Below are 57,671 nucleotides of genomic sequence, written 5' to 3'. Positions count from 1 at the left end.
GCCGAGCATCGAGTCGGCACGGAACGTCAGCGGATCGAGGAACTCGTCGTCGACGCGGCGGTAGATGACATCGACGCGCTGCGGTCCGGCGGTCGTGCGCATGAAGACGCGCCCGCCCGAGCAGTAGAGGTCGCGGCCCTCGACGAGCTCGACGCCCATGAGCCGCGCGAGCAGGGTGTGCTCGAAGTAGGCCGAGTTGTAGACGCCGGGTGTGAGCACGACGACGGTCGGGTCGTCGACGCCCGAGGGGGCGGATGCGCGCAGCGCGTCGAGCAGCCGCGTCGGGTAGTCGCCCACGGGGCGCACGCGCATCGACACGAAGAGCTCGGGCAGCGTCTGCGCCATGACCCGACGGTTCGAGATGACGTAGCTCACGCCGCTCGGCACCCGCACGTTGTCCTCGAGCACGCGCCAGGTGCCGTGCTCGTCGCGGATGAGGTCGATGCCCGACACCTGGATGCGCACGCCGTTGGCGCTCTCGATGCCCGCCGCCGAGCGGTGGTAGTGGCTCGAGCTCGACACGAGCCGCGCGGGGATCACGCCGTCGGCGATGCAGCGCTGCGGTCCGTAGATGTCGGTGAGGAAGGCCTCGAGCACGCGCACGCGCTGAGCGACTCCGGCCTCGAGGTGGCTCCACTCGACGCGTTCGATGACGCGCGGCACCGCATCCAGCGGAAACGGCCGTTCTTCGCCGGCGAAGTCGAAGGTGACGCCTTGCGCGAGGTAGCTCGAGGCGAGCGCTTCGGTGCGGCCGCGCAGCTCGTCTTGCGACATCTGCGCGAGGGCCGCGTGGATCTGCCGGTAGGGCAGGCGCACCTGGCTGTCGGGCGTGAACATCTCGTCGAAGGCGACGGCCGAGCCCGACCGGGCGGCTGTCGCCGTGTACCCGTCGAAGAGGTCGGCCATGACGCGAGCCTAGTCGCGGCGTGTTGCGGCGATGTTTCGGTGGATGCGCGCCGCACCCGAGCCGCCGGCGGGCGCCTACCCTGCCATCGCGTCGAGGCCTGCCCCCGAGAGCGCGATCGCGCTCCACGACACCGGTGGCAGGTCGATCAGCAGGCGTCCGGCATCGAGCCGCGCCGAGGCGTTCGGAGCGAGAGAGACCCGGTCGGGATTCTCGAGGGTGTTCGCCGCGGTGGGGTCGGGGTCGCTCAGCGTCAGCGCTTCCACGATCCGCATCGCGGGCACGCGTTCGAGATCGATCGAGACTGTCCGCGACTCGGTGAGGTGCCGGTTGACGAGGAACACCGCCGCCTCGAGCGCCGGTGCGTCGTAGGTGACCACGGCGTCGACGTACGGAACCTCGTTCCACTCGGCCGTGGCGTAGCTGTCGGTGGTGATCGAGGCGCGCAGCACCTCCCCGCTCGCCAGTCTGCTCGTCGTCGCGAAGGGGAAGAAGATGGTCTGCCGCCACGCTGCGCCACCCGGTTGCGTCATGATCGGCGCGATGACGTTGACCAGTTGCGCCATGCTCGCGGATCGGACTCGGTCGCTGTGGCGCAGCAGGGTGATGAGCAGGCTGCCGACGACGACGGCGTCGGCCACCGAGTAGACGTCTTCGAGCAGTCGCGGTGCGATCGTCCAGGGCTCGCGATCGCGTTCGCGCTCGACATGCTGGTCGTAGTACCAGACGTTCCACTCGTCGAACGAGATCATGATCGTCTTGGTCTGACGGAGCGTGTGCTTGACGTGGTCGGCCGTGGCCACGACCGTCTCGATGACGTGCTCCATGTCGAGCGACGACGCGAGAAAGGCGGCGAGGTCGCCATCGCGCTCCTGATAGTAGGCATGGCACGAGATGGCGTCGACGTGCTCGTAGGTGCGCTCGAGCACGGTGCGCTCCCACGCGCCGAAGGTGCTCATAGCAGAGCCCGAACTGCCGCATGCGACCAGTTCGATCGAGGGGTCGGCCATCTTCATCGCGGCGGCCGTGCGTGCCGCGAGGGTGCCGTAGTCGTCCGCCGACATGGCACCGAGCTGCCAGGACCCATCCATCTCGTTGCCGAGGCACCACATCCGCACGTCGTGCGGTTCGGGGGCACCGTTGCTGACCCGCCAGTCAGACAGCCGCGTGCCGGCCGGGTGGTTCACGTACTCGAGCAGCTCCACTGCCTCGAGCACCCCCCGCGTTCCGAGGTTCACGGCGAGCATGAGCTCGGCGTCGACGAGCCGGCACCAGCCCGCGAACTCGTCGACACCGATCTGGTTCGTCTCGACGCTGCGCCACGCGAGGTCGCGGCGAGCAGGCCGCTCATCACGCGGCCCCACACCGTCCTCCCAGCGGTAGCCCGAGACGAAGTTGCCCCCCGGGTAGCGGATCGTCGAAACCCCGAGCTCGCGCACGAGCTCGATGACGTCGCGACGGAAGCCGTGGTCGTCGGCCGACGGGTGCCCGGGTTCGTACAGGCCGTCGTAGACGCAGCGCCCCATGTGCTCGACGAACGATCCGAACGTGCGCCGACTCACCGGCGCGACGACGTCGCGAGGGTCGATGGAGATGTTCGTGATGGTCAGGGCCCTACTCCCCTCAGTCGCCGTGCAGCACGGCACGGTGGTTCGCGCAGCGGTCAGTGAGCCGTCGCCGCGTCGCGGGCCAGGTCGGCCTCGAAGCGTTCGACGTCGTCACGGTGGCACAGCTCTGTCGCCTCGGTCGTGGCCGTCGCGGCACCGGCCGCGACACCAGCGCGGAACGCGGTGGCGAGATCGCGCCCCTGGGCCAACCGCAGCACCATCGCCCCCACGAAGCTGTCTCCGGCGCCGACCGTCGATCGCACGGTGATGGGCGGCGAGGCCAGGCGGGTCGCACCCTCCGCCGTCACCAGCACAGCACCGTCACCCCCGAGGGTGAGCGCGACGATCTCGACCGTGCCGCGGCCGACGAGCTCACGGGCCGCGTCGATCTTCTCGTCGATCGAGAGCACCGTCGCGCCGACCAGCTCACCGAGCTCGCGGCCCGATGGCTTCACGAGGTAGACGCCCTCCTCGACAGCGAGGGCGAGCGCCGCGCCCGAGGCGTCGAGCACGCACCGCACCCCGAGCTCGCGGGCGCGACGCGCGACGCGCGCGTAGAAGTCATCGGGCATCTCTGGGGCGAGCGAACCGCTGGGCACGACGTAGCCGCCGAGGTGCATCGCCGCCTCGGTGGCGCGCAGGCACTGCTTCCACTCGGTGTCGGCGAGGCTCGGACCCTGCAGCACGAAGCGGTACTGCTTGCCGGTCGAGGTCTCGTCGATCGTGATGTTCTCGCGCGTCGCGCCGGCGATCGCGATCGCCCGCCCGATGAGCCCTTCCGCCTCGAGCAGCTGACGATAGGCCTGGCCCGTGGCCCCGCCGACCGCGTAGATGGCGGTGGAGTGCCCGCCGAGCCGCTCGATCACGCGGCTGACGTTCACGCCCCCGCCGCCCGCATTCACCCGACTCGGGCCGCAGCGCATCTTGTGCTCGGCGACGAGGGTCTCGGTGGACGTGCTGACGTCGAGCGCCGGGTTGACGGTGAGCGTGACGATCGAGGCCGGTCGAGCCGCCGAACCCGCGGCCGGTTCTGCACTGAGGTGAGCCATGCGCTCAGGCTAGTGACGAGCGCCAGCGAACGCGGCGGCGTAGGCGGCGCGCACCTGAGGCTGAACGGGATGCTCGACCGCCGCATGCAGCTCGAGCGGCCATTCCGTGCTGTGGCCGAGCAGCTCGGCCGCCTGGCGTGCGGCGCCGCGCGCGACGTACTCCCCCGGCTCGGGCACGACGACCGGCAGGCCGAGCACGGCCGCGGCGATCGCGGGCACCGCCCGCGACCGCGCCGCGCCGCCGACGAGCAGCAGGCGCCGGGGCTGCAGGCCGTGGCGCGCGATGGCGTCGAGTCCGTCGGCGAGGCCGCACAGCATCCCCTCGATCGCAGCGCGGGCCAGGTTCTCGCGCGTGGTGGAAGCGAGAGTCAGGCCGCTCAGCGTCGCGGTCGCGTCGGGAAGGTTGGGCGTTCGCTCGCCCTCGAAGTAGGGCAGCAGCACGACGCCGCCCGCACCGGGCTCGGCCGCGAGGGCGAGGTCGGCGAGGCCGTCGTGGTCGACGCCGAGCAGCGCGGCCACGGCGTCGAGCACGCGCGCGGCGTTGAGCGTGGCGACGAGCGGCAGGAAGGCGCCCGCGGCGTCGGCGAAGCCGGCGACGGCGCCCGAGTCGTCGACGACGGGTTCGGGGCTCACGGCGAACACGGTTCCGCTCGTGCCGATCGAGATGACGACGTCGCCCGCGCCAGCACCGAGGCCGAGCGCCGCGGCGGCGTTGTCGCCCGCGCCCGGGCCGACGAGCACGCCCGCGCGCGATCCCCGCAATTCAGGAGTCTCGGCGTCGACCGTCGTCGACACGCCGGGCTCGAGCACGCGCGGCAGCACGACCGGGGCCGGGTCTCCTGAATTGTGGAGACCGGTCGATGCGGGCGTGGATGCTCGGCTCGGGTCGGCTTCGCGCGCCGGGCGCCCGAGCGCGAGGGCGAACAGGTCGAGGTCGTAGGCGTTCGTCGCGGGCGACCAGTAGCCCGTGCCGCTCGCGTCGGAGCGGTCGGTGACGAGCTCCTCCAGCCGCGGACCGAGCGCGCTCTCGCCGACGGGACCGTAGCCGCGCAGTCGCCACGTGAGCCAGTCGTGCGGCAGGGCGACGGCCGCGATGCTCGGCACGAGCTCGGGCTCGTGGTCGCGCATCCACCGCAGTTTCGTCACCGTGAACGAGGCGACGGGCACCGACCCGGTGCGGCGCGCGTAGTCGGCCGCCCCCACCTCAGCGATGAGGTCGGCGGCAGCGGCGGCTGAGCGGGTGTCGTTCCAGAGCAGGGCGTCGCGCACGACGCGGCCCTCGGCGTCGAGCGCGACGAGCCCGTGCTGCTGGCCGCCGACCGCGATCGCGGCGACGTCGGCGAGCCCGCCGGCCTGCTCGACCGCGGCGACGAACGCGGCCCACCACGCCGCGGGGTCGACCGCCGTGCCCTCGGGATGCGGCGCGCGCCCTTCGCGCACGGTCGCCCCCGTCGCGGCATCGACGATCACGACCTTGCAGCTCTGCGTCGAGGTGTCGACGCCGGCGACGAGGGTCATCGCGAGCGTCACGGCTAGCGGGCGCCCATCAGGTGCTCGGTGGCGAGCTGCTGCAGGTGCACGAAGCCGAAGCCCTTGCCGTTGAAGTAGGCGCTCGAATCGAAGGTCTCGTACGCGGTGGGGTCGGCGAGCAGGTCGTCGACCGTCTCGCCCGCGCCGAGCGTGGGCTGCGCGAGCTCGTCGACGCGGGCCGCGGCGAGCGCCGCCTGCACCTCGGGGTCGGCGCGGAACGCCGCGGCGCGCTCCTTGAGCAGCAGGTAGGTGCGCATGTTGGCGGCGGCCGAGGCCCACACGCCGTTCTCGTCTTCGGTGCGCGAGGGCTTGTAGTCGAAGTGGCGCGGGCCGTCGTACGCACGACCGCCGCCGGGGGCGCCGTTCTCGAGCAGGTCGACGAGCGAGAAGGCGTTGTGCAGGTCGCCGTGGCCGAAGACGAGGTCTTGGTCGTACTTGATGCCGCGCTGGCCGTTGAGGTCGATGTGGAAGAGCTTGCCGGCCTCGAGCGCCTGCGCGATGCCGGCCGTGAAGTTGAGGCCCGCCATCTGCTCGTGCCCGACCTCGGGGTTGAGGCCGACGAGCTCGGGGTGCTCGAGCGTCTCGATGAAGGCCATGGCGTGGCCGAGGGTCGGCAGCAGGATGTCGCCGCGCGGCTCGTTGGGCTTGGGCTCGATCGCGAAGCGGATTCCGTAGCCCTTGTCGGTGACGTACTGCGTCAAGATGTTGACGGCTTCGCGGTAGCGCGCGATCGCCGAGCGCACGTCTTTCGCGGCGTCGTACTCAGCGCCCTCGCGGCCGCCCCACATGACGAAGGTGTGTGCACCGAGCTCAGCGGCGAGGTCGAGGTTGCGCAGCACCTTGCGCAGCGCGAAGCGGCGCACGGCGCGGTCGTTCGAGGTGAAGCCGCCGTCTTTGAAGACGGGTGCGCTGAACAGGTTGGTCGTGATCATGGGCACCTTGAGGCCCGTGGATGCTGACGCAGCGATGAGCCGATCGATCTGGGTGCGCCGCTCGGCGTCGGTGGAGCCGAACGCGAACAGGTCGTCGTCGTGCAGCGTGAGGCCGTAGGCGCCGAGCTCGGTGAGCTTCTCGACGACGTGCACGACGTCGAGGGGCGCGCGGGTCGGCCCGCCGAAGGGGTCGGCACCGTTGTAGCCGACGGTCCAGAGCCCGAAGGTGAAGTGGTCGGCGGGGGTCGGCGTCGTTGCCATGGTGTCTCCTCGGTGCGGGGGTCATCCCAATTTGTTGGTTTGCACAACCTATCACGATGGCGCGCGGGGGGCCAGACTGGAGACATGCCGAACGCGAGAACCACGCCTCTCGACGCCAACGCCGTGCGCCGCCGCAACCTCTCGTCAGTGCTCGACCTCGTGCACCGCCGCCGGGGTGTCACCCGCGCCGATCTGACGCGCGCCCTGGGCCTCAACCGCTCGACCATCGGCGATCTCGTGGGCGTGCTCGTCGCCCACGGCTGGGTCGACGAGCGTGACGACGCCCGCCGATCGGGCGTCGGCCGCCCGAGCCCCCTCGTGGTCACCCGGTCGCGGTGGCTCGTGGCCGCCATCAATCCCGAGCTCGACGTCATCGACATCGCCCTCGTCTCGCTCGGCGGCGAGATCGTCGAGCGTCGGCGCACGCCCGCCGATCGTCCGAGCGCCGACGAGGTCGTGGCCGTCGCGGCGCGCGTCGTCGCCGAGCTCGCGGCCGCGCATCCTGACGCCCGGGTCCTCGCCGTCGGCGTCGCCGTTCCCGGCCTCGTTCGACGCGGCGACGGCTGCGTGCGCCTCGCCCCGCGCCTCGGCTGGCGCGACGAGCCGCTCGCGAGCGCCCTCAGTTCTGCGCTCGGCATGCCCGTCGCCGTCGCCAACGATGCGCACCTCGGCAGCCGTGCCGAGCTGACCTTCGGGGCCGGCCAGGGCGCCGCCTCGGTGCTCTACCTCAACGGCGGCGCGAGCGGCATCGGTGGCGGTCTCGTCATCGGCGGACGGCCCGTCGAAGGCGCTGCGGGCTACGCGGGCGAGATCGGGCACGTCTCGGTCGACCCGCACGGCATCGCGTGCGCGTGCGGTGCCCACGGCTGCCTCGAAGCGCTCGTGCGGCGCGGCACGCTCACGGCCGCCGTCGGGCTGACGCAGGCCGACGACGACGAGCTGGATGCCGCGCTGCAGCGGGCGGTCGCCGCCGAAGCGGCCGACGGTCCCGTGCGCACGGTCGTGCGCGAGCAGCTCGGCTGGCTCGCGATCGCCCTGCGCAGCGCCGTGAACCTGCTCAACCCCGAGCGCATCGTGCTCGGCGGGTACCTCGCGGCCCTGTGGGCGGCGGCGGGAGACGACCTGCGGCAGTCGGTGCTCGCTGACGCGCTCTCGGTGACCGCGACCGACGTGCGCATCGAGGTCGCCGCACTCGGGGCTCAGCGCCTGCTCATGGGAGCGGCCGAGCTGGCGTGGGACGGCATCATCGCCGATCCGACCGACGTTCCGCTCGATTCGACAGTCTCGACCACGGCGTCGTAAGTTTCGGCGCTAGATTCGCTTCATGATCATGACTGGAGCCGCCGAGCAGGGCGAGCGCGTGCGGCTCGCCGACGTCGCCCATGAGGCGGGCGTCTCGCTCGCCACGATCTCGAAGGTGCTCAACGGCAAGCCCGACGTCGCCCCCGACACGCGCCAGCGCGTCGAGGCGCTGCTCGCCGAGCGCGGGTACCGCCGGCGCTCGGCCTCCTCGTCAGCGCAGCCCGAGCTCATCGAGCTCGTCTTCCACGAACTCGACCGAATCTGGTCGATGGAGCTCATCGACGGCGTCGAGAGCATCGCGAAAGAACACGGGCTGAGTGTCGTGCTGACGGTGACGGGCGACCGGCACTCCCCCGGCATCGAGTGGCTCGACGGGGTGCTCCGGCGCCGACCGGCGGGCGTGATCCTCGTCTTCTCCGAGCTCGCGCCGGCGCTGCGCGAGCGCCTGCGGTCGCGCGCCATCCCCTTCGTCATCGTCGACCCGGCTGGCGACCCCTCGCCCGACGTTCCCTCGGTGGGCTCGGCGAACTGGTCGGGCGGGCTCGCCGCGACCCGGCACCTCATCGAGCTCGGCCACCGGCGCATCGCCGCCATCACGGGCCCGGACGACATGATGTGCTCGCTCGCCCGGCTCGACGGCTTCCGCTCGGCGATGAACTCGGTCGGCCTGCCGATCGACCCGAGCTTCGAGCGCTTCGGCGACTTCCACGTCGAGGGCGGGCGGCGCATCGCGCACGAGCTGCTCTCGCGCCCCGACCGGCCGACGGCGATCTTCGCGGGCAGCGACCTGCAGGCCCTCGGCACACTCGAAGCGGCCCGCGCACTCGGCCTGCGGGTTCCCGACGACCTGTCGATCGTCGGCTACGACGACATCCCCCTGTGCCGCTGGGTCAGCCCGCGGCTCACCACGGTTCACCAGCCGCTGCGGCAGATGGGCGTCGAAGCGGCGCGCCTCGTGCTCGCGATGGGCGCTGGCGACGCCGACGGATCCGGTCCCGCCGCGCGCATGGATCTCGCGACGAGCCTCGTCGTGCGCGACAGCTCGGGACCGCCGCCGGCCGCCTAGCGCGCCGGGCCGAGCACGAGCTGCGACCGACCCGTCGCGAGCGCGAGCCCCCGCGTCTCGCCGTCGACGTGCAGCGCGTAGTCGCCCGCGAAGCCCTCGATGACGACCGCCCCGTCGGCGTCGGTCACGAGCGCAGTCTCGGGCATCCACCACTCGTCTCTCAGGAGGGAGTGCAGCGCGTCGTAGGAGGGCTTGCGCGTGCCATCGGCGCGCAGCAGCCCCACGGGCGCACCGAGCCAGGCGCCTCGATCGGTGAGGCCCCAGTAGGTGATCGACGCGACGGCGGGATGCCCGACGAGCAGGCGGTAGTGCTCGACGATCTCGCGCGCCTGACGCTCCTCCCCCTCGGGCGTGGAGGGCCACGACGCCGGCCGGTAGTCGTTGAGGTCGACGATGTCGCGCGGCATGAGGTCGCCCGACACGATCGTCGTCTCGGTGAAGTGCAGCGGCAGCCCGAACTGCGCGAACCGGTCGGCGATGTCGACGAGCTCCTCGCCGCGGAAGCCCTGGTGCATGTGGGTCTGCACGCCGATGGCGTCGAGCGTCACGCCGGCGCTCAGCACCTCGTCGATCAGCCGGACGTAGTCGGCCGAGAGGTCGAAGTCGTTGATGAGCAGTCGCGCTGCGGGGTCGCACGCGCGGGCCTCGTCCATGACGCTGCGCACGAGCTGCACCCGCCCGCGCTCGCGGCAGAGTCGGCTCACGGCGTTCGGCACCCCGTCGGGCTCGTTCGTGAAGTCGGGCATGATGACGACCTCGTTGATGACGTCCCACTCGTCGACGAGGCCTGCGAAGTCGGTGGTCTCGCGGCGCACGCGCGCGAGCACGCGGCGCTCGACCTCCTCGGTCGGCAGGGCATCGAGCCACGCGGCCTTCACGGTGTGCCACACGAGCGGGTGGCCCTTGACGCGCACGCCTCGCTCGCGCAGCCAACGCGCGGTCTGCCGCATCGCCTCGGTGCGCGGATGCCCGGGCTGCGGCTCGAAGTCGCCCCAGTAGAACGGCAGCACCCCGAGGCCGAACAGTGCGAGCCAGTCGTCGGCGAGCGCGGCATCCTGCGGCGCACGACCGTTGGCGTGCTCGACGAGATCGAAGGCGATGCACCCGAATTCGAAACGGTGGCGCTGCTGCTCGACCTGCACCGCGCGCCCGGCGAGGGGTGCGCCGTCGTCACCGACCACCGTGACCCGGGCGCGTCCCCGACGGTGCGCGAGCGGATCGGTGGTCACGGGCCGAGCACGACCTGGAACCGCGGGTGCAGTGCCCGGTCGGCCCCGACGGCGCGCGCCTCACCCGTCACCACGACGGTCGTCGTGAGCGGGATATCGGCGCTCGAGCGGCCGAATCCGAGCACGATGTCACCCGGCTCGACGATGCGCTGGCCGTCGCGCCCGGTGAAGCTCGTGAGGGCGATCGGCACCGCCACCGCCACGCGTGCGCTCGAGCCCGCGGGCACAGTCACCCGCTGGAAGCCGATGAGCCGCTGCACGGGGCGCACGATCGACGCGGTGGGGTCGTGCAGGTAGAGCTGCACGACGTCGGTGAGCTCGCGGTCGCTCGGGTTGACGAGCCGCATCGAGAGCATGACCTCGCCGTCGACCGCTGTCTCGCGGTCGGGGCTCTCGAGATCGGTCCAGACGAGCTCGCCGTAGCCGAGACCGTGCCCGAAGGGGTAGGCCGCCGTCGGGTCGATGTTCGACACGTCGGTCGCGCGGGCGAGCGGCGCGGCGAGGTACGTCGACGGCTGCACGCCGGGGTGGGCCGGGATGCTCACGGGCAGTCGCCCCGTCGGCGCGACCCGCCCGCTCAGCACGCCGGCGATCGCCGCCGCACCCTCCTCACCGGGGAAGAAGGCCTGCACGATCGCCGCGGCCCGCTGCGGAGCCGAGCCGAGCGCGTACGGCCGCCCGGTGAGCAGGACGACGACGACGGGCGTGCCCGTGTCGAGCAGCGCGTCAAGCAGCTGCTGCTGGGCGCCGGGCAGCGAGAGGTCGGGAGCGTCGCAGCCCTCACCGCTCGTGCCGCGGCCGAAGAGCCCCGCGCGGTCGCCGAGCACGACGATGGCGACGTCGGCCGTGCGCGCGGCATCCACCGCGGCGGCGATGCCGTCGAGCTCACCGTCGTCGACGCCCGTGCCGCGCTCGCGCACGATGTCGGCTCGGGGGAATTCGGCCCGCAGGGCCTCGCTCACGGTGGCGATCTCGATTCCCATCGCGACGCCCTCGTGCTGCGAGACGACGTGGGTGGGGAACGAGTAGCAGCCGAGCATCGCGTAGGGGTCGTCGGCGTTGGGGCCGATGATCGCGATGCGCGGGGGCGCGGCGAGCGGCAGCACGCCCGTGTTGCGCACGAGCACCACCGAGCGCTCGGCGAGCTCGCGCGCGAGCGCACGGTTGGCCGGCGAATCGAGGTCGACCGCGCCGCGCACCGCCTCGAGGTGATCGGCGTCGCGCCCGACGAGGGCCGCGGGCACGGGGCTGTAGTCGGCATCGAGCAAGCCGAGTTCGAGCTTCTGCAGCAGCACACGGCGCAGCGCCTGGTCGATGAGGGCCTCGGCGACGACGCCCTGCTCGACGGCGGCCCGCAGCGGCTCGCCGAAGGTCTTGACGGTCGGCAGTTCGACATCGATACCGGCCTCGATCGCGGCACCCGCCGCCTCGGCCCAGGTGTCGGCCGTGCCGTGCAGCAGCCGCAGGAAGGCGATGGCGAAGTAGTCGGCGACGACGGTGCCCGAGAAGCCCCACTGCTCGCGCAGCAGCTCGGTCAGCAGCCAGCGGTCGGCCGCGCTCGGCACGCCGTCGAGGTCGCTGTACGAGTTCATGACGCTGCGCGCCCCGCCCTCGCGCACGGCCATCTCGAAGGGCGGCAGCAGCACGTCGGCGAGCTCGCGCGGCCCGACGGAGACGGGCGCGAGATTGCGACCGGCGCGCGACGCGGAGTAGCCGACGAAGTGCTTGAGCGTTGCGACGATGCCGGCCGACTCGAGGCCGCGCACGTACGCGGTGCCGACCGTGCCGACGAGGTACGGATCCTCGCCGATGGTCTCTTCCACGCGCCCCCAGCGGGCGTCGCGCACGACGTCAAGCACGGGGGCGAGGCCCTGATGGATGCCGACCGAACGCATGTCATCGCCGATCCGGCGGGCCATGCGCTCGACGAGCTCGGGGTCGAAGCTCGCGCCCCAGCTCAGCGGCACCGGGTAGGCCGTCGCTCCCCAGGCCGCGAAACCCGCGAGGCACTCCTCGTGGGCCATGGCAGGGATGCCGAAGCGGCTGCGGTCGACGATCCGGCGCTGGGTGCTCGCGAGGGAGAGCGCCGCGACACCCGCGTCGACGGGGGCCGTGCCGAAGGGCCGGGTCAGCTGGCCGAGGCCGTGCTCGAGCAGGGCATCCAGATCGACGGCGTCGTCCATCTCGTGCTGGTGCGGCGCGACGTCGCCGCCGCCCGTGTCGGCGCCGACCCACACGCCGTAGAGCTGGGCGATCTTCTCGGGCACGGTCATGGCGACCACGAGGGAGTCGACGCGCTGCTCGGGAGACAGCGAGCGATCGTGCCAGGGCGCGGCGGCACCGACGGCGGTGTGCGAGGTGTGCACGGTCATCCCTTCACGGCTCCCGTCAGTCCGCCGACGATGCGCTTCTCGGCCGCGAGGAAGAACGCGAGCGCGGGCAGCATCGAGAGCGAGGTGTAGGCGAGCACGGCGCCGGTGTCGGCCGAGTACTGGGTCGAGAACTGCTGCACGCCGAGCGGCAGCGTCCAGAGGTCTTGCGGCATGCCGCCCGCGGCGAGCACGAGCAGCGGCAGCAGGTAGGCGTTCCAGCTGCCGATGAAGGCGAGCACGCCGACGGTGACGAGCCCGGGAGTCGACAGCGGCAGCAGGATGCGCCAGAAGAAGCCGACGCGCGTCGCGCCGTCGATCACCGCGGCCTCTTCGAGCTCGGCCGGGATCGCGCGCAGGAACGGGACGAGGATGATGATCGTCGTCGGCAGCGCGAACGCGACCTGCGGGATGATCAGGCCGAGGAACGAGCCCTGCAGCCCGATGTCGCGCAGCAGCACCGTGAGCGGGAGGGCCGCCACCGTGAGCGGGAACATGAGGCCCGCGGCGAAGAGCGCGTACAGGGCGGCCCGCCCGCGGAAGGTGTAGCGCGCGATCACGAACGCGGCCATGACGCCGAGCACGACGACGCCGAGGGTCGTGCCGAGGCCCACGAGCGACGACGAGAACACCGAGCCCCAGAAGCGGCTCGAGGTGAGCACGCCGATGTAGCTCTCGAGCGACCAGGGGTTCGGCCATCCCGCCGGATCGGCGTTGATGTCGGGTGTCGTGCGGAAGCCGCCGATCCAGACATAGGCGACCGGCGCCACCGAGATCACGACGACGAAGAGCGCGACGAGGTAGACGCCCGGCTGGCTCCAGTCGAAGGCCTTCCGGCGCTTCAGGGGGCGCGCAGCGGTGGCGTGGGCGGGGCGGGTCATTGCAGTCGTCATGTCAGCGAACTCCGCTCGTCACAGCACCGGCCAGGTCGCGTCGCATCGCGAACCGCTGGTACAGCAGCGCGACGGCGAGCGAGATGGCGAAGAGGATCACGGCGATCGCGCTGCCGTAGCCGTACTGGCCCTGCCCGTACTGGATCAGGTAGACGGCCATCGTGTTGGTCGCGCCGACCGGCCCGCCCTTCGTGGTGACCCAGACCATGTCGAACAGCTGCAGCGAGCCGATCATCGACAGGAAGATCCAGATGCGAATGGTCGGCGCGAGCAAGGGCAGCGTGATGCGGGTTTGGATCTGCCACCAGTTGGCGCCGTCGATCGCGGCGGCCTCGTGCAGTTCTTCGGGCACCCCCTGCAGTCCGGCGAGCATGAGCAGGATCGCGAAGCCCAGATACTTCCAGGTCAGGATGCTGAACATCACCCACAGCGCGATGTCGGGGTTGGCGAGCCACGGCTGTGTGAACGCGCCGAGGCCCATCGCTTCGAGCAGGGCGTTGACGCCGCCGCGCGGCGAGAGCAGCAGCTTCCACGAGAGGCCCGCGATGACTTCGGCGAGCACGTAGGGAACGAAGATGAGGGCGCGGATGAGGGCGCGGCCGGGCAGTTTGCGGTTGAGCAGCAGCGCGATGCTGATGGCGAGAGGGCCCTGGATGAGCACGGAGGCGACGAGGATCGTGCCGTTGTTGCCGATCGCGCTGAGGAACTGCGGGTCGCTGAACGCGCGGATGTAGTTGTCGAATCCGACGAAGCGCTCGAGCGGACCGAGGCCGTTCCAGTTGTAGAGGCTGTACACCCCTGCGAGCACGACGGGCGCGATCACGAAGGTGACGAAGACGATGAGGGCCGGGCCGGCGAAGAGCGCGATCTCGAGCCACTTGCGGCCGGTTCCCGCGCGGCGGCGCGGCACGGCGGGGCGGACGGTGGGCGGCGTGGGGGCAGGGCCCGCGGAGACCGCGGGCCCTGCCGTCAGGTGATCAGTCATCAGTGGTTACAGCGCGGCGGCCGTGTCCTTCAGCGCCGTCACGACGTCTTCGGGAGTACCCACGCCACCGAAGATGTTCACGATGGCCTGGTTCAGCGGGTTGCCGAACTCCGGGCCGAGGGCGCTGTCGAGCCACAGCTGCACGAACGACGATCCGGCGAGACCGCTCGCGATCTGCTGGAGGTTCGGGTCGCTCAGGCTGTCGGCCGCGGCCGGGTGCGCGGCAATGCCGGCTCCGGTCTCGGCGAAGCGCTGCTGCACCTCGGCGCTGTGGATGTACTTCAGCAGCTCGACCGCGATGTCGGGCGCGTCAGCGCTGACACCGAAGCCGTCGCCGCCGCCCATCGTGACGGTCGGGTCGCCCTCGCCGCCGGGGACGGTCGGGAAGGGGAACCATCCGAGGAACTCGGGAACCGTGGTGTCGGCCGTGAGCGAGCCGATGACGCCCGAGTTCCACGGACCCATGAACTCCATGGCGACGTTGCCGTTCGCGACGAGACCGGCCGAGCTGTCGGCACCCGTCTGCGCCGGCGTCGCGAGGAAGCCGTCGTTGAAGGGCTCGGTGGCGAGGAACTCTTCGAGGTTCTCGCCCGCCTCGATCCAGCACGGGTCGTCGAACTCGCGCGCCGGGATCGCGGTCTGCAGGGTCTCGACCGAGCAGGCGTTGAGCGCGAACTGGTACCACCAGTGACCGGCCGGCCACAGGTCGCCCGCGCCGACTGCGATGGGGGTGATGCCCTCGGCCTTGAGCGCCTCGTTGGCCTCGACGAGCTCGTCGAGGGTCTCCGGCGGCGCGTCGATGCCGGCCTGGGCGAAGAGGTCCTTGTTGTACCAGATGCCCGTGACGCCGAACGAGAACGGCAGCGCGTACTGGGCGCCGTCGACCTCCCACGGCTTGACCGCTCCGCCGATCTCGGCGATCAGGTCGGCGGCGTCCTCGGTGAGGTCGCGCAGGTAGCCCGCCTCGGCCTGGGCGCGCACCTCGCCACCGGGCCACACCTGGAACACGTCCGGTGCATCCCCCGACTGCAGCGCGTTCGGAATCAGGGTGCGCTGCAGGTCTTCGTTCTGGTAGCCGGTGACCTCGACGGTGACGCCGGGGTTGGCCGCCTCGAACTCGGCGGCCACATCGGCCCAGAGACCCTGCAGCGGGTCAGACGTGGCGTTGTGCCACCACCGGATGGTGACGCCGTCACCCTTTCCGGCGTTGTCATCGGCGGGGGTGCAGGCTGCGAGGGCCCCGACGGTCACGCTGACCGCGGCGATCGCAGCCCAGCGAGTTGCTGCTCTCTTGTTCATCATTGAACCTCTCGAAAGTTTCGACATCTTTGCCGAAAGTGATCCGGACATCCCGAATATACGTCGGGGTCTAATTGCTGTCAACAACAACATATTTCGATCGGGTCACGGCACGCGGCCGCAGCGGCGCCGGGCGGAGCACGGTCGATCGCGGGTCAGCCGACCGGGTCGACGTCGAGCGCGAAGCGCAGCAGCGCGGCCCGCCAGATGCTCGCGCCCACCCCCGTCGAGGGCACGAGCACGCCGTGGTCGGCGAAGGGCACCTCAACGCGCTCCACCGGCACGCCGAGCGCCAGCGCAGCGGCCGCGAGCTCGCGCGCGCCGTCGGCGGGCACGAGGTGATCGTGCTCGACGGTCAGCAGCAGCGTCGGCGGCGCATCCGCGGCCAGGTGCGTCAGGGTGGTCGTCGCGGCGATGCGATCCGGATGCTCCCCCGGTGCGCCCCCGAGATACCGCTCGGTCATCGTGCGCGAGTAGCGGCTCATGAACGGGTCGGGGTTCGCGTGGAACCCCGCGGGGTCGACGACGGGAACCGCGCCCGCGACCCCCGCCGGCACGGGCACGGCGCCGCCGCACGCCGAGGTCGCGGTGCCTGCCGCCGCCCGGTATCCCGTGGTGAGGGCGAGGCCGCCGCCGGCCGAGGATCCGGCGAGCACGATGCGCCGCGCATCCACCCCGTACCGGTCAGCGTGCTCGGCCGTCCAGACGAGCGCGCACGCCACCTGGTCGCCGGCGATGTTCCAGGTGGGGCGGTTGCGCGTGGCGAGCGTGTAGTCGATCGCGAGCACGACGAGCCCGGAGTCGGCCAGCCGACGCAGCGAGTCGGACTGCCGTGTGCGGTCGTGCAGCATCCAGCCCCCGCCGTGCACGACGACGACCGCGGGCAACGGCTCGCGCGGCGCCGCCGAGCCGGGCAGGTAGACGTCGACGCGCAACTCTCGACCGTCGTCGTCGACGAGGTAGACCTGGCTCGCGTCGGGGGCGGCCGAGAGCGAGGGGCCGCCCGACGCGAACCCGAACGCCGACACGGTCGCCCCCTGAGCCGCCGCGAAGGACGCGGTCGTGGCGAGCGCCGAGGCGAGCACGCTCGAGGCGATGAGCGCGAGCGCCGCGAGCCCGGCGGTGACGCGGCGGCCCGCGCGACCGGCGAGGCGGGCGCTCGAGCGGCGGCCGCCACGGGCGAGGCCCGCGAGCCCGGCGGCGAGGGCGAGGCCGGCGGCGGCACCCCACCCACCGAGGGTCAGCACGTGCCAGCGCCCCGCGAGACCGAGCAGCGGAAGAGCGGGAGCGAGCGCTCCGAGCGCGACGAGCGCGAGCCCGAGGGCCGCGAGACCGCCGACGACGACGAGCGCGGGCCGCGCGAGGGCGGCGGTGCGCTCGCGCAGGGTCATGCGCTGATTATGTGCGATCGACGCCGCGGGAATATACATAGCCGGCTAACGTTATTCCTGACGACCCTGTCCCCCTCCGGAATGAGGAACCCCATGCGACCACTGCTGCGCCCCGCCCTGCTCGCCCTCTGGACCACCGCCCTCGTCGCGATCGCCGCCAACCTCGTCGTCGTGCTGAGCGGCACGGCTGCCAACGGCGAGCTCATCGTCGTCGACCAGCAGGGCATGACCCTCGTGGTCGACGCCCTGCCCACGATCGCCGCGAGCATCGTCGGCGCTCTGCTCGCCGCCGTCGGAACGCTCATCATCGTCCGCGTCCTCCCCCGGCGCGGCATCCTCGTGTTCGTCATCGCCGGCGCGATCGTGACGCTGCTCTCGCTCTTCGGCACGACCGCGGCCGTCACCGCCACGGGCGTCGCGACGCTCATCGTCATGCACCTCGTCACCGGTACAGTCGTGGTCGTCGGCAACGCCGTCATCCACTCGAGAGCGAAGGGCAATGCAGCCGTCTCGACTCGATAAGGCGCTCATGGCCGCCGCGCGGGCCCACCGCCGCCGCGCGGCCCTCGCCCTTGCGCCGCTCGGACTGCACCCCGGTCAAGAGTTGCTACTCAGCATCCTGGCGAAGCGGGGGTCGGCCACGCAGGTGCAGCTCGCCCGCATTCTCGGCGTCGAGCCGCCCACCATCGCCAAGATGGTCGGGCGGCTCGAGGCCGCCGGGTTCGCCGAACGCATGGCCGACCCGCGTGACGCGCGCGCCAAGCTCGTGAGCCTCACCGATCAGGGCAGGGATGCGGCCGCGCACGTCGGCGCCGTGTGGGCCGAGTTGAGCGCGCTCACGGCCGCCGGCCTCACGCCCGACGAGGCCGCCGAGCTGACCCGGCTGCTGACCGTGGTGGCGGATCGCCTCGGGCGCGACGACCTCGCGACGACAAACCCCTCGACGCCCGACGCGCGCTAGACGGCGACGCCGCGCGACGCGAGGTCGCCGAGCAGCGCCTGCCGCAGCTCATCGTCGACCGGCTCGGCCATGGCGCCGATCGCATCGCGCACCGACTCGACCCGGGTCGAGCCGATGACCGGCCAGTAGCCGGGCAGCACGTCGAGCACGGCGGCGAGCGTCAGGCGGTGCACCGAGGCCGCGCGCTGCGTCGCGAGCGCGGCGACGTGCGGAACGCGTGTGGCGAGGGGCGCGGCGCGGGGGCCGCCGAACGGCGCGTAGCCGAAGAAGTCGATGCCGGCATCGCGGCAGTGCCGATACTCGGCGAAGCTGTCGACGCCCAGGCCGAGGCGGTTCTGCACCGCGTCGATCGGCGCGACCGCGAGCGCGCGGTCGATGAGCTCGGTCGACGCGTTCGACAGCCCGACGGCGCGCGCGAGCCCCTCCTCCCGCAGCGCGGCGAGCGTCGCCACCGACTCCTCGAGGTCGTCGACACGGTCGGCACGGTGCAGCAGCAGGAGGTCGAGGGGGCCGCCGAGCAGCTCGACGCTGCGCGCGGCGTCGGCGCGCATCCGGTCGACGCCGCCGTCGGAGTGCCAGGCCGAGGCTCCCGCCCGGTAGTGTCCGGCCTTCGTGATGATCGGAAGCCCCGGGCGCCGTTCGCGGCCCTCGGCCGCGAGCCGCTCGCCCACGCCGTCGTCGTCGACGCGCGCGTAGGCTCGCGCCGTGTCGAGCGCGAGCACGCCGTCGTCGACGGCCGCCGCGATCACGGTGCGCGCGTTCTCGTCGGTCGCGCCCTCGTTGAGCACGAGGGCGGCGATGCCGAGCACGACGCCGGGTCGATCGAGCACGGGGGTCACGGTCTCGAGCGTAGAGGTCAGCGACGGTGCACTGCCATCAGAGGGCGGGAGCGACTGCCGCGGTCGCGATGTCGGTGGCGCCCAAGGGCGGTACGGCAGCAGATTCGTGCACGGTCACGACGATCTCGACCGGCAGTCCGTCTGCATCGGAAGCTCGATCCGGCGCTGCCGCCACCAGCATCAAGTGCACGCCCGTGAACCACTCGGTGGCTTCTGCCGAGAACAGCCGCGCGCGACAGCGGACCGTGGCGAGTTCGCGCCCTGCAGAGTCGTGTAGGGCAACGCGATAGCGCTCGGGCCGAGCATCGAGTTCCAGCAGAACCTTCGCGCTCACGGACGTGAGCGGCATCTTTCGGGTCTCCCGGGAGCGCACGTCATCGATGCAGAGCTCAGCGACCACCTCGACATCACCACCCATCACGCGAACGGTGATCGCACACCAGTGCTCCGCATCGGACCAGAAGCCCCCACCGACGGCCGCATCGGATTCCCCGATCGTCGGCAGACCGAGCTCGACAACCTGACGGTGCTCGTCTTCGAGCTGAGCCGACAGCCGGGCCCCGATCGGAGCGGCACGGGAGAGTGCGTCGGAGATCGACGCGTCCCAGCGTAGACCGACCGGGACGGCGACAGTCATCGCATCGGCAGCGAGCCATCGACCGGGGTCACCGAGCGTGCGCCACTCGGCGGCGTGGTCACGCACCGACGGGGTGCTGCGCGATGCGGGGAGAGGCTCACGATCGACAGCCATGTCGAGGTCGACCCGACCCTCCGCCCCGAGCACCGGCCATCCGTCACGCCACTCAACCGGCAGGAGGAACGTCTCTCGACCGAGGTTGTGGTGCACGGTGAGGGGCCCGGAACCCTGGTGTCGAGTGCCGAGGCACAGCGCCCACCACTCACCGGCAGGAGTATCGATCAGTTCGGCGTGTCCGACCGACTGCACCGGATGCCCGACCCGATGACGGTGAGTAAGGACGGGGTTGTCGGGACACGGCTCGAAGGGGCCGAAGGGGGTTCGGCTCCGAGCGACCGTCTGCATGTGACCCTTCCACGTGCCGCCCTCGGCGGCGAACAGGTAGTACCAGTCACCGATGCGGTAGAGGTGCGGACCCTCGATGTCGTTCGAGCACCATCCTTGATGATCGGGGGTAACCGCGACGAGTGGGCCGAGCACGCCAGAATCGATATCGATCTCCGCCTGCACGACGGGGCCGAGCCGACCGTCGGGAAGAGGGTCGAGGCTGCGGCGCGTGTAGATCCATCGCCCGTCATCGTGGAGAAGAGACGGGTCGAATCCGGCCTCGTCCTCCCAGATCGCGTCGGACCACGGGCCCGCTGGATCGTCAGCGGTCACAAGGAAGTTGCCCTGCCCGGGGGCGACGTTCGTGCACGCGATCACGAATCGTCCGTCGCCATAGCGAATGGTGGGCGCGAACAGACTCACAGCCCCCGGTTGCCCGTCACGTCGCACCTGCGAGGACCGCTGGACGGCTGCACCGATCACGGTCCACGTGATGAGGTCGGTGGAGTGCCGGATGACGAGGCCCGGGAAGAGCTCGAATGAACTCGTGACGAGGTAAAAGTCGGCTCCGACCCGGACGACGGACGGGTCAGGTGCTGTCCCCCGAACGACAGGGTTCCTATAGCGGATCACCTCAACGCGGGGAGGCGAGGCGCGAACTGAACCGGAGTGTGCGACGCGGCGACGATTTCTCGCAGTCGCTCGACCGTCGCATGAGCACCCAGAACACCGCGCGTGTCTGCCGCCCTCGCCTGGACGAGCACGTTGCCGATCGCGGTCGCCTCCACCGGCCCAGCCTTTACGGGCAGCCCGGAGCGGTCAGCCACCAATTGGCAGAGGAGAGCATTGAGGGCCCCACCGCCGACCAGGTGGATCACCCCGACCTCTCGCTTCGCAAGACCACGCGCCGTCCGAACCGTATCGGCGAACGCGACCGCAAGGCTCTCGATGATGCAGCGCGTGAACTCGGCACGACTCCGCGGGACCGGGAAGCTCTGCTCGCGCAGCTGCTCAGCGATCCGGGCCGGCATGTCGCCCGGGGGCATGAGCCGGGGGTCGTTGGCGTCGAAGGTCGGCATCGGCGCGGTCACGGCAGCGGCCTCGGCGAGCAGGGCGCTGAGGTCGATCGACCCTGACTCCGCCTCCCAGGCGCGCACCGACTCGCTCAGCAACCACAGCCCCATGACGTTGTGCAAGAACCGCACGCGGCCGTCGACGCCACCCTCGTTCGTGAAGTTCGCCGCGCGGCTGTCGTCGGTGATCACCGGATGCTCGAGCTCAAGCCCCACGAGCCCCCAAGTGCCGCAGCTGATGTAGACGGCCTCGGGCCGCACCATGGGCACGCCGACGACGGCCGACGCCGTGTCGTGGGATCCGACGGCCGTGACCCGCACTCCGGCAGGCGCACCGAGCTCGGCGGCGAGGTCAGCTCGCAGCGGCCCGAGATCGTCACCCGGCTGCACGAGCTCGGGAAAGAGCCCGCGCGGCAGCCCGAGGCGCGCGATGAGCGCCTCGTTCCACTGCCGGGTGCGGGGGTCGAGCAGCCCGGTGGTGGAGGCGTTGGTGACCTCGGCGACTACGCGACCGGTCAGCCAGAAGGCGACCAGGTCGGGGATGAGCAGCATGTGGTCGGCGGCGGCGAGCCGCTCGGGCGGCTCCGCGGCGAGCTGGAAGACCGTGTTGAACGGCAGGTGCTGCAGGCCCGAGAGGGCATAGAGCTCGTCGGGCGGCACGACGGCGTGCACCGCGGCGACCCCGCGCGCGGTGCGGTCGTCGCGGTAGTGGAAGGGCTCGGCGAGCATCCGTTCGCCCGCCATCAGCGCGTAGTCGACCGCCCACGAGTCGATGCCGATCGAGGTGATCTGCGGGTCGTCGAGGAAGGCCTGCCGCAACCCGGCGAGGATGTGTCCGCGCAGCGCCTTGATGTCCCAGTGCAGGCCGTCGTCGCGCTGCACTGGTCCGTTCGGAAAGCGCGCGACCTCGACCAGGTCGAGCGCGTCCGTGTCGACGATGGCGCGCATGACCCGGCCGCTCGTGGCGCCCAGATCGATGGCGGCGACGTGGATGCTCACCGCCAGCTACCGCAGGAATGCCGCGGCGACACCCGCGTCAACGGGAATGTGCAGGCCGGTGGTGTGCGAGAGCTCGGGCCCGGTGAGCACCGCGACTGCGTTGGCCACATGGTCGGGCAGCACCTCGCGCTTGAGGATCGTGCGCTGCGCGTAGAACTCGCCCAGCTTCTCCTCCTCGATGCCATACGTCTTCGCCCGATTGGCACCCCACCCGGCGGCGAAGATGCCCGAGCCGCGCACGACCCCGTCGGGGTTGATGCCGTTGACCTTGATGCCGTGCTCGCCGAGCTCGACGGCCAGCAGCCGCACCTGGTGCGCCTGATCAGCCTTCGCCGCCGAGTAGGCGATGTTGTTGGGGCCGGCGAACACCGAGTTCTTGCTCGAGATGTAGATGACGTCGCCGCCAAGCCCCTGGTCGATGAGCACCCGCGCGGCGGCCTTCGACACGAGGAACGAGCCTTTCGCCATGACGTCGTGCTGAAGATCCCAGTCGGCTTCGGTCGTCTCGAGCAGCGGCTTGCTGAGCGACAGCCCGGCGTTGTTCACGACGATGTCGATGCCGCCGAACGCGAGCACAGCATCCTGGATGCCCTTGGCGATCTGGGCCTCGTCGGTGACGTTGACCTGAACGCCGATCGCGACGTCGGTCGACCCGAGCTCGGCCGCGGCGGCCTGCGCCTTCGCGAGGTCGAGGTCGGCGATGACGACGCACGCGCCCTCGGCCGCGAGGCGCGTGGCGATGGCCTTGCCGATGCCGCTCGCGGCTCCCGTCACGAAGGCGACACGCGTGGCGTGGCTCTTCGGTTGCGGCATCCGGGCGAGCTTGGCCTCTTCGAGTGCCCAGTACTCGATACGGAACTTCTCGGCGTCGCTGATGGGCGTGTAGGTGCTCACCGATTCGGCGCCGCGCATGACGTTGATGGCGTTGAGATAGAACTCTCCGGCGACACGCGCAGTCTGTTTGTTCGCACCAAAGCTGAACATGCCGACACCCGGTATGAGCACGATGAGCGGGTCGGCGCCCCTGATCGCTGGAGAGTCGGCGTCGGCGTGCTTCTCGTAGTAGGCCGTGTAGTCGGCGCGGTACCGCTCGTGCAGTTCTGTCAGACGCTGGATGCTCGCCTCGACGCTCGCCCCGGCCGGCAGGTCGAGCAGCAGGGGTTTGACCTTCGTGCGCAAGAAGTGGTCGGGGCAGCTCGTGCCCAGCTCGGCCAGGGCCGGAGCCTTCGCCGAGGCGAGGAAGTCGAGCACCCGCGGGTCGTCGCTGAAGTGCCCGACCATGGGGCGGTCGTGGCTGGCAAGACCTCGGATCGTGGGCGCGAGCGCGGCGGCCTTCGCGCGACGCTCCTCGGCCGGAAGCGCCCCGAAACCCTTGCGCTCCCGACCGAAGGGAGCCTTCTTGCCCTTCGCGTCGAGATAGGCCTGCGCGGTGTCGATGATCCAGCGGCTGTTTTTCTCGCACTGCGCGCTCGTGTCGGCCCACGCCGTGATGCCGTGGCCGCCGAGGATGCAGCCGATCGCCTGCGGGTTCGCGGCCTTGATGGCGGCGATGTCGAGTCCGAGCTGAAAGCCGGGGCGGCGCCACGGTACCCACACGACCTTCTCGCCGAAGATCTTCTTCGTCAGCTTGTCGCCGTCTTTCGCCGTGGCGATCGCGATGCCGGCATCAGGGTGCAGGTGGTCGACGTGGGCCGCATCCACCAGCCCATGCATCGCGGTGTCAATGCTGGGGGCCGCGCCGCCCGTGCCGTGCAGGCAGTAGTCGAACGCCGCGACCATCTCGTCCTCGCGGTCGAGGCCCGGGTAGACGTTGACGAGCGCGCGCATGCGGTCGAGCCGCAGCACGGCAAGACCCTTCTCGGCCAGCGTGCCGAGGTCACCGCCCGAGCCCTTGACCCAGAGCAACTCGACCTGCTCACCCGTGACCGGGTCGATCTCAGTGCCCTTGGCCGAAGTGTTGCCCCCGGCATAGTTGGTGATGTGCGGCTCGGCGCCGAGGCGATTGCTGCGGGCGATGAGGTCGTTCGTGACCGTCATGAGTCAGGAGCCTTCCAGTTGTTCGGTCAAGTTGAAGACCTCGGGCAGTCGACGCGCGGCTTGGTCTGCGCGGCCGCCCAAGCTGATGAAGAAGCGCGACATCTCGGTCTCCCACTGCGAGGCAACCTTGCTCGCCGCGAGCGAGGCCTGTGCGGCGTCGTCGTCATCAACCTCGTAGTAGCCGAATAGCGTGCCATCGGACTCATCGATGAAGAGGGAATAGTTGCGCCGGCCACTCGCCGCAATCGCCTCGAGCATCTCGCGACGCACGGGCGAGTGCACCGCGCGGTAGTCGTCGAGCAACTCGGGCCTCACCTGCAGGCGGAAGGCGACTCTCACGCGTTCCATCCGGCCTGTTGGCCCCCCACGCGCTCAGCCACGATGCGCTCGCGGTAGCCGCTCGCGGCGTAGGTGGCGAGCGGGTCGGCGGGCAGGCCGCGCGACTCGCGCCACTCGGCGAGCGGAGTGCGGACATCCGTGTAGAAGGCGTCCATCATGATCGCGTTCGCGGCGAGCACGTCATTTTCGCGCTGAGCGGCATCGAGCGCCTCCCGGTCGATCAGCAGGGCGCGAGCGGTCATCTCTTGCACGTTGAGCACGCTGCGCATCTGGCCGGGAATCTTCTCTTCAATGTTGTGACATTGATCGAGCATGAAGGCGACCTCGCTGCCCTCGTCGTACGCTCCGCCGCGCACGACTTCTACCATGATGCGGAACAGTTGGAAGGGGTCGGCGGCCCCGACGATCAAGTCGTCGTCGGCGTAGAAGCGCGAGTTGAAGTCGAACGAGCCGAGCTTGCCCAGGCGCAACAACTGCATGACGATGAACTCGATGTTGGTGCCGGGGGCATGGTGGCCAGTGTCGAGGCAGACCATCGCCTTGTCACCGAGCGCGGTGACCTGCGCATAAGCGGTCCCCCAATCGGGAACGTCGGTGTGGTAGAACGCCGGCTCGAAGAACTTGTACTCGAGCACGAGGCGATGCTCATCGCCCAGACGCGCGTAGATGGTCGCCAAGCTCTCGGCCAGGTGATCTTGCCGGCGACGCATGTCGTCTTGGCCTGGGTAGTTGGTGCCGTCAGCTAGCCAGATCTTCAGATCGCGCGAGCCCGTGGCATGCATGATGTCGATGCAGTCGAAGTGGTGGTCGATCGCCCGTTGGCGGACCTTCGCGTCGGTCGCGGCGAGCGAGCCGAACTTGTACTCCTCGTCTTGGAAGGTGTTCGAGTTGATGGTCCCGAGTGTGACGCCGTGGTCTTCAGCGTGCGCGCACAGGGCCGCATAGTCATCCACCTTGTCCCACGGAATGTGCAGAGCGACCGAGGGGGCGAGGCCCGTGTGCCGGTGCACCTGTGCCGCGTCTGCGATCTTCTCGAAGGGGTCGCGGGGCGTTCCCGGCGTCGTGAAGACGCGGAACCGGGTGCCGGAGTTACCGAATGCCCAGGAGGGGAGTTCGATCGACTGCCGGTCAAGGTTGGGCGCGATGGTATCGAAGGTCGTCATTGACGGATGCTGCTCTTTCCGTGGTCGTTTTGAATCGTTTCATGACTCTATGGGCAGCGATGCTCGCCCGTCAAGTGAAACGATTCGACTACCCTCGATTCATGGCACCGATCGGCATCAAGGATGTTGCCCGGCACGCGAGCGTCTCAGTGGGGACGGTCTCCAACGTGCTCAACCGGCCTTCGCGGGTGAGCGAGGAGACCGTGGCGCGCGTGCGACAGGCGATCGACACGCTGGGCTTCGTGCGCAACGATGCGGCCCGTCAACTGCGCATCGGCCACAGCTCGACCATCGGACTCGTCGTGCTCGATATTGGAAACCCGTTCTTCGCCGACATCGCACGGGGCGCGGAGGACGCTGCCGACTCAGCCGGGCTCTCGGTGATTCTGGGCAACAGCGACGAGAACACGGTTCGAGAGGGGGCGTACCTCGATCTCTTCGAGGAGCAGCGTGTTCGCGGCGTCCTCATCTCTCCGATCGGAGATGTGACCGAACGGCTCAACCGCTTGCGGAGCAACGGAACCCGCACCGTGCTGGTCGACCGCAGCGGCGCAGGCACCGGGGTGTCGTCTGTTTCGGTCGACAACGTCGCCGGCGGGTACCTTGCCGTTCGGCACCTCCTCGACCTCGGCCGGCGCCGGATCGCATACCTGGGCGCCCAGTTCGAGATTCGACAGGTCGTCGATCGACTCGAGGGAGCTCGACGCGCGATCGCCGAAGTGCCGGGAGCCCAGCTCGAAGTGGTCCGCGCGGACGGGTTGACCGTGGTCGATGGTCGGAAGGCCGGTCAAGCGATCGCTCGTCGCGCCACTGCGGATCGGCCCGATGCCGTGTTCACCGTCAACGATCTGCTCGCCGTCGGCGTGCTCCAGGCCTTCGTCATGACGAGCGACGTGCGAGTACCGGACGAGGTAGCTCTGGTGGGGTACGACGATATCGACTTCGCCGCGGCCACGGTGGTGCCGCTGACCTCAGTTCGGCAGCCGAGCCGGATGCTCGGAGAGACCGCGGTGAGCATCCTGCTCGAAGAACTCGACGACCCCGAACTGACGCCACAGAATGTGGTCTTCTCCCCAGAGTTGGTCGTCAGGGCCAGCTCTGTGTACCCGCCCCCGGCGTGACGGCACGATCCAAACCGCCGCTTCTAGGATCGCGCTTTGTTGTCGTTAATTTCTGCTCGCGGGACACTTGGAGATCGGCGCTGCTGCACCAGCAGGCTCAGCTCCCAATCACCTCGCCTTGAGGCGCCGAAGAGCCGACCGGGTCTCCGTGCACCGAGTAAGGCCCCTGACCACAGTAATCATCAGGACTGAACTATCCGCTAGGGAAGCCGTGGCCGTGAACCGTCAGGACCGTGACAAGCGGCACCGGTGGCCCCACGATCAAATACGACCATCGCAGTGTCTGGCCCAGTTGCCACGAATAGAGTTGTAGCGGCAGAAGGAGATCCCCAATCTCTTCCAGTCGACGAGCGAACGTCTCCAGCTTTCGAGCGCCGAAGGCACCGATCGAGAGATTGGGCGCGATCACTGCCCTGTTCGGAAAAATGATGTCAGCCGGAACACTCAGTTGTTTCGCCACCTGAACGAAACGAGCAGCCGCGGCTGATGCTTCATTGACGTCGACTGTCAGAAGGCCATAGACCGAGAGTGAAGTTGTGGTGAGGACTGGCGCAATTGCATTTGCGGGCTGCGACTCAAAGACGACGTCGGGAACCAAGGCTGATGAGTGCGCCATGATCTCGGCGAACAGCCCGACCCGCGTTCAATCGCCCCATAGTCGTTGTTCAAGGCAAGTCCTGCCGCGCAGTCGGTGGGCCGAGAAAAGTTACCTGCCGCGATCGAGCCGGCATCATATGAAAACACCAACTTCAGGATCGCCAGCTATGAGAGCGTGGTTCCAACCCGACTCCTTCTTCCACGTCCACCATGACCACACCATCCTTAGACAAGACGACATGGAGCTGGATCCCGTGGCCAAGAAGTAGCGATACGCAACGGTCGAGCGCGAGGCAAACACCGCCGCGTCCGGAGCATCACGTCCGGGCAACAGACCAACATTCCCAGGTTCGGTCGACGCCCCCTCCACTATTCGCTCAAAATATTCAAGATATCGTCGTGCGCCAGCGGACTAACGGCTTCCATATCTCATTGCTTCTCGTGGCCTCACGAACCGAGCTACGCGCGGGGATTTCCATTTCATGGACGCTTGACCTACCGCGACCACAGCCTCCACACCGCACCTCGCGATCACGTTAAGATCAGCGGCGGCCGCCTCACGCAAGACTCGACGATACGTTCAACGCGTGCTCGGTTTGACCAGTTCGACAGGTTGTTCGCGGGAACGCCAAAACAAGCGGGTATCTGCTTTAACGGGACACTGCTCTAGCGGCGGCGGGCGACACACACGTCCTCAATCCTCTTCCTTCGTCACCGACCCAAGAAGTGCCTGTCGGTCACGTAATCTCGAGGCGAACTAGGTAGCAAGATCACGCACGTCGCGGACGGAATCGCGGAGAACAAGCTGGGGCTGTCGCTCGACGAGCATTTCCTTCTTGATACCCAGCAACAAGTCAACCGCCGCCCGGCCCAGCTCGGTAAAGTCCTGTCTGACCGTCGTGAGGGGCGGGGCGAAGTGGCTCGCGTCAGGCAAGTCATCGAATCCCACAATAGAGACATCGTCAGGCACTCGGAGCCCCGCCTCGTTGAAGGCATGAATCGCTCCGAGCGCCATTTGGTCGTTTGCTGCGAAGACGCCCGTAGGCCGGAAGTCTAAGAGTCGACGAGCGGCACGATAGCCGGATGCTGAGGTCCAATCGCCGAGGACCGTGGGCCCCGGGGCGATCCCCGACGCCAGGAGTTCCTCGTTGAAGGCAGCAGCGCGAACCGCTGCCTCCTCCCAGTCGGCCGGTCCACCGATATGGGCAATGCGAGTGTGCCCATTCTCAAGAAGGTGCCGGGTGGCAGCCCGGGCTCCGCCGGTCTGATCGACCGTAAGGCTCATTGCGCCGAGCGTAGTCGTTGAACCCAACGTAACCACAGGACCTCGTAGGGGATGACGATTGAGTACGTCGAGCACTGGTCGTTGTGGAGCGATCACAACGAGACCATCAATGCCCAGGTGATACAGGTGGTCGAGACCATCTACGATCGACTTGCGGTCGTGCGGATCGACATCTACCGTGCACACCCAATAGCCGGCAGAACGGGCCGCCTGCTCGATGCCAGCGATACCAGATATAGGTCCGTACTGAGTCGTTGAGGCCGTCAGGATCCCAAGCATTCTCGATTGATTCGTCGCCAGCGAAACTGCAGCTCGACTTGGCTGATACCCGAGCTTCGCGATCGCCGTTGACACACGCTCCCGCGTGGCCCGACTCACGTTCGGATGCTCGTTGAGGACCCGTGACACAGTCTGGTGCGAGACCCCGGCTGCGCGCGCGACATCACGAATGGTAGGCGTGTGAATGGGTGCGGCGTCCATTGTGGTCATAGCGCTCCGCTGATGTAGTGAAGGAATGTCCCTCTCCCTCTCACATACTAGGACTTGACACGTGCACAACCTTCGGGTGGCTGAGGACAATGTCGTGCCTGCCCACGAGCAATAGATTCGCCCCTTCGACCGGTCGGGGGCGGTTGTTCACGCGCAGAAGGGACTCTTTGGATTGCGGCAGTTCCAGGCCTAGCTCCAGGCCCTCGGGCACGATCACGCGTGCCCTCAGCTCACCCGACGACGTGATACGCCAGGCGGCACTGAGCTTGCCGTACACGGTGATCTGACTCACGCGTCCAGATGTTGTCTCAGTGCTCACCAGTGGCCGGAACCGCGCGACAGCCCTACCGGTCAGATCAGTCTCGATCCCTCCGACGCGCGTGTGAAGCCAATCCGCAACGGCGGCACCCGCTAGGTGGTTGAAAGAAATCATGCCCGCCGCGGTTCCGTCGAGCGCGTTGTCTCCCACTTCACCCTCTGGCGACAGTGCATCCCAGCGTTCCCACCAGGTGGTGGCGCCTCGATTGACCTGAGCTTGCCATGAGGGCGACTGGGTTCCCAGCGCGAGACGCACAGCGTCGGCCGGGTAGCCCCCCTCAGTGAGCGCCTCAAGTATGAGGGGCGTCGTGAGGAAGCCGGTCTGAGCACGCCAACCAGCCGCCCTCACGTGGTCTGCGAGTCGGCGTGCGACCGATGGGCGTTCCTCGGCGGGGCACAATCCGAATGCCAGAGTCATCGCGCAACCCCCTTGTGAATCGAGTGCCGCGGGTAGAAGGGGGTATAGGGCTTTCACCGTCGTCGCCGCAGCGTTGGCGAGTTCGCGCGATTCTTCCTCATGGCCGAGAGCGTCCTCGATCGACGCCGTTCGGCTCAATGAACGCGCCAGATATGCGTTGGCGACGAAGACCGCTGATACCGCGGCCATCCAGGGCTTGCCAGTTGGCGCGGTCGGGTCGAGCCAGTCGCCGAATTCGAAGTCGCGTCGGATGAGGCCGTCTGGGCCGCGTGAGGCAAGGCAACGCGCAAGCCAAGCGCGAATGGCGAAGAGGCTCTCGGTGATCATGCTGCGATCGCCGGTCGCCTTCCATAACTGGAAAGGCACCTCTACAAGTGCGTCCGCCCAACCGGCGCGGTCGTATATCTCCACCTCGAGACCGGAGCCAAGTGGGAGTCCACGCCCGCGTACAACGTCGGGAATTAGTGGAGGAACCGAGGTTGTCGAAGAGTCGATGAGATCCCTTAGCCAAGATTCCCAGAAGTGACGCATGGGGAACATACGTAGGGCTGTGGCGGCGACTAGTTGCGCGTCACCAGTCCAGCCGAGGCGTTCGTCCCGCTGCGGGCAGTCAGTAGGGATCGACACTAGGTTGCTGCGTACGGTATTCAGCGAGACGTCATGGAGGGCCTCCAAAGCCGGGTTTGAACTTGCAAATGCGAGCCCGGGTCTGGTGGCGGAGCTATACTCGACCCACGAAACGGAGTCAATGGTCGCGCTGCTCTCGACGTGTACGAATCGGAAACCGCGGTAGGTGAAGTCGGGCTGGAACTCAAAGTAACCGTCCGCGGCGAGTACATATTCGTCGCGACATTGTGCCCCGCGGTTGGAGGACATCTCGAGGTCACCGTCGGGTTTGAGGATCTCCGAGTGCATTACGACCAAGCGGTCGCCTCGCTGTCCCCGACCTTTTACGCGTGCGACTCCTGAGCGGTTGACGCCGCAGTCGTAAACGCCGGCGCCGCGGTCCACGGCTTCTCCGCTGTCGACCACCCGTACCCCCAATTCCCTGCGAGGAACGAGGCGTGCGAGCGAGCCCCGTGCTGGCTCGGCATAGCCCCACTCGGCGTCATCGAACCCCGGCTGGTGCCAGCCGGCCGGTTCGGCGCGAGCATCAAGAAATGCCCCGTCATAGAGGCTCGCCTGGCGGTGGGTAGCCGCGAACCACCGCCAGCTCGCGTCGGTCTGTATGCGCGCATCGGGTAGGTCTAGCTGGACAAGAATGCGTCGCACCTCTCCGAATACGGACACATCTCCGGCCGCCCCGAGTCGGCCACGGTACCAGCCGTCAGCGACCTCGGCGCTCAGCACGTTCTCGCCCTTAACTAGGAGATGCGAAACGTCTACAGTCGCTAGTCGAAGCCGATAGCGGTAGTCCGTCCAGCCAGGAAAGAGGACTTCCTCGTCGACCTCAATTCCATTGAGTCGCACGGTGGCCATTCCCCAACAGGTGAAGGACAAGGTAGCCCGGTCGGGTAGATCAACGACAACGAAAGACCGACGGAAGTACTCAACGCCCGCTGAAGCCGAACCGCCAGCAGGGCCCCCGACCGGCTTCGCCGTAAGTCGTTGCTTCGACTCCGGCGTCGCGACAGCAAGTGACCAAGAGGTCCATTCCTCGCGGCTGTCATGCTCCACCAACACGCGGACCTGAATGGCGGCGGCATTCGGAGTATCGTCGACGATCCAGGGCATCTCTGAAACGTCGCGCAGCTCATGCAGAATCTCGCCTGAACCAGCCAACCAGCGCACGTGTAGGGCGAGCTGTCGGGCATTGACAGGCAACGCCCAGCGCACCGTGCGCCAAGGTCCATTGGCGCCTTCGGGTCGCGGCAAGGGCGCGATCGTCGCCTCGATAAGGAGCGTCACTTTGGCTTCTAGCCGGTGCGGCGCACGCGGACCATACCCACGTTGCCAAACGAGGTGGAACCAGGCAGGGCCCCGCGATCATCGAAAGCCGTGAAGTAGATCCGCCACGCGTCCCCGTCGGGGATGAACGACAGGGGGGTACGAACACGCGACGCCCATGGGCAAAGATCGTCGGGAAGGAAGAGAGGCTCTTCCCGAGTCCAGCTGATCCCGTCCAGTGAAGTCATGATGCCGATGCTGCGAGCGAAGGCCGGGTCAAGCGCGTCGTTCTCGTAGACGCTGAGGAACGTACCGTCGTCTAGCGTTACGACTACGGGGTTCTCAATGAATTTCGGTTCTGCCGTCACCGGATTACCTCTAGGTTCGCGGGTCCAAGTCCCAGTGAGGGTGTCGGCACGAGCAACGCCCACCGCCCAGTTGCAGTTGGGGTACTGGTCTACGTCGCAACTGCCATACAACCCGATCCAGCCCCGCTCACCACGGTAGGCATAGAACGAGTCGGTGCCCTGGTGCCCCTCCCAACTTTGCGAGTGTTCGTCCGGTCGCATTGCGACGTCCTGGTCAATGTATGGCCCGCCGATTCCGGCGCGCCCATGAACTGCGGATTGGGCGCGCCAGATCATCCCGTCGTGGTTGCGGTTTGAGATACCGGGGGCGGAACGATAAGAGACATAAAAGAGCTGCCACCGGTCGGTGTCGTCATCGTAAATGGGCATTGGCGAGAAGTACGCAGCTCGTCGATCAAGGCCACTAAAGTCGCCGGTTGACTCGCGCAGCGAGGAAACACGCTGCCATGAGAAACCGTCCCCGGACGACCAGTGTGCCAGCACTGTGCGACTCCACAGCGGTTCGGCAATGAGCTCGGAAGTGAACAGGTGGTAATTGCCATCGATCAGGTATGCGCACCCCCCTTCGAACCCGAACCCTGACTGCCCTGCGATCGTGCGATCGGATCGGATGAGGGGCTCTTCAGTGCCCGTGATGATCTCTAATGGGTACGTGCGTGAGATGACGTGGGTCATTACTTAATAGCTCCTGAACTCATACCGGCAACGATCTGCCTACTAAAGAAGATGAACGCCAGAAGAGGCGGCACCGTTACTACGAGGATGTTCGCGAACAGCAAGTTCCATGACGTGAAGAACTGGCTGCGAAAGTTGAAGAGGGTTAGCTGTGCAGTCGCATTGGCGTCTCCGGGCAAGAAGTACAACGGCGTCGCAAAGTCGTTGAAGACGACGATGGCTTGAATGACGATCACTGTGACCATCACCGGTCGCAGCAGGGGAAACACGATCACCCAAAACAGTCGCCACGATGTGGCTCCGTCGATTAGGGCCGCTTCATCCAACTCCCGCGGCACGGTCGTCATGAAGGCCCTGAACAACAGAACGGAGAAGGGCATGCCGTAGGCGACCTGCACCAGGATCACGCCCGCAAGCGTTTTGAAGAGGCCCGTGCCTTGCAACACCCAGATTGTCGGGACGATCGCCGGCGGCACAAGGAGAGCCAAGTACATGATGAGTGTGACTGCGCTCGTGGCCGGACCAGGCCGGCGTGACAACACGAAAGCCACCATCGCCGAGAGGAGCACGATGAGAGCGACGCTAAGCGTCGTGATCACTGTGCTGTTGATGAGAGCGCGCACGACAATGCCGTCTCGTGTCGTCAGTACCTCACCCAGGTTCTGGAGCAAGAGGAACTCGGTCGGCCAACCGAAACTAAACTCTGCAGCCTCTGCTTGCCCCTTGGATGCCGTCAGCAAGATGAACGCGAAAGGAGCGCCGAAGAAGAGCACCACGATCGCCAGAACAGCCCCGCCGACTGCAACATGGGTAGCGCGCAGGCGACTGCGCCTACCCTTCGCGTTCACGGTCAGCCCTCCGAATGACGAGCCAAATGGGAATGGATGCGATCAAGACCACCAGGAAGAGCACAACGTTCCCGGCAGTCGACAGCCCGTAGAACCCGGCTTGGTACTGCTTGTAAACCACGGACGCGAGAACGTCGGAGGCGAACCCTGGTCCTCCTCCCGTCATCGTCCAGATCAAGTCGAAAGCCCGGATGCATCCGATTACTGACAGGAGCAGCACAGTGAGCGCCGCGGGCTGAATAAGTGGGAGATAGACAGACCGGATTAGCTGCAAGGAACTCGCACCATCGACGCGTGCAGCCTCAATGGTTTCGCGTGGGATCGACACGAGGCCTGCGAGCAGAATCACCGCTGCGAGCCCCACCCCCTTCCAGCCGTCTACGGCCGCGACGGTCAGTAGCGCGAGGCTCGGGTCGCCCAACCAGTATGGTGCCGCAACACCGAGGGCTTCGAGAGCTTGATTGACAAGCCCCGTGTTGGGGTCAAGAAGTACAGAAAAGGTGATGCCTATTCCGATGGTGCTAGCAATTACAGGGAAGAAGACGAGCGCCCGGATTGCCGACCTGAAAGCAATGGCCGTGTGCAGCAAGAGCGCGATTCCAAAACCGACGACAAGCTTGACGGCAGTGCTGACGATCGTAAACAGCACCGTGTGGCCGATGGAATTCACGAGGCCAGCTTCTGAGAAGAAGCGAAAGAAGTTGTCAAGCCCGATGAACTCCGAGTTGACGAGGTCCCAACGCGTGAGGCTGAAGTAGAACGCCGCGAATGCGGGCACAAGGAAGAAAATAGCTAGCACCGCACACGGCAAGATCAGGTACCACAGCGGGTACGCCGTCCGATGCGAGCGCTGCACGGAATACAAGACCACAGTGACGCCTATCTGAAATGGAGTTCATCGGATCGGGAGGAAGGGAGGAGTCCACCCCGCCCGAGAAACGGGGCAGACTCCTCACACATTCACCAGCCCGCGAGTCCTAGTTGCTGAGCTTGCTTCTCGACATCCTCGTCATACTGCATGGCCGCAGACGCTGAGTCGATCTGGCCGGTTCCAACCGCCACCAGAATCTGCTCAAGGTTGGGCCCCTTGACCGGGCTCAGGAACTCGAGCGGCGGCGCCGAAGCTCCTTCCGTGTCGAGATAGCCGAGCAGATCCGAGATGTAGGCGGAGACTTCCGTCGGCAGTGAGCAACCTTCGATCAGATAGGGACCGGTCACCCCGACCGCCTCAGTGATGACGTCGCAGCCTTGCGTGCTCGCCACATAAGCCGCAAAGTCAAGCGCGGCCTGCGGGTGCTCGGTGTCCTTCGAAACGTACATGCCCCCGGGCAACCACGCTGTGAGGCGCGTATCGTCTGCGGACTTCGCGGGCACCGCAAAGAAGCCGATGTCGGCGATATTGTCGGGGTAGTTCGCCTCGATGGTTGCACCGGCGAAGGTGAGCATCGGGTAGGTCGCTGCCTCGCCGGTCGCAACCATACGAAGACCGTCTTCGAAGGTGGCAGTTGCTGCGTCGCTGTTAAACCAACCCTCATCGAATCCCTGCTGGATGTAATCCATGCCGCGCCGAGCAATGGGGTCGTCGGCAAACTTCGCCTCGTTGTTAGTGAAACGCTCGGCCCAGTCGGGCTCCTCAGAGAGAACGTTTGCAAAGTTGGCAGCGAACAGCATCTGGGATGTCCAAGTCTCTCCGTACGTCTGCGCGACTGGAACGATCCCGGCCGCAAGGATTGCGGAGTTGTTTTTCTCAAACTCAGCCCACGTAGTCGGCACAGCCAGACCAAGATCTGCGTAAACCTTCTTGTTGTAGAACAGGCCCCCACCCGTGGCGCCCCCGATCGGCACCGCGTATTCGGAGCCATCGGTGGTGCGAATTCCCTGGCGGAAGGTTTCGTTGACGTTCTCCATGAGGCCCTCCCCGCTGAGGTCGAGCATGTAGGTATCGACGGAGAGTGCCTCATTGGCTGAAGCACCCGCGTTGTAGAAGAGCAGGTCGTTCATCTCTCCGGTGGCCAGCTTGGTCTTGACGAGGTTGTCGCCGTCGGCGCCAGCGGGCCGGGTCTCAAGCGTGATCTCGACGTCTGGACGCGTTGCCGTGAAGCCGGCAACCAGAGCGCTTGCGATAGCGAGCTCGGTCTCCGCACTTCCGACAAGCAAGGTGAGCTTCGCTTCCGATGGCGCATCTTCTGCAGTTGTGGCACACCCGGCAAGACCTAGAACGAGCGCCGAGAGTCCCAACGCTAAGGCCCGCTTGGGGGAAAGCAATGTTGTCAACGTATGTCTCCTCATTGAGTGGTCGATGGTCCAAGACCTCGTGATCGATCCGTGAAATACGGACTGCCGCAGATGATAGCTGAAATAGTGACCGGTCACAATCTGACATCCATCAGGATCGACTGCTTGTTCAACTGTAGGCGGTTCTGCATACTTGTGACCGGTCACTACTCGCTGTCAAAGATGATGGGATCTGTTATGCGCCGTACGTCAAAGTTGGTCGTGTTTGCAGGAGCACTTGCGCTGGCACTTATGGCGGGCACTAGTGTCACCAGCGCCAGCACCAATCGGACCGATGAGGAGGGCGCGAACTTCACGGGCAGCTGGAGCGTGCAGAGCACCTCGGACCCCGCGAGCGACTTCTATGCACCGGCGCCATACGGCGCGAACAGCGACGACTTTCGGCTATCCGAGTCGTCGGGGTCTGCAGTCTCGTTCACCTTCACAGGAAACTCGATCTCCGTCATCGGAAGCTACGCCTCCAACTTCGGCAAAGCCGACGTAAGCATCGACGGCGGCGCGGCCACAACAATCGACCTGTACATCAAGCCATACGAGTTCGAGGCCTCTGATGGCACGTACTACAACTACAAGCACAATCGCGCGATCTACGTCATGGACGGCTTGGCCGACGGCACCCACACCATCACGATCACGGTGAAGGGCCAGAAGGATCCGGCATCAAGCGGTTTTGGAGTCGCCATCGATTCGTTCATAGCGCGAGACACCAACCGCGCGAAGAATGCAACCGTGACCGCTTCTTCGTCCCTCGAGGGCTCGTACTGGGCCAAGAGCAACGTCGTCGACGGCCAGACAGGATCGACCACGACGTCCCTCGGGTGGACGTCCGATGGCAATCTCACGACCAACCACACTGAGTGGCTACAGGCCGATTTAGGCGAGACCAACTTCGTAGACCGAGTTGACCTATTCCCTCGTAGCGACGTTGGGAGCGTGGGAGCGTACTTCCCAATCGATTTCACAATCGCGCTTTCCAACGACGGGACCACATGGACGACGGTCGTTAGTAGGGCCGGCTACCCCACTCCTTCAGACACGGCACAAACCTTCCGATTCGGCGCGCAGACTGCACGCTACGTCAAGATAACCGGAACTAACCTCCGTCAGAATCCCGACGAGAGCAATCGATACAGGATGCAATTCGCCGAGATCGTAGTCGCATACGACAGCTACCAACACTCGTCCACGCTGACCGCGATACCGGATACGACTTACTACGTCAGCACGAGCGGCAATGATTCCAACAACGGAACTAGCGCGTCGACACCATGGCGAACGCTGCAGAAGGTTTCCCAATACGCGTACTCGGGGGGAAACTCAATCCTCCTCAAGCGCGGAGACTCCTGGACCGGAGAAACTCTTTACCTGCACGGTAACGGGACGGCCGAGAATGCGATTCTGGTCAGCGCCTACGGTTCCGGCAACAAGCCAGTTATCAGCGCGAACATGGGGGAGGCTATCGCCTCGATCAAAATCGTGAACAACCATGGAATCAGGATCGCTGGACTCGAGTTAACGGGAGGCGCATTCGGAATCGAAGTCCTTAACGACGCTACCCATGGTCACGATTACCTGTATCTCGACGACCTCTATATCCACGACGTCGAAGGCAGATCTATTGGCACGGACCTTGTGTTCCCGTACCCCGAGAGCTACTTCGGCGCGGCGATCCTCATTAGCTCTCTGATGACCGATGAGAACCAGGACCAAACAGTATTCTCGAACATCACGCTCACCAACTCAGTCATCTCGCAAACCGACACCGGCTTCATCAATCTGGTGCGGGACAAGCCCTACGACTACACGGGTCTTCCGACGAATGCCTGGAACTCAGACCGAGATGCGTACACCAACGTGAACATCACGAACACTCAAATCTACCGCAGCTATCGCAGCGGTGGAATCATGATGTACGCAACGACCGGGGGCGTCACGGACAATGTCGTAATCGACGAGACGGGCTACCTCAAGGGTATGTTCTGGGGCGTAGCCGCATTCCAAATAGCAAACAGTGAGAACTATACGGTGCAGAACTCTGAATTTATGCGGACCTACAAATCCAATCAATCACCAGACGGCGAAGGCTTCGACTTCGAGGCTGGTAACAGGAACGTGACGCTTACCAATTCCTACATTCACGACAATGCCGGGCCGAGCATTTTGCTGTACGGAGAGAATGGCGGATGGTTCCTCAATAACACCGGCTTGATCATAAACAATGTGTTCGCCTATCGTAACGGTACCGAGGGGGCTGGGTTTGACTCAAAGGCGATAAAGAACTACCCAAGGAATGAAGGGATCATTCAGAATAGCGTCTTCATTAGGAAGTTCGCGGGTCAGGATGTCACCTCTGATCCTGTGGCTTTCGAGTCAAGCAACTACATAGCCAACCCCGACTTATCGCAGGCCTTCGGGCCGGGTCGCACCAAGTGGGCTTTAGGAGCTAGCGTCATCGCAAGCAGTAACGTGAACGACTACGGCTGGACGCTCGCTAACGTGGTTGATGGAATCTGGAGCAGCAAGGCAGGGGCCGCAGGTACCGTGAACGGTTGGTCATCCAACAGCAACCTCGGCGCAGATCACACTGAATGGATACAGATCGACCTCGGCCAATCCCGAACTATCTCGGAGGTCGATCTGTGGGCGAGCGACCGCGACACAATTTACTTTCCCAAGGATTTCGACATCCAGATTTCGGTCGATGGAGCGTCCTGGACTACCGTCGCGTCCAGGACGAACTACGCTCAGCCAACCTCGACGAGCCCAAAGCAAGCCTTCACATTTGCCGCGCAGAGTGCAAGATACGTAAAGGTCACCGCAACATCACTGCGGTCGAACCCACTCGAGTCGAATAACTACAGGATGCAATTCGCCGAAATTGACGTGCTGCAGTTGCACTAGAGATTGCGCCGCCGCGGTCGCGCTGCCGTGGCTCTACGCCACGGCCAGATGTAATTCCTCGGGACGTTGTGAACGTTTGAGGTAGCGAAGACCTCCGGAACGATGTGGGTTACCACACTCACGTCGGCAAACCGGAGGTCTTCGTGTCTCACGCTAACGTTCTGCTCACCCCGAAGGGCAGACTCAACCTCGCTTTGCTCGTAGTCGAGCGGGGCTGACCGATTCGGCGCGCTGCCGCGCAATTCGAGTGCTCGCCGGCAATAGCGTGGAAAAGGTCGCCCGCTATCGACAGGGCTTGAGCTTGGTTGATGGAAGCTCCCGCCCTCATCGCAGCCCATCACAACTTTCGCGACCCCTGGAGCGCAGAATCATCGCGCTTCGTTTCACCCGCCGGTGGGGCCTGCACCAAATCAGGTACCACATGGGGGTGCCGCGCTCCACTGGTGGCCGCGTACTGGACCGCTATCGGATACCACTGCAGGCTCACGTCGATTATGCAACGGGGCTGCCAGTACGCAGGCGCCGTGCGGTCCGATACGAGCTGTCCCGGCCCGGTGGATTGGTGCACGTCGAGATTAAAAAGCTCGGCCGTATCCCGCACGGTGGCGGTCATCGCATCGTTGGCCGCCAGCAGGGCAACAAATACAACGACGGGCCCGATCGCGGCGGGCGCGGCCACGCGTTTCTTCATTGCGCCGTCGATGACTTCCGCCGACTGGCCTATTCAGAACAGCTCCCGAACGAGCGCAAAGAGACCGCCGCGAGATCCTGGCGGCGCGCTGAGGCGTTCTTCGCCGAGGCCGGTTTCACCGTTGAGGCGGTGATGACGGACAACTGTTCCTGCTACCGCTCCGGCGACTTCGCTGAAGCCCTCGGGCCGAACAAGCGCCCTTAAACTCGCCCCTACTGGCCGCCGAGTGGGCTCACGACGAATTCTGTGCCAGTGCCGAGGCTCGAGCAGCCACCTGTCCCGCGTGGTCACATCACTACGATCACCACCGACCCCACACCGGCATCAGGGTCCTCACACTCTCAACCCGCGTTCACAACGTCTCGGGGAACTGCGGCTAGACGAGACGGCAAGACGTGGGCACTTAGATCTTGCGGTCGCGCCTCGCAAACTTGGGGGCACACTCATGGCGACATGACTTCGAACAGCCAACAACCTTTCTAATGCGCGCAACTTCGACGGACGCAGATGTCCCCCAATGGCGGACTGATGCTCCGTTGTAGATTAGGCGACTCTTGCACTGAGGCGACGGGAGTCGCCGCAGAATGAATAGGCTCCTTACCGAAAGCGCTTCCGGAGTACTGCCGGGAATCTGTCGAGACGACGCCTCGGGAACACGATTTCCGCACGGTCGCGGATGGCCCAAAGGCCCTCGTGGGATTTCTTGCGCTGGCTCAACTTGATCTCCAGTGGGCCGAGACGCTGATACGTCAACCAGTCCGCGGTCAGTTATCAACGACTATGGCCGCGGGCCTCTGAATCGCCGAGACGGCAACGTAACCAGTTACGTCGAGGAAGCCGGCTGTCACGACAAGCCGGTGCACTTGTATAACAATCTGCTACTGTCGCCCGCATGAGCAGTGACGCCCTCGCCGTGACACGCGTGCCCGACGCGGTGTACGAGGCGCTGCGCGAAAGCATCCTGAGTCAGCGCGAAGCGCCCGGAACCGCCGTGACCGAGCAGGCCATCGCCGACCGCTTCGGCGTCGCGCGCCCGACCGCCAAGGTCGCGCTCGAGCGGCTCGTCGCCGACGGGCTGCTGCGGCGCGAGGCCCACAAGACCGCGCGCGTGCCCGAGCTGACGCGCGACGACATCGTCGACCTCTACGCCAACCGTGCCATCGTCGAAGAGGCCGCGCTGCGCACCCTCGCCGCCGACGGCGTCGTGCCGATCGCGGCCATCGCGGCGCAGCGGATGCTCGTCGACGCCGCCTCCGACGCCTCGACCGCTGACCGCTCGGGGCCGCTAGCCCGGGCCGACATCGCCTTCCACCGCGCCCTCGTCGAGGCGCAGCGCTCCCCCCGGCTCGCGCGCCTGCACGCGCTGCTCATGGGCGAGATCGAGCTCTGCACGGGGCAGGTGCAGGCGCACCGGCTGCTCGCGCTCGACGACGTCGTCGCGCAGCACCAGGGCATTCTCGACGCCGTCGCCGCGGGCGACCCCGACCGCGCCGGCGCCCTCACCCGCGCCCACATCGAGGGGGCACGCAACCGCCTGCTCGCCCGCTACGACCTCACTCACACGAAGGACTAGCCCCCATGGTGAAACACCGCTTCCCGCGCCCGAAAGAGCTCGCGCCGCTCATGCGGTTCAAGACGCCCGAGCTCAACGGCAAGAAGCGCCGACTGCAGGGTGCGCTGACCATTCACGACCTGCGGGCGATCGCGCAGCGCCGCACGCCGAAGGCGCCCTTCGACTACACCGAGGGCGCGGCCGAGGCCGAGCTGAGCCTCGGTCGCGCGCGGCAGGCCTTCGACGACATCGAGTTCCACCCCGCGATCTTGCGCGACGTGAGCCACGTCGACACTGGGTGGGATGTTCTCGGAAAGCGCGTCGAGTTGCCCTTCGGCATTGCGCCCACCGGCTTCACGCGCATGATGCACACCGAGGGCGAGGTTGCTGGGGCGACGGCAGCGGCTGCGGCGGGCATCCCGTTCGCGCTGTCGACGATGGGCACGACGAGCATCGAGGGCGTGCGGGATGCGGCGCCCGAGGGACGCAACTGGTTCCAGCTCTACATGTGGAAAGACCGCGAGCGCTCGATGCAGCTCGTCGAGCGCGCGGCGGCCGCGGGCTTCGACACCCTGCTCGTCACGGTCGACGTGCCCGTCGCCGGTGCTCGCCTGCGCGACAAGCGCAACGGCTTCTCGATCCCCCCGGCGCTCACGGTCGGCACGATCGTCAACGCGATTCCTCGCCCGTGGTGGTGGTGGGACTTCCTGACCACCGAGCCCCTCGCCTTCGCGAGCCTCTCGAGCTGGAACGGCACGGTCGGCGAGCTGCTCGACGCCATGTTCGACCCCACGGTCACCTACGACGACCTGAAGTGGATCAAAGAGCAGTGGCCCGGCAAGCTCGTCGTCAAGGGCGTGCAGACGGTCGATGACGCGAAGCGCCTCACGGCGCTCGGCGTCGACGGCATCACCCTCTCGAACCACGGCGGTCGCCAGCTCGACCGCGCACCGATCCCCTTCCACCTGCTGCCCGAGGTCGTCCGCGAAGTCGGCAAGGACACCGAGGTGCACCTCGACACGGGCATCATGTCGGGCGCCGACATCGTCGCCTCGATCGCCCTCGGCGCGCGCTTCACGCTCATCGGCCGCGCCTACCTGTACGGCCTCATGGCCGGCGGGCGCGCGGGCGTCGACCGCGCCATCGAGATCCTCGGCGGTGAGATCACCCGCACCATGAAGCTGCTCGGCGTTACTTCGCTCGACGAACTCGAGCCGCACCACGTGACGCAGCTGCAGCGGCTCATCCCGCGCGGCTGAGGGCGTCACCCGGGGCCGGGCCCCGTCGCGACGTCGTGGTGGTCGCCGCGGCGGGGCCCTCTCAGCCGCGCAGCGAGCGGGCGTCGCGCTCGAGCGACTCGGCGATGCCGCGCAGGTGTCCGGCGTAGCCGCCCGCCGTTCTGCCGAGCGTGCGGCCCGAGGTCATGACCTCGGCCCGATCGGTCGCCACGACGGTCGCGCCCGATGCGACGAGGCGCGCGACGAGCTCGTTGTCCTCGTGCTCGGCGAGCGGCGCGAAGCCTCCCGCCGTCAGATACGCGGATGCTCGCACTCCGAGATTCGCCCCGTGCACATGCCCGTTCGGCCGACCGGGCTCGTGGGTCTCGAGCCACTGCCGCACGTGCGCGGCCGACAGGTCGTCGAAGTCAGGTCGCACGGTGCCGATGACCACGTCGAACCCGGCGTGCTGCATCTGCACGTGCTCGCCCACCCAGTTCTCGGGCACGACGGAGTCGGCGTCGGTGAGGGCCAGCCACGAGCATCCCGCAGCGATCGCCTGCCGACAGCCGACGGATCTCGCGATGCCGACGTTCTCCGCGTCGATCTCGAGCACGACGAGCTCGCAGTTCCGGCTCGCTCGCGCCCGCTGCGCGGCCGCGCGGGCCGCCTGTGCGGTGCCGTCGCGACACGAGTCGGCGACGACGACGATCGAGACGCGGGCGTCGACCTGCGCAGCCGCGACGATGATGGAGTCGAGGCAGCGCCCGATGAGATCGCGCTCATCGCGCGCGGGAACGACGATGCCGACATGCGGATCCCTGCGACGCGCGCTCACGCGATGCCCTCGTGCTGGGCGACCGAGCAGGCGTCGCGGCTGTAGACGTCGATGACGAAGTCGGCCTCCACGTGGTGCACGATGCGGGACACGCCGCGCGCGGCGATGACCGCATGCACTTGATCGCCCGTCAGCAGGTGCTCGGCCACGGGTCGGCGCCAGTGGCAGGCGAGCATCGTGCCGTGATCGCCGAGCGCGGCGTCGAGCTCGCGCAGCGCCTGCTCGAGCTGCTCCTGCGTGAAGTAGTAGCCCACCTCGGAGAGCACGACCAGATCGAACGGCCCCGCTGGCACAGTGGCGCGCACATCGACCTGCTCGACCGTCACGTCGGCACGGCCGACGAGGCGCGCACGCGCGAGGGCGACGGCCCGCGCCGAGAGGTCGACCGCGAGCAGCTCGTCGCAGCGGTCGGCGAGGTCGGCGGTCAGCACGCCGATCGAGCAGCCCACCTCGAGCGCTCGCCCGTATCGCCGTGCCGGCAGGCTCGCGAGCGTGATCGCGCGCTTGCGCTGCTCGTACCAGCGGGACTCGACGCGCCACGGGTCGTCGCGGCGGGCGTACGCGCGCTCGAGCCAGTCGGCGATCGCATCGTCGCCGTCGATCACGATGAACTCGCGATCGGCTGCCGCCGCGTCGAGCACCGCCGCCGAGAGCACGGGGGCGGCGCCCTCGGTCTGCGAGGCGTACTCGGCGAGGGCGCGCAGCTTGATGCGGGCGTCGATCGAGGCCGCGCGCATCCGCCGCCAGTCGATGTCGGGGTGATCAGGATGCCCCCAGTGCCACATCCAGACGGGGTACTCGCCGAGGCGGTGCGGTTCAACGAGCTCGGCCGCGATCTCGCCGACCACCCGGTGGTCGCGATGGCGGTCGCCGCGCCAGGGGGCGAGCACGAGGGCATCCGGGGCGGCGTCGGCGAGCGCGATCGACAGCCCCGCGGCGATCGACACGCGATCGTCGGGAGTGCGGCCGTCCGCGAACCGCAGGAACAGCACGCGCGCGGCGGGCGCGAGCACGGCGATGGCGGCGCGGGCCTCGCGTTCGCGCCGCTGGGCCAGGGCGGAGTCGCCCGTGCCGTCGGGCGACCCCGCGGCCGCGCCATCGGTGACGATCACGACGTCGACAGCGACGCCGCGCTGCGCGCACGACGCGATGATTCCACCCGCGCCGAGCGTCTCGTCATCGGGGTGCGCCGCGATCACGACGAGCGACAGGATGCGCGCCAGGTCGATCAGCGGCGCCGCCGTCCAGCGGCCGTCGGCCTGCCACTCGCGGGCGCTCGTCCCCGGCTCGCGCGCATCGAAGATCACCACGGCGCTGGTTCTTCGGCGAGCGCGGCCCCGAGCGAGGCCTGGTCGCGCTCCGCGTGGTGCTGCCGCACATAGAGCTGCAGGTCGGCCACGCGCTTCGCGTGCGCGCCGTCGAGCGCGAGCGGCGCGGGCCCGAGCGCACGATGGGCGCGATCGATGACCTCGTCGCACGCGCGGGCGACGGTCGCGCGCACCCGTTTGGCCGTCAGCCGCGGGTCGGCGTTGGCGAGCACCGTGATCTCGGCGGCTTCGGCGAGCGCGCGGCGCGCGGCCTGCAGCACCTCGTCGATCGCCCCGAGGTGGGCGAGCAGATGCGGATTCGGCGCGGCGGCAGCAGCGGCATGCAGGGCACGGGCGATGCCGATGGCTCCCCCGAACCAGCAGGCGGCGACACCGACGCCGCCCCACCAGAACTCGGTGCGGTCGAGGTACCACCCGGGCTCACCGACACGCACGGCCGCGACCCCGGTGAACCGCACGGGTCCGCTGGGAATCTCGGCCAGACCGCGAGCGACCCACACCTCGTCGTCGATCTCGACGCGCGGGCCCAGTCGCGCGGCGAACAACGACCGACGATCATCGCCGTCGACGTGAGCCGTCACGAGCGCCGCATCGAGCCGGCTCGCGAGCGAGCACCACGGCTTGACGCCGCTCAGGGTTGCCGTTCCACTCGACTCGATCGCCGTGAGGGGTTCGTCTCCGCCCTCGGCCGCGAAGACGCCCCAGGTGAGGGCGGTGACGGCGTCGCCCTCGTGGGTCTTGACGCGGGCATCCCGCAGCATCGAGAGCGCATCGAGGTGCGGCTCGACGATGCGCGCAACCCCGACGTCGTGGGCGGCCAGCGTGGCCAGAGCCTCCCACTGGTCGAGCAGATTCGGCACGACGGCCGGGATCGTCTCTCCGAGCTGACGGGCGAGCCGCAACGACTCGTCGACCCCCTGCGGCGCGTGCCGCAGAACGATCGCCGTCAACGGCCCCGGGTCGAACATCGCGGGAGCGAGCGAGACCGGCGCGAGCAGGGCGGTGTCGGGCAGGGAGGGCATACGGGCAGCTTTCGACAGAGCGGGCGCACCAGCCGGAGCGCTCGCGCTTCTGCACTGTCTCGCGATGCCGCGCCACGAGCAACGGGTTGACACGAGGGCATCTCGCTGTCAGCAACTCGCGTCGCTCAGTCCTTCAGCGAGCACGGACGTCCCTCAACTGATCCACGAGAAGATGACGGGTGCACCAGCGACGAGCACGCCGGCCGTCATGAGCAGCACCGCGGCCACAATCGAGCGGGGCACCGAGCCCTCGGTGAACCGTCGGGTGATCGAGCGCAGCCACTCGGTCGTCCGCTCCCGGCTCACGAGCCCGACGACGAGAAGCACCAGGCACGGCACGCAATAGATCACGGCGTAGCCGGCGATGACGAGCAGGCCTGCGCCGATGCCGATGTCGGCATCGACGAGTCGTTCGATGGCAATGAAGTAGGGGAACGCATTGGGCAGGTCCGCGGCGGTGACGATCACCCCGAACGGCACCGCCGTGGCCGGCGAGAACCAGGCGGGAAGCTCGAGTGGGCTGCGAGGCCGATCTCGAAGCCGACGGATGCCCGCCACGACGAGTGCGATACCCGCCGCGCCGAACGCCACGAACCGTAGACCGATGAGCAGCCCGTCGATTGCGGCGGCAACCGCGCCAGCGGTGATGAACAGAAGCGCACCCACCGTGAACACGGTCAGCGCAGCACCCATGATCACGGCGCCAGCGGTGAGGCCGGGCCGCCGCGGAGCCGACAACAGGGTCAGGATGACGGAGACCATCGTCGCGGGGTTGAGCGAGTCGAGCGCGGCGAGCCCCACGATGGTGAGCAGCAGTGCAGCGGTCATGGCCGAGCCCGCTACTTCAGCGCCGCGAGCAGCTCACGCGTGCTGAGCGCGCTGAGCGGAGTCGGACTGAGGAGGCTCTGCAGCAGCATCCCGTCGCCGACCATGCGGATGATTCGGGCGCGCGTCGGGTCGCCGACCTCGTCAGCGATGAGAGCCTCCCACTGCCTCGTGGCGTCGAGGATCTGCTGGACGGCATCGCCCAGGTCGTCGTGTGCGCCCAGCGCGATGATCGCGAGGGTCGACAACGGGGTTCCGTCAACCTCTGGCTGCGCCGATAGCCGCAACCATGTATCGACGACCTCGCCGCGCGTCGCGGCGTCGCGAAGCTCACGATCGGTCGCATCAACCGCTGCAGTGATCAGTGCAGACACGAGGGCAGAGCGGCTGGCGAAGTGGTGCATCAGGCCGCCCTTCGACACGCCCGCATCACCGGCGAGGGCGTCGAGCGAGGGCAAGCGACCATGCGTCGAGATGAAGGATCGAGCGGTATCGAGGATCAGATCGCGGGCCGACATACACCGATCATGGCATACCGACCGACCGGTCGGTTTGTTTCGGGTCTCTTGTTCGAGATGCGGTCAGCCGTACAGCCCCGGCGCGATCGTCGCCACGGTGACCGCGTGCACGACGGCGATGCCGAGGTTCGACAGAACGACGGGGTTGCGCAGGGCATCCTGCACCGTCACGGCGGTCAGCACCTTGTAGACAATCTGCACCGCCAAGAGGCTCACGGCGGCGGCCTCGAGGGCCGTCGACGGACCCATCATCGCGACGACCGCGAGCAGCGCCGTCGACGCGGTGAGGATGGCGATGTAGATCGCGAGCAGGATGTCGCGCGCGGGCGCGCGCTCGCCCCAGGCCCGCACGATCCAGGGCGCGCGGGCCGCGAGCGAACCGACGACCGGCACGAGCACGACGATGTTGAGCAGCAGCGAGACGAGCAGCACGACCTCAGGCCTCCTGGGTGTGACGGTGGTCGGCGCCGGGCGTGCGGTGAGCATCCGGATCGGAAGGAAGATAAGGCGCAATCGTCGCGTCGAGCCAGCCGATGAGCTCGCGCTGCCGCTCGGGCTCGTACGTCACCTGCTCGGCCTGCGTCCGCTGTCCGATCTCGATGTAGCCGTCGTGCACGCCGGCGTGCGCATCGCCGAGGGCGAGCTCGACCGCGTGCCGGCCGGTGATGCGCGCCGTCGTCGCCTTGGGGTGCAGGACCATGACGGGCATGATCCAGCGCCACACCCAGTAGCGGAATGCCGACATGTCGCGCACGAGCCCCGTGCGCACCGTGAGGCCGGGGTCGTAGGTGTTGAGGCGGCGACCGGTCGCGCCGAGGCGCTCGGCCCACGCGTGCGCGGCCGTGACGAGGGCGAGCTTGCTCGAGGCGTAGGCGATGCCGCCGCGCTCGCGACCCCTCGCCTCGGTCGGGGCCTCGGCCGGGTCGGCCGTCGCGAGGGCGGCGGGCGCCTGCCACTGCGGGTCGGGGATGAGGTTGAACGAGTGCTTCTTGCCGCGGTGCGTCGACGAGCCCATGACGACGACGTGCCCGGCGGGCGCGAGCATCGGCGCGAGGCCCGTGACGAGCAGGTGCTGGGCAATGACGTTGATCGTGAAGGTGCGCTCGTGCCCCTGGGCGCCGAGCGTCGCGCGCGACATGAACTGCGTGCCGGCGTTGAGCAGCGCGGCGTCGATGGGCGCGATCGTGCCGGCATCGATGAGCGCGCGCACCTCGGCGAGCGCCGCCTGCACCGAGGCGAGGTCGGCGAGGTCGACGCTCACGCCGTGGGCGGTGAGGCCGGCGGCGCGCGCCTGGTCGAGCGCAGCATCCAGTGCTGTCGCATTGCGGGCGAGCAGGACGAGGTGGGGGCGGGCCGGGTGCTGCAGCAGGGCGCGCAGCATGCCGGCGCCGATGCCGCTCGTCGGTCCGGTGAGGAGGACGGTGGGACGAGTGATGTCATGAACTGTCATGTCGTCAGACTAGGTGATGTCATCATGTGACACAAGAGTAGGATCGGGGGCATGCCCCGCTGGCCCACCGACTCCCGCGAGCGGCTCGTCGACGCCGCGATGAGCCTGTTCGGCGAGCACGGCTACGCCGCGACGACCGTCGACGAGATCGCGGCGCGGGCGGGCGTGACGGCGCGCACCTTCTTCCGGCACTTCCGCGATAAGGAGGAGGTGCTGTTCTCCGACGACGACTCCCTCATGCCGCACCTCATCGCGACGATCGCCGAGCCGACCGGGCCCGTCGCGGCCGAGGCGCTCATGAGCCGCGCGCTCTCGTCGCTCGCCGAGGTCATGCAGCCCGGTCGCCACGAGCTGCGCGCCCGTCAGCGCATCATCGACACCGAGGTCTCGCTCTCCGGCCGCGAGCTCGCCAAGCAGGCGCTATGGCAGCGGGCGGTCACGGCGACGCTCATCGAGCGCGGCTTCGCCGAGGAGCACGCCGAGGTGCTCGCGGCCATCGGCTTCGCGCTGTTCGTGCGCGAGCTGCACGCCTGGCTCGCCGACGACGACGGCCCCGACCTCGTGACGCGGGTGCAGGATGCCCTGCCGCGGGCGCGCTCGGTGCTCGACGTCGTCAGCGCGCGCTGAGGCGCCCGGCGCCCTCCGGCAGCGAGAACGCTCAGCGCGGCGCGACCACAACCTGCCGCTGCGCGCCGAGCCCGTCGATGCCGAGCTCCATCACATCCCCCACCTGCAGGTAGGTCGGCGGCGTCATGCCCAGGCCCACCCCGGGCGGCGTGCCCGTATTGATGAGGTCGCCCGGCTCGAGCACGAGGAACTGGCTGAGGTAGTGCACGATGAACCACGGGTCGAAGATCATCGTCGAGGTCGAGCCGGTCTGCCGCCGCTGCCCGTTGACGTCGAGCCACATACCCAGCTGCATGACGTCGTCGAGCTCGTCGGGGGTCGCGAGCCACGGCCCGGCCGGGTTGAATGTCTCGGCCGACTTGCCCTTCGCCCACTGCCCGCCGCGCTCGATCTGGAACGCCCGCTCGCTCACATCGTTGACGACGACGTAGCCCGCGATGTGCTCGCGCGCCTGTTCGGGGCTGTCGAGGTAGCTCGTGCGCGCCCCGATGACGATGCCGAGCTCGACCTCCCAGTCGAGCTTCGTCGCGCCGCGCGGCATGCGCACCTCGTCGTCCGGCCCGACGAGCGTGTTCGGGCTCTTCGTGAACAGGATCGGCTCGTCGGGCACGGGCATACCCGACTCGGCCGCGTGGTCGCTGTAGTTGAGCCCGATGCAGAGGATCTGGTGCGGGCGGGCGATGGGCGCCCCCACCCGCTCGCCGGCGAAGGGATGCACGGCGCCGGCCGCGATGCGCTCGGCGACGACCTGCTTGAGGCGGAGCATCCCGCCCGAACCAAAGAAGCGCTCGTCGAAGTCGGGCGTGAGGTCGCTCACGTCGACGTAGTGGGAGTCGTCGACGCGCACGACGGGCTTCTCGTTGCCCGCGGGGCCGAGGCGCATGAGCTTCATCGGTGAGGCCCTTCTAGTAGGTGGCGCGGCCGCCGCTGAGGTCGTAGACGGCGCCGGTCGAGAAGCTCAGCCGGTCGGAGGTGAGGAACGCCACGAGCTCGGCGAACTCGTCGGGCCGGCCGACGCGCTTCATGGGGATGAGGTCGGTGATGTACTGCAGCACCGCGGGGTCGGTCTTGGCGTTCATGGGGGTGTCGATCACGGCCGGGGCGATGACGTTGACGAGCACGCCGGTCTGCGCGAGCTCTTTGCCCACCGACTTGGTCAGGGCGATGACCGCGCCCTTCGTCGCCGAGTAGGCAGCGAGGTTCGGGTTGCCGTCCTTGCCGGCCATCGACGCGACGTTGACGATGCGCCCCCAGCCCTTCCCCACCATGCCGGGCGCGAACGCGCGGATCGTCGCGACCGTGCCCATGACGTTGACGTCGACGGTGCGGCGCCACTCCTCGGCCGTCGTCTCGATGAGCGGCTTGTTCGGCCCGACGATGCCGGCGCAGTTGACGAGGATGTCGACGGGCCCGACCGTCGCGGCCACTGCCGCCACGGCCGCATCGTCGCTGATGTCGAGCTGGTGGTCAGCGCCCTCGGCGACGTCGAGCGTAATGACGCGGATGCCGTCGGCGCGCAGGCGCTCGGCCGTCGCGGCACCGAGGCCACTCAGCCCTCCGGTGACGATCGCGGTGCGGGTCATGCGTTAGATCATACCTAAAGCGGGCATCCGTGCGACGACCGCGTCGTAGGCTCGAACAATGCAGTACTGCATCTTCACCGAGCCCCAGCAGGGCGCCACGTACGACACGATCGTCGCCCACGCGCAGCGCGCCGAGGCCCTCGGCTTCCACGCCTGGTTCCGCAGCGACCACTACCTCGTCATGGGCGACGGCGACGGCCTGCCCGGCCCCACCGACGCGTGGACCACCCTCGCCGCCCTCGCCCGCGAGACCAGCACGATCCGCCTCGGCACGCTCGTCAGCTCCGCCACGCACCGCCACCCCGGCATCCTCGCCGTGCAGGTCGCGCAGGTCGACCAGATGTCGGGCGGCCGCGCCGAGTTCGGGCTCGGCACCGGCTGGTACGCGCGCGAGCACGAAGCCTTCGGCATCCCCTTCCCCGACAAGCGGTTCGGGATGCTCGAGGAGCAGCTCGCCATCGTGACGGGCTACTGGGCCACCCCCGACGGCGCCACCTTCTCGTTCGAGGGCGACCACTACCGACTCGTCGACGTGCCCGCCCTGCCGAAGATCGTGCAGGAGCGCATGCCCGTCATCGTCGGCGGCGGCGGACCGCGCAAGACGCCCCAGCTCGCCGCGCGGTACGCGACCGAGTTCAACATCGGCTTCCGCACCCTGGAAGGCTTCGCCGAGGTGCTCGACAACGTGCGCGCGGTGTGTGAAGAAGAGGAGCGCGACCCGGCGACGCTCACCATGTCGGCCGCGTGGCCGACGGTCGTCGGTCGCGACGCCGCCGAGATCGCCCGCCGCTGCGCCGCCGTCGGCATCGACCCCGATTCCGACCACGGCGAGCGCCTCGTCGGCACCCCCGCCGACGTCGTCGACCGGCTCGGCGCCCTGCGCGAGCTCGGCGTCGATCGCGTCTACCTGCAGACGGTGGACATGACCGACCTCGAGCACCTCGACCTCATCGCGGCCGACGTGCTGCCGCACCTGACCTGAGAAGAGCATCCCGCATGGCCACCACCACCGCGTTCGGCGCCGCCGCCGACTGGACCCGCCGCCACGTCGAGGCCGGCCGCCTGCCCGTCGCCGTGCTCGGCATCGTCGACGTGAACGGCGTCGTCGACATCACCGCGTTCGGCACCGACCCTGTGAGCGGTCGCGTCGCCCACGTCGACGACCGCTTCGCCCTCTACTCGGTGACGAAACCGCTCGTCGCCCTCACGGCCATGCGTGCCGTCGAGCGCGGACTGCTCACGACCGAGACCCCGCTGCAGGATGCCCTGCCGGGCTTCGTCAGCCGCGAGGTCACCCTCGCCCACCTCACGAGCCACACCTCCGGCGTTGCCGATCTGACGCTCGAGGGCGGCGGCTCGGCCCGCACCCACGGACACGCCACGACGCTGCGCGAGGCGATCGAGCGGGCTCCGCTTGACTTCGCGCCCGGCACGGCCCGTCGATACACGAACCTGACGTGGTCGGGCGTGACGGCGCTCGTCGAGCACGCCACGGGCCGCCCATTCGAGGACGAGTTCGCCGATCTCGCCGCCGCGGTCGGCGCCGACGGCCTCTCGTTCGACACCGACGACGTGCACCACGTGCACGGCACCGAGCGCTACGAGCACGACCCCGCCGCACTCTTCGCGTTGCGGCACCCGGCCGCAGGCGCCGCCGCCCGGGCGTCCGACCTGCTCGCCCTCGGCCGCTCCCTGCTCGCGGGCGACGACGCCGTCGTGCACCGCGTCACGCTCGAGGCGATGCTGCGGCCGCGCACGAGCGGCCTGGTCGCGCTCGACGCCAACCGCACCCGGCACCCGGAGGACTTCGGCATCGGCTTCAACCTGCCCTACCGTCCGAGCCTGCTCGACCACAGCACGTTCGGCCATGAGGGCTGGTGCCGCTCGCAGTTCTGGGTGTCGCGTCACACCGGCCGGTGTGTCGTGCTGCTCACCAACCGTCTCGACACGGGTGAGCCCGACGTCGGCGTCGACGTCGACGAGCTGCTGAACGCCGCCTTCACCGGCCGATGAGCACGGGTCGATGAACACATCTCGCCCGCACGTCATCGTGCTGCCCGGCGGCGGCTACGCCTTCCGGGCTGCGCACGAGGGCGAGCCCGTCGCCGCGTGGCTGCGCTCACTCGGGCTCGACTCGAGCGTGCTCGCCTACCCCGTGAAGACGCGCCACCCCGGCCCCATCGATGCCCTGCGGATGCGCGTGGCCGAGCTGCGCGCCACCGGCGTCGAGCGGCTTGGTGTGCTGGGCTTCTCGGCCGGCGGCCACCTCGCGGGCCACGCCGCGACCCTCGGCCTCGTCGACCTGGCCGTGCTCTGCTACCCCGTGGTCTCGATGCTCACCCCCACCCACGGCGGATCGCGGCGGCAACTGCTCGGCCGCTGGGCCCCGCCCTGGACGCGTGCGGCGCTCTCGCTCGAGCGCCGCGTGACCGCCGACATGCCTCCGACGTTCATCTGGCACACCGCCGAAGACGAGACGGTGCCGCTCGAGCACCCCTATCGCCTCGCGCGCGCACTCGCCCGGCACGACGTTCCGCACGCTCTGCATGTCTATCCGCGCGGACGCCACGGGCTCGGCCTCGTCGATGCGTCTGAGGAGAACGGCATCGAAGGCGGCGCGCACGCCGGGATCGCCGCGCACTGGACACGCGACTGCGAGGAGTGGCTGCGCGAGCTCGGCTGGGTCGACTGAGTGGTCAGCCGCGCGTGCGGCGAGCATCCGTCGCGCGGACCGCGCCGACCGACGCCCACACGACGCTCACCGCGATGACGCACGCGACCCACAGAACCGTGAGTCCGGCCTCGGCGGTACTGAGTCCCACACCGATGAGGGCGTAGGTCACCGTCGCCGCGTAGACGATCGAGCCGCGCGAGACGATGACGAATCCCACGGCCATGCCCGCGGCCGCCGCGAGCACAAGCAGCTGCCAGGTGATCCCCCAGGCCGTGTCGACCTCCGCACCCGAGCCTTGCGTCACCGTCGCGACCTGGACGAAGAACGCCATGGATGTCCAGCCCGAGTACGTGCCGAGCATCAGGTACAGCAACCCGCGCTCGACGGGGTTCCACTGGGCGATCTCGTCGCGGGCGGCGACGACGCGCTGCCAGGCCATGACGTGCGCCGTGATGATGACGGCGAACACGAGCAGCCCGACCGGGTTCTCCTGCCCGAGACTCGCCGCGGCGAGCCACAGCCCGAAGCACAGGTACACGATGGCCATCGGCAGGGCGAGCTGGTCGCGCACTCCGGACGAGTCGGTGATCGTCGACGGCCGCGCCTGCGCGAGCGACCAGGCGATGCTCGCGACGATGATGAGGCCCCAGATCGCGAACCATGCGCCGGGCGGAACGAGCGGCGAGAACTCGGCCCCCGACTGCAGGTCGGTCGGCGAGAGCCAGTCGAACACGAGCGACGACACCGGTTGGCCGATCGCGAGCACGACGACGAGCGCACGCAGCGCGCGCCGGCGACCACGGGCGGGGTCGGGTGAGGTGGCAGTGGTGTCGACGTCGGCTGCGTTGCTCACCTGAATCTCCTCTCGCGCGGTGATGTGGTGCGCCACCACGCTACTCGCCCAGTTGGGCGCGCACAGTGGGCGCGACCTCCGACCCGAAGCGCTCGATGGCGCGCGGGTCGTCGCCGGCCAGCACGAAGGTCGACACCCCGTAGGTGCGGGCCAGGTGCACGAGGCGCTCGGGGTGGGCATCCGCCGGGCCGACGTTCAGCACGCGGCAGATCGCGGAGGGGTCGCGGCCCGCCGCCCGCGCGGCCTCGTCGATGATCGCCCCGCTCGAGGAAAGCTCGTGCTCCCCCGCGAGCATGCCGAGCGATGCCCACCAGCCGTCGGCCTGCCGCCCGATGAGCCGCAGCATGCGGGGCTTGAGCGCGCCCACCCAGATCGGGATGTCGTGCGCGGGTGCCGGACCGCGCTTCGCCCCCGTGATCGGGTAGTGCGGGCCGTCGAGAACAACGCCGCCGGGTTCGGTGCTCCACAGTGCGCGCATCACGGTGATGGCCTCGCTCAGGGCGTCGACGCCCTCGCCGGGCGTGCGGCGCGGGCCGCCCATCGCGGCGATGCCGTCCCAGAAGAACCCGGCGCCGAGCCCCATCGTCACGCGGCCACCGGTCAGCAGGTCAAGGCTCGCGGCGCTGCGCGCGAGCATCGCCGGGTGCCGCAGCGGCAGGTTGAGCACGTTGCCCGAGAGCGTCACGCGCTCGGTACGGCCGGCGATCACGCTCAGCAGCGTCCAGGCGTCGAGGAATGCCGGCTGATAGGGGTGGTCCTGCACCGTCACGAGGTCGATGCCCGCGCGCTCCGCTGTCACGGCGAGGTCGACCACGCGCGCGGGGTCGGCGGCGGTCGGGGTGAGGAAGACGCCGAACTGCACGGTCATGAGGGCCTCCGTCTCGCGGTGCGGGATGCTGTGGTCAAGCGCCCGCGACCAAACGGTATTCCCCGCCAGGCGGGCCGCCCACCCCGCTCAGGCCGAGCGCGCGGGAATCTCGTCGAGGGCGGTGTAGACGGGGATGCCGCGCTCGCGGGCAATGCGCACATCCTCATCGGCCCCCGCCGACGCGCCCGGCAGCCGCAGCACGGCATCGCAGTGGCGCAGCAGGCGTTCGGCAGTCGGATACAACACCTCGCTCGCGAGCGGCGAGAACACGTCGGCGCCCGCGCTCTCGAGCACGGGCAGCGCGACCCATTCGCCGATCATCGGCACGTGTCCTTTCGCAAAGATCGGCCAGGCGGCCGACTCGAGGTGGCGCAGGTTGGCCGCCATGAGCGCGGGGTCGTCCCCCGTGCCCGAGCGGTAGGGGCCAGCGATGAGGATGAGCAGGGGTTTGTCGGTCGTCGTCGTCATGAACACGATGTAACATGATGAAACGCGATTAAACAAGATGATGAGGAAACGAGGACCGATGCTCGCCGCCGAACGCCGCGACTACCTGCTCGAGCGGCTGCAACGCGACGGCACGATCGTGGCCAAGCAGATTGCGGCCGAACTCGGGCTCGCCGACGACAGCATTCGCAAAGACCTGCGCGAACTCGCGGCCGAAGGGCTATTGCAGCGCGTCTACGGTGGAGCCCTCCCCGTCTCCCCCGCGCTCGCCGACTACGCCACGCGGCAGTCGATCGCCCCGGAGAGCAAGCAACGCGTCGCGCGCGCGGCCGCGGCGCTCATTCGCGAGGGGTCGACCGTACTCATCGACGGCGGGTCGACCGCTCTCGCGCTCGCGCACGTGCTCCCGCCGAGCCTGCGCGCGACGACGGTGACGCACAGCCCGACGGTCGCTGCGGCGTTGGCGCAGCATCCCTCGGTCGATGTCATCATGCTCGGCGGCCGCATCTTCAAGCACTCGGTCGTCGCGAGTGGCGCTGCCCTCGTCGAGGCCGCCTCGCGCGTGCGGGCTGACCAGTTCTTTGTCGGCGTCACGGGCGTGCACGACGAGGCCGGTCTCACGACGGGCGACCTCGACGAAGCAGCGGTCAAGCGCGCTCTCGCCGATCGCGCAGCCGATGTCTACGTGCTCGCGAGCCGCGAGAAAGTCGGCGCGGCTTCGGCGTTCGACGTGCTGTCGTTCGACCAGATCGCCGGCGTCATCACCGACGCCGAGCCCGAGCACCCCGTGCTGCAGCGCCTCGCGCGCCGCGGGGTCGCGATCATTCCGGCCTGAGCGCGAGCATCCGGTCTCAGCGGTCGGGCGTGATCGGGTCGGTGCTCGCCTCGGCCTTCTCGGCCAGCGCCTCGATCGACCGGATGCCCTCCGGGCGCCCGGCGCGCACCCACAGCATCCACAGCGCACCGGCGATGAGCGCGGCGGCCACGAGGCTCACGAGCGGCCAGCCGCGCGCGAGGTTGACCACGAGAGTGAAGGCGACGACGGACGAGCCGAACACGTTGAGGGCGAAGCGCTTGCGCTGACGGGCGACGAAGGTGAACCGGGTCATCGCCAGCAGGCCGGAGAGGAAGCTCAAGAACACGGCGACCGCGTAGAAGAGCACGAGGCGCTGGTCGTCGGCTCCGGCGGCAGCGACGACGACCATCGAGAGCACGGCGAAGAGCACGAGGCCCCAGTAGGGCGTGTGGCGGCTGTTCACGCGGCCGAAGGCGGCGGGCAGGATGCCGACCGCGTGCGCTCGGCCGGGGTGCACGGCGAGCGCCTTGAGCAGCCCGGGGCCGGCCTGGAACGACGAGCTCGCGGCCGCGAGCAGCAGCAGAGCGGTCATGAGCTGGAACAGGGCGAAGAGCGGTGCCGGGGCGACGTAGCGGGCGAAATCGGCGATGAGGGTCGAGCCCGCTTCCGGCAGGCCGATGTCGAGCCGCGCCGCCTGCGTGGCCAGGCCGAGCGTGATCACGCCGACGATGCCGAGCGTGAGCCACAGCGTGAGCTGCCCGAAACGGCGACGACCGGCGTCGTCGAGCTCGCCCAGCTGCGCGATCGCGGTCGATGGGGCCTCGACTCCGGTGGCGAGCGCCATCGCCACCGGGAACGCGAAGACGACCGCGATGAGGCCCGCGAGGGCGCCCGGATCCGCCTCGGCAGCGGCCGCCGACACGGCGAGCGCCGCGCCCTCGAGCGGCTGCGCGAACGCGCTGAAGACGAGCACCGCGGCGGCGACGAGCACGAAGACGATCGTCATGAGGGCGAAGACGATGCGGCCCAAGTGACCGAACCAACACAGCCCGCCGACGACGGCCACGAGCACGAGCGCTATGAGCAGGCGCCAGGGCTCGAGCTGCGGAAAGTAGGCGATCACGGCCGACGCCGCCGCTGAGACGCTGATCGCGATCGTCAGCACGAAGTCGACGACGAGCGAGCCGACCGGCACGAACGACCAGCCGTCGCCGAAGGCCTCGCCGACGGCGGCCGAGGCACCCCCACCCTCGGGGTAGCGCGCGATGAGCGCGCGATAGTTGACGATCACGAGCGCGATGATCGCCACGACCAGCCCCATCGTCGCGACGAGCAGATCGAGCCGACCGCCGAGCGCGTGCAAAGCGGCCTCGACCGCGTAGGCCACGGATGACACGGGGTCGGCCATGACGGCGAAGGCGAAGGCGAGGAACAGCACGGCGCGCGAGCGCAGGATGAGCACGCGGCGACACTACTCCTGCGGAGGTCTAGCGGCGCACGTGCTCGGCGAGCCAGCGAAGCGCGTCGTCGGCGCCGTGCCGCTCAGCCGCGAGCGACGAGATGTGGCTCTCGCCCTCGACCAGCCAGAGTTCTGCGGCGGCGATGTGCCCGGCGAGCCACGCCGAGTGACCCGGCGGCACCACGTGGTCGTCGGCACCGTGCGCGAGCAGCACGGGCGCCACGATCGCGTCGAGGTCGACGCCCCACGGCGTGACGTAGGCGATGTCGTCGTCGATGAGCGCCTCGATGCCCGAGGCCACCCCGGCCGCGGCGACCTCGCCGAGCCAACCCCACGGGCCGCGGAGCGCGGCCCAATCGTCGTCCGTGAAGTCGATCGGCGCATCGGGGTGCTCCTGCTCGTGCAGGCGCTTGCCCTCGAGGCCATTCTGCGCCGCCCGCAGCGCGGCGGTGCTCGTCGGACCCATGCC

The 57,671-nt window shown here is 68.3% G+C and carries 51 protein-coding genes and 1 pseudogene (2 of these 52 running past the window's edge); 14 read left to right on the top strand and 38 right to left on the bottom strand.

Annotated features, from left to right (window positions below; translation table 11 throughout):
• The 5 genes from NNL39_RS05945 to xylA all read right to left on the bottom strand — a co-directional run.
• A protein-coding gene (locus tag NNL39_RS05945) for a circularly permuted type 2 ATP-grasp protein (protein WP_255160771.1) crosses the window boundary here: on the bottom strand, positions 1-906 show its 5' portion. It extends 756 nt beyond the left edge of the window; only the first 906 of its 1,662 coding nucleotides appear in the window; it begins with the start codon at positions 904-906; its stop codon lies off the left edge, out of view.
• Between the two features lie 75 nt (positions 907-981).
• Positions 982-2,514, bottom strand: coding sequence for an arabinosylfuranosidase ArfA (gene arfA / locus NNL39_RS05940; RefSeq protein WP_255160895.1), 1,533 nt, complete (start codon positions 2,512-2,514; stop codon positions 982-984).
• Between the two features lie 53 nt (positions 2,515-2,567).
• Positions 2,568-3,560 (bottom strand): 1-phosphofructokinase family hexose kinase, encoded by a 993-nt coding sequence (locus NNL39_RS05935; protein ID WP_255160770.1) that lies wholly within the window; start codon positions 3,558-3,560, stop codon positions 2,568-2,570.
• A 9-nt stretch (positions 3,561-3,569) separates the two neighbouring features.
• A complete protein-coding gene (locus tag NNL39_RS05930) occupies positions 3,570-5,078 on the bottom strand; it encodes an FGGY family carbohydrate kinase (RefSeq protein WP_255160769.1) in 1,509 nt (502 codons plus the stop codon).
• Positions 5,079-5,092: 14 nt separating this feature from the next.
• Complete coding sequence (xylA, locus tag NNL39_RS05925; RefSeq protein ID WP_255160768.1) at positions 5,093-6,283, bottom strand: xylose isomerase; 1,191 nt, start codon at positions 6,281-6,283, stop codon at positions 5,093-5,095.
• 84 nt (positions 6,284-6,367) lie between these two features.
• Here xylA and NNL39_RS05920 point away from each other — a divergent pair, with 84 nt between their 5' ends.
• The gene (locus NNL39_RS05920; RefSeq protein ID WP_255160767.1) at positions 6,368-7,585 is read left to right on the top strand and encodes an ROK family transcriptional regulator; all 1,218 of its coding nucleotides are present in this window, start codon (positions 6,368-6,370) and stop codon (positions 7,583-7,585) included.
• Positions 7,586-7,607: 22 nt separating this feature from the next.
• Complete coding sequence (locus tag NNL39_RS05915; RefSeq protein ID WP_255160766.1) at positions 7,608-8,651, top strand: LacI family DNA-binding transcriptional regulator; 1,044 nt, start codon at positions 7,608-7,610, stop codon at positions 8,649-8,651.
• Here the strand turns inward: NNL39_RS05915 and NNL39_RS05910 are convergent.
• The 6 genes from NNL39_RS05910 to NNL39_RS05885 form a co-directional block, all read right to left on the bottom strand.
• A complete protein-coding gene (locus NNL39_RS05910; protein ID WP_255160765.1) occupies positions 8,648-9,880 on the bottom strand; it encodes an endo-1,4-beta-xylanase in 1,233 nt (410 codons plus the stop codon). The two genes, NNL39_RS05915 and NNL39_RS05910, sit on opposite strands and share 4 nt — an antisense overlap.
• Positions 9,877-12,252 carry a beta-xylosidase/alpha-l-arabinosidase gene (locus NNL39_RS05905; RefSeq protein WP_255160764.1) on the bottom strand — a complete coding sequence of 792 codons (2,376 nt, stop codon included), beginning with the start codon at positions 12,250-12,252 and terminating at the stop codon, positions 9,877-9,879. The genes NNL39_RS05910 and NNL39_RS05905 overlap by 4 nt, the downstream gene beginning before the upstream one ends.
• A complete protein-coding gene (locus NNL39_RS05900; protein WP_255160763.1) occupies positions 12,249-13,130 on the bottom strand; it encodes a carbohydrate ABC transporter permease in 882 nt (293 codons plus the stop codon). The genes NNL39_RS05905 and NNL39_RS05900 overlap by 4 nt, the downstream gene beginning before the upstream one ends.
• Positions 13,131-13,143: 13 nt before the next feature.
• Complete coding sequence (locus NNL39_RS05895; protein WP_255160762.1) at positions 13,144-14,127, bottom strand: carbohydrate ABC transporter permease; 984 nt, start codon at positions 14,125-14,127, stop codon at positions 13,144-13,146.
• 6 nt (positions 14,128-14,133) lie between these two features.
• Positions 14,134-15,429: an ABC transporter substrate-binding protein gene (locus NNL39_RS05890; RefSeq protein ID WP_255160761.1), complete on the bottom strand. Its 1,296-nt coding sequence runs from the start codon at positions 15,427-15,429 to the stop codon at positions 14,134-14,136.
• 152 nt (positions 15,430-15,581) lie between these two features.
• On the bottom strand, positions 15,582-16,817 hold the full coding sequence (locus NNL39_RS05885; protein ID WP_255160760.1) for an alpha/beta hydrolase: 1,236 nt from the start codon (positions 16,815-16,817) through the stop codon (positions 15,582-15,584).
• Positions 16,818-16,910: 93 nt separating this feature from the next.
• Here NNL39_RS05885 and NNL39_RS05880 point away from each other — a divergent pair, with 93 nt between their 5' ends.
• On the top strand, positions 16,911-17,339 hold the full coding sequence (locus NNL39_RS05880) for a DUF6069 family protein (RefSeq protein ID WP_255160759.1): 429 nt from the start codon (positions 16,911-16,913) through the stop codon (positions 17,337-17,339).
• Between the two features lie 7 nt (positions 17,340-17,346).
• On the top strand, positions 17,347-17,778 hold the full coding sequence (locus NNL39_RS05875; protein WP_255160758.1) for a MarR family winged helix-turn-helix transcriptional regulator: 432 nt from the start codon (positions 17,347-17,349) through the stop codon (positions 17,776-17,778).
• Here NNL39_RS05875 and NNL39_RS05870 read toward each other — a convergent pair.
• From NNL39_RS05870 to rhaI, 6 genes are read right to left on the bottom strand one after another with little or no spacing between them, the layout of a single operon-like run.
• Entirely contained in the window at positions 17,775-18,617 is an 843-nt protein-coding gene (locus NNL39_RS05870) for an aldo/keto reductase (RefSeq protein WP_255160757.1), read from the bottom strand. The genes NNL39_RS05875 and NNL39_RS05870 overlap by 4 nt on opposite strands.
• Positions 18,618-18,654: 37 nt before the next feature.
• Positions 18,655-20,274, bottom strand: coding sequence for a glycoside hydrolase family 43 protein (locus NNL39_RS05865; protein WP_255160756.1), 1,620 nt, complete (start codon positions 20,272-20,274; stop codon positions 18,655-18,657).
• Positions 20,271-21,713, bottom strand: a complete 1,443-nt coding sequence (locus NNL39_RS05860; RefSeq protein WP_255160755.1) for a rhamnulokinase — start codon at positions 21,711-21,713, stop codon at positions 20,271-20,273. The genes NNL39_RS05865 and NNL39_RS05860 overlap by 4 nt, the downstream gene beginning before the upstream one ends.
• A gap of 6 nt (positions 21,714-21,719) precedes the next feature.
• Positions 21,720-23,750: a bifunctional aldolase/short-chain dehydrogenase gene (locus NNL39_RS05855; RefSeq protein ID WP_255160754.1), complete on the bottom strand. Its 2,031-nt coding sequence runs from the start codon at positions 23,748-23,750 to the stop codon at positions 21,720-21,722.
• A gap of 3 nt (positions 23,751-23,753) precedes the next feature.
• Positions 23,754-24,098, bottom strand: coding sequence for an L-rhamnose mutarotase (locus NNL39_RS05850; RefSeq protein ID WP_255160753.1), 345 nt, complete (start codon positions 24,096-24,098; stop codon positions 23,754-23,756).
• Positions 24,086-25,252 carry an L-rhamnose isomerase gene (gene rhaI / locus NNL39_RS05845; RefSeq protein WP_255160752.1) on the bottom strand — a complete coding sequence of 389 codons (1,167 nt, stop codon included), beginning with the start codon at positions 25,250-25,252 and terminating at the stop codon, positions 24,086-24,088. Before rhaI ends, NNL39_RS05850 begins: the two co-directional genes overlap by 13 nt.
• A gap of 101 nt (positions 25,253-25,353) precedes the next feature.
• Here rhaI and NNL39_RS05840 point away from each other — a divergent pair, with 101 nt between their 5' ends.
• Positions 25,354-26,373: a LacI family DNA-binding transcriptional regulator gene (locus NNL39_RS05840; RefSeq protein WP_255160751.1), complete on the top strand. Its 1,020-nt coding sequence runs from the start codon at positions 25,354-25,356 to the stop codon at positions 26,371-26,373.
• A 193-nt stretch (positions 26,374-26,566) separates the two neighbouring features.
• On the opposite strand, the gene NNL39_RS05835 is transcribed toward NNL39_RS05840, so the two are convergent.
• From NNL39_RS05835 to NNL39_RS05805, 7 genes are all read right to left on the bottom strand, one after another.
• Positions 26,567-26,989 (bottom strand): acetyl-CoA C-acetyltransferase, encoded by a 423-nt coding sequence (locus tag NNL39_RS05835; protein WP_255160750.1) that lies wholly within the window; start codon positions 26,987-26,989, stop codon positions 26,567-26,569.
• Between the two features lie 738 nt (positions 26,990-27,727).
• Positions 27,728-28,735, bottom strand: a complete 1,008-nt coding sequence (locus tag NNL39_RS05830; RefSeq protein ID WP_255160894.1) for a LacI family DNA-binding transcriptional regulator — start codon at positions 28,733-28,735, stop codon at positions 27,728-27,730.
• Between the two features lie 49 nt (positions 28,736-28,784).
• A complete protein-coding gene (locus NNL39_RS05825) occupies positions 28,785-31,388 on the bottom strand; it encodes a family 78 glycoside hydrolase catalytic domain (RefSeq protein ID WP_255160749.1) in 2,604 nt (867 codons plus the stop codon).
• Positions 31,389-31,396: 8 nt separating this feature from the next.
• On the bottom strand, positions 31,397-32,410 hold the full coding sequence (locus tag NNL39_RS05820) for a glycoside hydrolase family protein (RefSeq protein WP_255160748.1): 1,014 nt from the start codon (positions 32,408-32,410) through the stop codon (positions 31,397-31,399).
• Entirely contained in the window at positions 32,410-33,258 is an 849-nt protein-coding gene (locus NNL39_RS05815) for a carbohydrate ABC transporter permease (RefSeq protein ID WP_255160747.1), read from the bottom strand. The genes NNL39_RS05820 and NNL39_RS05815 overlap by 1 nt, the downstream gene beginning before the upstream one ends.
• The gene (locus tag NNL39_RS05810; RefSeq protein ID WP_255160746.1) at positions 33,242-34,129 is read right to left on the bottom strand and encodes a carbohydrate ABC transporter permease; all 888 of its coding nucleotides are present in this window, start codon (positions 34,127-34,129) and stop codon (positions 33,242-33,244) included. Before NNL39_RS05810 ends, NNL39_RS05815 begins: the two co-directional genes overlap by 17 nt.
• Before the next feature lie 89 nt (positions 34,130-34,218).
• Positions 34,219-35,532: an ABC transporter substrate-binding protein gene (locus NNL39_RS05805; RefSeq protein WP_255160745.1), complete on the bottom strand. Its 1,314-nt coding sequence runs from the start codon at positions 35,530-35,532 to the stop codon at positions 34,219-34,221.
• A gap of 51 nt (positions 35,533-35,583) precedes the next feature.
• On the opposite strand from NNL39_RS05805, the gene NNL39_RS05800 reads away from it, so the two are divergent.
• From NNL39_RS05800 to NNL39_RS05785, 4 genes and pseudogenes are all read left to right on the top strand, one after another.
• On the top strand, positions 35,584-38,454 hold the full coding sequence (locus NNL39_RS05800; RefSeq protein WP_255160744.1) for a discoidin domain-containing protein: 2,871 nt from the start codon (positions 35,584-35,586) through the stop codon (positions 38,452-38,454).
• 143 nt (positions 38,455-38,597) lie between these two features.
• A pseudogene (locus NNL39_RS05795) lies at positions 38,598-39,525 on the top strand (IS481 family transposase).
• Positions 39,526-40,037: 512 nt separating this feature from the next.
• Positions 40,038-40,718, top strand: a complete 681-nt coding sequence (locus NNL39_RS05790) for a GntR family transcriptional regulator (RefSeq protein WP_255160743.1) — start codon at positions 40,038-40,040, stop codon at positions 40,716-40,718.
• A gap of 5 nt (positions 40,719-40,723) precedes the next feature.
• The gene (locus NNL39_RS05785) at positions 40,724-41,956 is read left to right on the top strand and encodes an alpha-hydroxy acid oxidase (protein WP_255160742.1); all 1,233 of its coding nucleotides are present in this window, start codon (positions 40,724-40,726) and stop codon (positions 41,954-41,956) included.
• A gap of 61 nt (positions 41,957-42,017) precedes the next feature.
• On the opposite strand, the gene NNL39_RS05780 is transcribed toward NNL39_RS05785, so the two are convergent.
• From NNL39_RS05780 to NNL39_RS05750, 7 genes are all read right to left on the bottom strand, one after another.
• Complete coding sequence (locus NNL39_RS05780; protein ID WP_255160741.1) at positions 42,018-42,752, bottom strand: glycosyltransferase; 735 nt, start codon at positions 42,750-42,752, stop codon at positions 42,018-42,020.
• Complete coding sequence (locus NNL39_RS05775; protein WP_255160740.1) at positions 42,749-44,062, bottom strand: bifunctional PIG-L family deacetylase/class I SAM-dependent methyltransferase; 1,314 nt, start codon at positions 44,060-44,062, stop codon at positions 42,749-42,751. The genes NNL39_RS05780 and NNL39_RS05775 overlap by 4 nt, the downstream gene beginning before the upstream one ends.
• Complete coding sequence (locus tag NNL39_RS05770; protein ID WP_255160739.1) at positions 44,056-45,102, bottom strand: acyl-CoA dehydrogenase; 1,047 nt, start codon at positions 45,100-45,102, stop codon at positions 44,056-44,058. The genes NNL39_RS05775 and NNL39_RS05770 overlap by 7 nt, the downstream gene beginning before the upstream one ends.
• A gap of 153 nt (positions 45,103-45,255) precedes the next feature.
• Positions 45,256-45,930 carry a GAP family protein gene (locus NNL39_RS05765; RefSeq protein WP_255160738.1) on the bottom strand — a complete coding sequence of 225 codons (675 nt, stop codon included), beginning with the start codon at positions 45,928-45,930 and terminating at the stop codon, positions 45,256-45,258.
• Between the two features lie 11 nt (positions 45,931-45,941).
• On the bottom strand, positions 45,942-46,445 hold the full coding sequence (locus tag NNL39_RS05760) for a TetR/AcrR family transcriptional regulator (RefSeq protein ID WP_255160737.1): 504 nt from the start codon (positions 46,443-46,445) through the stop codon (positions 45,942-45,944).
• 63 nt (positions 46,446-46,508) lie between these two features.
• Entirely contained in the window at positions 46,509-46,877 is a 369-nt protein-coding gene (locus NNL39_RS05755) for a hypothetical protein (protein WP_255160736.1), read from the bottom strand.
• Between the two features lie 4 nt (positions 46,878-46,881).
• Positions 46,882-47,895, bottom strand: a complete 1,014-nt coding sequence (locus NNL39_RS05750) for an SDR family NAD(P)-dependent oxidoreductase (protein ID WP_255160735.1) — start codon at positions 47,893-47,895, stop codon at positions 46,882-46,884.
• A gap of 51 nt (positions 47,896-47,946) precedes the next feature.
• Between NNL39_RS05750 and NNL39_RS05745 the strand changes: the two genes are divergently transcribed.
• Positions 47,947-48,522, top strand: coding sequence for a TetR/AcrR family transcriptional regulator (locus tag NNL39_RS05745; RefSeq protein ID WP_255160734.1), 576 nt, complete (start codon positions 47,947-47,949; stop codon positions 48,520-48,522).
• 31 nt (positions 48,523-48,553) lie between these two features.
• On the opposite strand, the gene NNL39_RS05740 is transcribed toward NNL39_RS05745, so the two are convergent.
• Positions 48,554-49,414 carry a fumarylacetoacetate hydrolase family protein gene (locus NNL39_RS05740; protein WP_255160733.1) on the bottom strand — a complete coding sequence of 287 codons (861 nt, stop codon included), beginning with the start codon at positions 49,412-49,414 and terminating at the stop codon, positions 48,554-48,556.
• 13 nt (positions 49,415-49,427) lie between these two features.
• Positions 49,428-50,105 (bottom strand): SDR family NAD(P)-dependent oxidoreductase, encoded by a 678-nt coding sequence (locus NNL39_RS05735; protein WP_255160732.1) that lies wholly within the window; start codon positions 50,103-50,105, stop codon positions 49,428-49,430.
• A gap of 58 nt (positions 50,106-50,163) precedes the next feature.
• Between NNL39_RS05735 and NNL39_RS05730 the strand changes: the two genes are divergently transcribed.
• The 3 genes from NNL39_RS05730 to NNL39_RS05720 are packed head-to-tail and all read left to right on the top strand — an operon-like array spanning position 50,164 to position 52,797.
• Positions 50,164-51,087, top strand: coding sequence for an LLM class F420-dependent oxidoreductase (locus tag NNL39_RS05730; RefSeq protein WP_255160731.1), 924 nt, complete (start codon positions 50,164-50,166; stop codon positions 51,085-51,087).
• Between the two features lie 14 nt (positions 51,088-51,101).
• Positions 51,102-52,118, top strand: coding sequence for a serine hydrolase domain-containing protein (locus NNL39_RS05725; protein ID WP_255160730.1), 1,017 nt, complete (start codon positions 51,102-51,104; stop codon positions 52,116-52,118).
• A gap of 10 nt (positions 52,119-52,128) precedes the next feature.
• The gene (locus NNL39_RS05720) at positions 52,129-52,797 is read left to right on the top strand and encodes an alpha/beta hydrolase (RefSeq protein WP_255160729.1); all 669 of its coding nucleotides are present in this window, start codon (positions 52,129-52,131) and stop codon (positions 52,795-52,797) included.
• 4 nt (positions 52,798-52,801) lie between these two features.
• On the opposite strand, the gene NNL39_RS05715 is transcribed toward NNL39_RS05720, so the two are convergent.
• The 3 genes from NNL39_RS05715 to NNL39_RS05705 form a co-directional block, all read right to left on the bottom strand.
• Positions 52,802-53,632, bottom strand: a complete 831-nt coding sequence (locus tag NNL39_RS05715) for a hypothetical protein (protein WP_255160728.1) — start codon at positions 53,630-53,632, stop codon at positions 52,802-52,804.
• 40 nt (positions 53,633-53,672) lie between these two features.
• A complete protein-coding gene (locus tag NNL39_RS05710) occupies positions 53,673-54,500 on the bottom strand; it encodes an LLM class flavin-dependent oxidoreductase (protein ID WP_255160727.1) in 828 nt (275 codons plus the stop codon).
• Positions 54,501-54,587: 87 nt separating this feature from the next.
• On the bottom strand, positions 54,588-54,968 hold the full coding sequence (locus NNL39_RS05705) for a DUF4406 domain-containing protein (RefSeq protein WP_255160726.1): 381 nt from the start codon (positions 54,966-54,968) through the stop codon (positions 54,588-54,590).
• 58 nt (positions 54,969-55,026) lie between these two features.
• Here NNL39_RS05705 and NNL39_RS05700 point away from each other — a divergent pair, with 58 nt between their 5' ends.
• Positions 55,027-55,782: a DeoR/GlpR family DNA-binding transcription regulator gene (locus tag NNL39_RS05700; RefSeq protein ID WP_255160725.1), complete on the top strand. Its 756-nt coding sequence runs from the start codon at positions 55,027-55,029 to the stop codon at positions 55,780-55,782.
• Positions 55,783-55,798: 16 nt separating this feature from the next.
• Here NNL39_RS05700 and NNL39_RS05695 read toward each other — a convergent pair whose 3' ends face one another.
• The gene (locus NNL39_RS05695) at positions 55,799-57,205 is read right to left on the bottom strand and encodes an amino acid permease (RefSeq protein ID WP_255160724.1); all 1,407 of its coding nucleotides are present in this window, start codon (positions 57,203-57,205) and stop codon (positions 55,799-55,801) included.
• Between the two features lie 25 nt (positions 57,206-57,230).
• On the bottom strand, positions 57,231-57,671 hold the 3' portion of the coding sequence (locus NNL39_RS05690) for an alpha/beta fold hydrolase (protein WP_255160723.1). The gene runs 429 nt beyond the window's last position; 441 of the gene's 870 nt are visible here — the last part of the coding sequence; its start codon lies beyond the right edge, outside the window; its stop codon occupies positions 57,231-57,233.

Source organism: Microcella humidisoli (genome assembly GCF_024362325.1).
In the GTDB taxonomy this organism is placed as follows: domain Bacteria; phylum Actinomycetota; class Actinomycetes; order Actinomycetales; family Microbacteriaceae; genus Microcella; species Microcella humidisoli.
Note: the sequence above shows the minus strand (reverse complement) of the source record. Positions and strands in the feature narration are given on the sequence as shown.

Excerpts from the sequence above, each read along its gene's own strand:
- NNL39_RS05930 (WP_255160769.1), bottom strand. The coding sequence starts at position 5,078 with ATGACCCTCGTCGCCGGCGTCGACACCTCGACGCAGAGCTGCAAGGTC.
- NNL39_RS05855 (WP_255160754.1), bottom strand. The coding sequence starts at position 23,750 with ATGACGGTCACGAACGACCTCATCGCCCGCAGCAATCGCCTCGGCGCC.
- NNL39_RS05770 (WP_255160739.1), bottom strand. The coding sequence starts at position 45,102 with ATGCCCTCCCTGCCCGACACCGCCCTGCTCGCGCCGGTCTCGCTCGCT.
- NNL39_RS05835 (WP_255160750.1), bottom strand. The coding sequence starts at position 26,989 with ATGGCGCACTCATCAGCCTTGGTTCCCGACGTCGTCTTTGAGTCGCAG.
- NNL39_RS05880 (WP_255160759.1), top strand. The coding sequence starts at position 16,911 with ATGCGACCACTGCTGCGCCCCGCCCTGCTCGCCCTCTGGACCACCGCC.
- NNL39_RS05765 (WP_255160738.1), bottom strand. The coding sequence starts at position 45,930 with ATGACCGCTGCACTGCTGCTCACCATCGTGGGGCTCGCCGCGCTCGAC.
- NNL39_RS05790 (WP_255160743.1), top strand. The coding sequence starts at position 40,038 with ATGAGCAGTGACGCCCTCGCCGTGACACGCGTGCCCGACGCGGTGTAC.
- NNL39_RS05720 (WP_255160729.1), top strand. The coding sequence starts at position 52,129 with ATGAACACATCTCGCCCGCACGTCATCGTGCTGCCCGGCGGCGGCTAC.
- NNL39_RS05740 (WP_255160733.1), bottom strand. The coding sequence starts at position 49,414 with ATGAAGCTCATGCGCCTCGGCCCCGCGGGCAACGAGAAGCCCGTCGTG.
- NNL39_RS05725 (WP_255160730.1), top strand. The coding sequence starts at position 51,102 with ATGGCCACCACCACCGCGTTCGGCGCCGCCGCCGACTGGACCCGCCGC.
- NNL39_RS05830 (WP_255160894.1), bottom strand. The coding sequence starts at position 28,735 with ATGGACGCCGCACCCATTCACACGCCTACCATTCGTGATGTCGCGCGC.
- NNL39_RS05890 (WP_255160761.1), bottom strand. The coding sequence starts at position 15,429 with ATGATGAACAAGAGAGCAGCAACTCGCTGGGCTGCGATCGCCGCGGTC.
- NNL39_RS05785 (WP_255160742.1), top strand. The coding sequence starts at position 40,724 with ATGGTGAAACACCGCTTCCCGCGCCCGAAAGAGCTCGCGCCGCTCATG.
- NNL39_RS05760 (WP_255160737.1), bottom strand. The coding sequence starts at position 46,445 with ATGTCGGCCCGCGATCTGATCCTCGATACCGCTCGATCCTTCATCTCG.
- NNL39_RS05705 (WP_255160726.1), bottom strand. The coding sequence starts at position 54,968 with ATGACGACGACGACCGACAAACCCCTGCTCATCCTCATCGCTGGCCCC.
- NNL39_RS05920 (WP_255160767.1), top strand. The coding sequence starts at position 6,368 with ATGCCGAACGCGAGAACCACGCCTCTCGACGCCAACGCCGTGCGCCGC.
- NNL39_RS05840 (WP_255160751.1), top strand. The coding sequence starts at position 25,354 with ATGGCACCGATCGGCATCAAGGATGTTGCCCGGCACGCGAGCGTCTCA.
- NNL39_RS05915 (WP_255160766.1), top strand. The coding sequence starts at position 7,608 with ATGATCATGACTGGAGCCGCCGAGCAGGGCGAGCGCGTGCGGCTCGCC.
- NNL39_RS05905 (WP_255160764.1), bottom strand. The coding sequence starts at position 12,252 with ATGACCGTGCACACCTCGCACACCGCCGTCGGTGCCGCCGCGCCCTGG.
- NNL39_RS05875 (WP_255160758.1), top strand. The coding sequence starts at position 17,347 with ATGGCCGCCGCGCGGGCCCACCGCCGCCGCGCGGCCCTCGCCCTTGCG.
- xylA (WP_255160768.1), bottom strand. The coding sequence starts at position 6,283 with ATGGCAACGACGCCGACCCCCGCCGACCACTTCACCTTCGGGCTCTGG.
- NNL39_RS05885 (WP_255160760.1), bottom strand. The coding sequence starts at position 16,817 with ATGACCCTGCGCGAGCGCACCGCCGCCCTCGCGCGGCCCGCGCTCGTC.
- NNL39_RS05750 (WP_255160735.1), bottom strand. The coding sequence starts at position 47,895 with ATGACAGTTCATGACATCACTCGTCCCACCGTCCTCCTCACCGGACCG.
- NNL39_RS05820 (WP_255160748.1), bottom strand. The coding sequence starts at position 32,410 with ATGACCCACGTCATCTCACGCACGTACCCATTAGAGATCATCACGGGC.
- NNL39_RS05735 (WP_255160732.1), bottom strand. The coding sequence starts at position 50,105 with ATGACCCGCACCGCGATCGTCACCGGAGGGCTGAGTGGCCTCGGTGCC.
- NNL39_RS05730 (WP_255160731.1), top strand. The coding sequence starts at position 50,164 with ATGCAGTACTGCATCTTCACCGAGCCCCAGCAGGGCGCCACGTACGAC.
- NNL39_RS05900 (WP_255160763.1), bottom strand. The coding sequence starts at position 13,130 with ATGACCCGCCCCGCCCACGCCACCGCTGCGCGCCCCCTGAAGCGCCGG.
- NNL39_RS05745 (WP_255160734.1), top strand. The coding sequence starts at position 47,947 with ATGCCCCGCTGGCCCACCGACTCCCGCGAGCGGCTCGTCGACGCCGCG.
- NNL39_RS05850 (WP_255160753.1), bottom strand. The coding sequence starts at position 24,098 with ATGGAACGCGTGAGAGTCGCCTTCCGCCTGCAGGTGAGGCCCGAGTTG.
- NNL39_RS05935 (WP_255160770.1), bottom strand. The coding sequence starts at position 3,560 with ATGGCTCACCTCAGTGCAGAACCGGCCGCGGGTTCGGCGGCTCGACCG.
- NNL39_RS05710 (WP_255160727.1), bottom strand. The coding sequence starts at position 54,500 with ATGACCGTGCAGTTCGGCGTCTTCCTCACCCCGACCGCCGCCGACCCC.
- rhaI (WP_255160752.1), bottom strand. The coding sequence starts at position 25,252 with ATGACGACCTTCGATACCATCGCGCCCAACCTTGACCGGCAGTCGATC.
- NNL39_RS05895 (WP_255160762.1), bottom strand. The coding sequence starts at position 14,127 with ATGACTGATCACCTGACGGCAGGGCCCGCGGTCTCCGCGGGCCCTGCC.
- NNL39_RS05700 (WP_255160725.1), top strand. The coding sequence starts at position 55,027 with ATGCTCGCCGCCGAACGCCGCGACTACCTGCTCGAGCGGCTGCAACGC.